Below are 57,671 nucleotides of genomic sequence, written 5' to 3'. Positions count from 1 at the left end.
TTGAGGGTGTTCGTCTAAAAACGGTTCAAACCCATATAACGAAACGAGCATTAATAAACAGGAGCCGACACCTACAAGTATATGAGTGCGTAAACCAGCAGGATGATTTTTAAATTCCCTTTCAATACCAATTAGTCCGCTTAGTAAAACAATTAACATAATCCTTATAAGAGCAGTGTAAAACTCATCTGGAACTTCCAGAAATTCCATCATCTCCATCGTCGTCTTTCCCCTCTCAATCTTCTACCTATACTTTTAACCTGGAATGAATCTTTTAAAACTTATTGAGTAAAAAAAAGGACCAGGTGATGTTCACCCGGTCCTCTCAAGAGTTATTTAATTGGCTTCTTTAATAACCCCACCATCACCGCTGTAATAACAGATCCAATCAGTACTGCTAACAGATATAAGAACGGATTCCCTTCTACTACCGGGAATACGAATAATCCACCGTGCGGGGCAGGTAAACCAATCCCAAAGAACATCGCTAACGCTCCTGCAACCGCTGAACCTGTCACAATAGAAGGGATGACCCGGAATGGATCGGCTGCAGCAAACGGAATTGCTCCTTCTGTAATAAAGGATGCCCCCATAAAGTAAGCCGCTATACCCGCTTTTCGCTCATTATCATTGAACTTCTTCTTAAAGAATGTTGTGGCCAGGGCCAGCCCCAATGGCGGCACCATACCTCCGGCCATGATGGCAGCATGAGGAGCAAGGTTTCCTCCTTCAATCATGGCAATCCCGAATGTAAAGGCCGCTTTGTTGATCGGACCTCCCATATCAACTGCCATCATTCCACCAAGAACAAGTCCTAGTAAAATCAGGTTCCCTGTTCCCAATCCATCCAACCAGTTTTGAATACCCGTGTTGACTGCACTTAGAGGCTCAACCAGGAACTGAAGCATGATGAATCCAGTAATGAAAATTCCCAGCAACGGATAGATCAATACCGGTTTGATCCCTTCCAATGACGGAGGGAAATTGTTTGTTAAACGCTTGATTCCGAGAACCACATAACCCGCTAAGAAACCGGCAATAATTCCACCTAAGAACCCGCTTTGACCAGTTGCAGCAATCAATCCACCCACCATACCAGGGGCAAATCCAGGTCGATCTGCTATACTCATGGCAATGAATCCCGCTAAGACAGGAACCATTAGGTAGAAGGCATTATCTCCGCCTATTTTCATTAGCATGGCGGCAAATTCATTGTACTCAGGAGAATCAGGATTCGCTGACTGGATGCCGAATAAGAACGAGATCGCAATCAGGATACCTCCACCTACAACGAATGGAAGCATGTTGGAAACACCATTCATCAGATGCTTGTAAAAGCCTGTCTTTTGTTTTTTCTCAGGACCAGCTTGAGTCTCACCAGATTGCTCTCTCCCTTTATATAGAGGCGCCTCTTGTTTCATAGCCATATTCAATAATTCTTCAGGCCGTCTAATCGCTTCTGCCACAGGTACTTCCATCACAGGCTTCCCTTTGAAACGATTCATTTCCACTTTAGTATCGGCAGCTACGATTATAGCTACAGCGTTTTCAATTTCTTCAGAAGTTAAGACGTTCTTTGCTCCACCAGAACCATTCGTCTCTACTTTTAGATTCACACCAATTTCTTTCGCTTTGGCTTTCAATGCATCTGCTGCCATATACGTATGAGCAATCCCTGTAGGACATGCCGTGACAGCCAGGACCTTTCCTTCGTTAGTGGAAGTTTCAGCAGGAACCTCATCCTCGTCTTCTTGATCATGAACATTAATAATCTCTAATACTTCTTCTTTTGATGAAGCATTCAGTAACGCTTTGCGGACATCGGAGTCCATCAACATAGAAGAAAGACGGCTTAACGCTTCTAAATGTGTTTGATTGGCCCCTTCTGTTGCTGCAATCATGAAGAACAAATGAGCAGGAGTCCCATCGAGAGATTCATAGTCTACTCCTTCTGCTGATTTTCCGAATGCAATCGCAGGTGCTTTGACTGCCGATGTTTTCGCGTGTGGAATGGCGATTCCTTCCCCAATACCCGTTGTGCTTTGAGCTTCACGATTAAGAATCGCTTGCTTAAATTCTTTAGGGTCCTCTAGCTTCCCACTTTTATCTAATACGGAAACCAATTCATCAATAACGCCCTTTTTGGATGTAGAAGATATATTTAGCTGGATCGTATCTTTCGTCAATAATTCAGTAATTCTCATGTTTGTTCCCCCCTATTTTTTCGTAATTCGAATTTCTTCAAATAAGCTTTCCACTTTTTCCAATGAACAAAGTCCGATTGAATAGGCTGTAGCAGATCCGGCAGAGGTTCCTAAGCGGAATGCATCCTCGATACTCCAGCCCCTTGATAACCCTGCAAGAAAACCGGCAACAGTTGAATCCCCTGCTCCGACTGAACTCTGCAAATCTCCTTTTGGCACGGAAGAATACAATACTTTTTTATCCGTCAGTAGGAGTGCGCCCTTTTCCGCCATTGAAACCATCACGTTTTCGACTCCGCTCTCCTTCAACTTCTTTCCGTAGTGAACCGCATCATCAACTGACTCAATCTTCACATCAAACATCTCCCCCAGCTCATGGTGATTCGGCTTGATCAAGAAAGGATTCAAAGATAGAACCGGTTGAATCAAGTTTTTCTCAGCATCGATAATTACTTTCGTCCCTTGTTTCTGACATTGTGCAGCAATCTCCTGATAAAACGATTTAGGCACCGATCCTGGTATACTCCCCGCCAGAACGATCATGTCTTCTTCTGTTAATGAAGAGATTCGCTTAAGTAACTGCTGTATATGTTCCTCACGAATCGACGGTCCACTACCATTGATTTCCGTTTCATCATTAGCCTTAACCTTTACGTTAATCCGTGAAGCTTCTTCAACCTCTACAAAGTCAGTTTGGATTTTCTCTTTATTTAAAAATTGTTTAATGTACTCACCAGTAAATCCTCCGGCAAACCCAAGAGCAACGCTTTCTACATTCAGTACATGTAAAACACGGGAGACATTGATTCCCTTGCCTCCGGGGAATGCACTTTCTTGCGCACTTCGGTTCAGACCGCCTTTTTGGAAGGAATCAAGCTCCATAATGTAATCGACAGAAGGGTTTAGTGTTAAGGTATATATCATGGTGTCACAACCTTTATCGTAGTTTGTTTCTTCATTGCCGTATCCTTTTCGTCATCCAGTGCGTTCGTTATAATCATGGCTTTATCGAGATCCACAATTTTGCTAAAAGCAATTTCTCCAAACTTGGAGTCATCTGTTAAGAACATGGCTTCTCTTGATAATTCAATGGCCACACGCTTTACTTGAGCCTCCTCGGGATCCGGCGTCGTGAATCCATACTGAGCATGAACTCCGTTGGCTCCCATAAATGATTTATCAAATCGGTACTGACGCAGGGATTCCACGGCTCCACTTCCGACCATCGCTCTTGTCACCGGCTTTACGTATCCGCCGATCATATACGTTTTAAAGCCTTTTTGAATGAGTGCGTCCACATGGGTCAACCCATTCGTTACGACCACAATATCCATTTGCGGAAGATGGTCTATGAGACTCAAGGTCGTCGTACCGGCATCCAAAAAGATGCAATCGCCCTCTTCTACCAGGGAAGCAGCATATTGACCGATGGATTGCTTTTCATGAAAGCTTTTGGATGATTTTTCAGAAACGCTCAGTTCCTTCAATTTCCCCTGTAGCCTCGCAGCTCCACCGTGGATACGTTTCAGAAATTTCTCTTGCTCGAGCTGTGTTAAGTCCCGGCGAATCGTTGACTCAGAAGCATGCGTAACATCTACAATCTCTTGGATTTTTACCGCATCTTTCTCCTTCAATAACTCTAAGATGATCCGATGTCGTTCCTCCGTTAACATAGCATTCTCCTACTTTCTCCGATTCTTGTTACTTCTATTATAATGAGAACGGTTTCAAAAATCAATCATTTTCAACCAAAAATAATCATTATCTATCATTAATCAATCAAAATCGATCAGTTATGACCTGTTAAGTTTCTCGGTTTATTCAACTGTTGAATCCAAATCCTCAGTGAATCCAACAACCCACAAAAAAAAGCAAGCTCCATCTCACCGAAATCGGTGGATGGAGCTTGCTTAAAGTTACTCATTTTATTCGTGAGTTTCTTCGTGTGAAGCTTCAGAGTCTTCTGAGCTTTTTGGATTTGGATTATTATACTGATAATCTGAACGATCTATCGGTTTGTATCCTTCAGGTTTATAGAAGCGTAGTAGATCTTCATAAACCACTTTATCGGAAAGCTCTAAACGTTTGTTTGCTTCCTTACTTGCTTCTTCACATGCCTTGTTTCCTTCTTCTACAGGTTGACCTGTTTCATTATCGTAGCAGACTCCTTTAATTTCAGAGTACTTATCTGTAATGACATCACCATTACGGAAAGGTACGATTTGCTTGCGCTCTTCAGAAAGCAGGTCTTGACCAAAGCTTAGATAATCTTTTGTTTCTACTCCCAGAAGGTGCATAATCGTAGGGCGAAGATCAATCTGTCCACCGTACGTATGGTTAACTCCACCTTCTGCACCAGAGTTAAGAATCAACAATGGTACACGTTGCAGCTGAGCACTTTCATAGTTATCCACTTCTTTACCTAATACCTCGGACATCGCCTTATTATGGTTATCAGAAATTCCATAGTGATCACCATAAAGAACAATCATTGTATCTTCGTATAAACCTTTTTCTTTTAAATCATTCACAAAGTCTTCCAACACTTGATCCATGTAATGAGACGTTTGGAAATATCGATCGACTACACCGTTACCTGTTTCACCCTGAGGGAAATTAGCATCTTCCTCATGGCGGTCAAACGGGAAGTGATTGGATAACGTAATGAATTTTGTATAAAACGGTTGTTTTAAACTTTCCAGCATCGGAATTGAATCTTCAAAGAACGGCTTATCCTTTAAACCATAAGGAAGCTGTTCTTCTGGATTACTCATATCATAATACGTTGCATCGAAAAATTCGTCATACCCCATTGAACGGTACATCTCAGAACGGTTCCAGAATGTTTTGTAGTTACCGTGGAATACCGCTGACGTATATCCTTCTCCCTTTAGAATCGAAGGAGCTGATTGATACGTGTTGTTAGCATGTGTCATGAATACAGCACCTTGAGGAAGAGGGAATAATGAATTTTCAATAATAAACTCAGAATCGGATGTTTTCCCCTGACCTGTTTGGTGGAAGAAGTTATCGAAGTACATCGCTTCTTTACCATCCACTAGAGAGTTCAAGAATGGTGTAACTTCCTCTCCATTTAACTCTCTGCCAATCATAAATGTTTGCAGGGATTCCATGGAGATGTAGATAACGTTTTTCCCTTTTGCTTTGCCAAAGTATTCAGGATTTGGATCTACTTTATTTGCTTTTACGTAATTTTCAACTTCTGAAACTTCATTACTGTCAGCCATAGCACGTTTAGCAGACGTTTTAGAGTTTTGAACAATATCATAAATCGTAAAGTTGTGAGTTCCAAGATACTTCACTAAATAGTTACGGTCAAAACTGCGCGTCAATAATTCAGGACGATCAATGTTTGCTAAACCTAAGTTCAATAAGAACACAAGGACTGCAGATGTCATGACCGCAAATACTGAACGGAAACGTAATTTTTCCTGCGGCTTCACTTTCTTAAGAACCATTAATCCAATAATGATGAATAGATCTAAGAAATATAAAATATCGATCGGACTGATTAATTCAAGTGCACTGCCACCAAGACCGTTATTCGTTTTCGCCTGTAAAATTACAGGTACTGTAATAAAGTCATTAAAGAATCGGTAGTACACGACGTTTGCATATAGAACGAAGGACATTAACAAGTTAATAACGATAAACGCAATATATCGCCCTTTGCCTTTCCAGAATAATGCGAAGGCAAAGAATAATAGGGCAGAGCTTAATGGGTTAAAAAATAAAAGAAAATGCTGAAGCGCATTTTGTATTCCCAGGTTAAATTCTGCTAAATATACGGCATAAGTCTTAATCCAAAATAGTATAACGACTGTAAAGAAGAACGATAACTTCCCAGTACGCATATCTTCAAACTGTCTTTTTAAGAAGTTCATACTTCATCACCTTTTTTAAGAATTTTTTTGAAGCGTATATAGATAAAGTTTTATTAAAATTTTGTTTAGCAAATGTAAATTCATTTGAATCAACAACGAGTATTATAACAAAAAATAATTTCATGTGTATAACATTTTGTTGAGATTCGTAACAAAAATATTTCATGAAAATTCGACATTCCGTAAGAACAGGGGGAAGAAAGCTTGAACTGGCAATGCTTTGTCCTTTTTGAACGATTCGTGAACGACCCATACTTTCCCAATATTGTGGATATATATACTAGAAATGTTAATAGTGTTTGTAGATGGTTTACTCAGTGTAAACTTATTCCGCGGAATTTCTTATATAAACCTATAGATACCATGAAATTTTCACCAAGTTCGAAATCCTGCTACATCTTTACTTTTTCAAAGTCAGTTTGCACAGGTGGATCTTTTCTTTCATTAAAGGGACGATAAGCCGCTTTGAATTTCTTTTTATAATAGGGTCGCCGCTCGATGCCTGAACATATCCCTCTATCATCAATGAAATAGATAGCATTGTGGCAGAAAAGAAAAGAAATCGGTGTCAGTGGAACCCACGGTGCCCCTTGAAGGTATCGGAAGGAGTCCCCGATCAGTCCCGACCATTCGTAGGTGATGGATCTTGGAGGGTCTTTGATCATTTGATAGTCAACTTCGGTTCCCCCGAGGAACAGGGTCAGTAATCCTAAATGAATAAAGATGATCAGGGTCTGCATGAACTGCTGTCCAAATACGATCATCTTTCATTCCGGGTAGAATATGTTTGAAAATGATCCGCCATTTTCCCGCTCCAAGTGTTTTCGCACACATAATGAATTCCTGTTTGTAGAGCATAGAGACTTCGTTGCCAAACAGAGCCGACAAAATGGGCACAACAAGGAAGGTCAAAATCAATATTTCAATGATGAAGCGTTCAACAATAGAGTTAGGAAACCCACCAAACGGTTCCCAAAGAATCGGTTCCAATAAAAAATAGGCAAGAATCGTTAAGGGAATATAATGGAAGGAATCAATCCAGCCATTGATGTATTTCTTATATTTCACCAGAAATGTCCCGAGAATGAAGCCGATCGGGATCGCTATTAATACACGTAAAAAGGCGATCACTAATGCGGTTAAAATCGTGTACTTTGCCCCGATGATGATCTTACCGAGCATATCAAGCCCCAGGGGATCGGTTCCAAATGGAAATAGCCATTTTGGTGAAATCGGCGAGGATTCCACGACAGTACCTTCAACACTAATGAAATACAATCTTCTTACTTCATTCCCCCACACCAACGAATACATAAAACTAGACACAAGCATGAGGGCTATAAACGTAAATATGATAAGAAATAATGGATTTTTCCACACACTTTTCTTCATATTATATTTCCTCTCCCTTATTCGCTTTTTTAGAGAGAACGATTTCTCCCACTGTGTAGAAGGCAAACAAAGGAATGAAAATGGAAAGAACCGCAATGGTAAACATTTTCGGCTGTAACGTCGACTTCAAGAAGCGGGTTATTCCGGCTATATTGAATAGCAGCTCCATCACAAATAAATTAGAGAGCATAAACCAGATGGTCTTTTTTGATTGAAAGAACACGGAGATAACCGCATTCCTTAAAATATGAAAGGTCAAAATCACCAGTTTCCCGAGTCCAATGGCTCGTGCCAATGTGACATAGTCTTTTCTTTCTTCTGTCTCAAATGAAAGAATCGAAACCCTAAACAGCTGAACAGTGGGCAAAATCGCCAAAACCAGAACTGGCAGAAGAAAGGCGCGTTGCATATCAACTGAAGCAATTTCAAAAAATAGTATCCCTGTTTGTTTATATAGAGAGAGGACAAGTAATTGAGCACTCAGGATAACCAGCACATCCGGAACTGATTCGAATAAATAAAACAAAAACTTGATTCGGTTTTTTTGAGAAAACAACATGGTGAGGATCGTGAGGAGTATACTTAAGAAGCTGGCCAGAAGAAAGGCAGAAAACAGCACTAGTAACGAATAGGTGATCGGCTCCCATAAATAAGGAAACAAGTCGCGTTCCTTTTGGCCACCGATAATGACATATGTTAAATCCCCCGGGTGAAACAGGGCAAACACGATTTCTTTAATGGATTGCCAATATGCCTGCAATCTCAATTCACGGTGACCGATTCCGGAAAGAAGAACCGGGAGTCCCCCGAACAAAATAATGCCTACGATTGATAAGAAGAATTTGAGTAAAATACCGCCAATACCCCTCAATGGTTTGGCCTCCTGTTGAATTAATTATTTATAATAGTATCATAGATTACCGGTTTTTATACATATTTTTCCTGTTTTCAATAGCTCTTTTCGCAAGGCTGTTTTCGTAAACTTTGTTGCTTATGAAAAAGCGAGTAGTGGTTGATTTCCGCTCCAATCAACTTTCTAAGCATGCGTTTTTAATAAGAGCTAAAATAGAAACAATTAATTTTTAGAAAACAACCACTTTTAAAGAAAGTCTTTTAAGCTCTGTCACGTAAATCTCTTATAGATGGTGAGGGGAACTGCGTAGACTCCGGCGGATTTTGGTCGTGCCGAGACCCCGTTCGGCTAAGCTGAGGAGGCTCGGCCAAATGCTAGCTGCAAGCGGAGCGGGTTCCCTCACCATTCAGCACACATTCATTGACAGATCCCTGGCAGATTCAATGGTATTAAACAACAAACTTTAAGAAAAGAGCCTTTTCAAAAGTCTCCAAAACCCAAAAAATGACCGAAGTCCCCTAAAGGACTCCGATCATTTCAGATTTAGACTCTAGAAAAGTTCATTGAAGACAAACGTTTCGACTCTTTCACTATTCAATGATTCTGCGGGCAGTTACGTAATTTTCTTGATACCAGCTTCTATCCAGGTTTCGCTTAACTACCCCCACGTTTTTGCCGGCAGACATGATTACTTCATTGTTGCCTACGTAGATCGCGGTGTTAACAATTTTTCCATTACTTGAAGAATTCGAGAAGAACACTAAATCGCCTTTCTCCAATTGGGATTTGCTGACACTTTGGCCTTTTGTTGCTTGACCTGCTGCCGTTTTATCCTGAAGATCGATGCCGTTCTGTTTAAATACATAATAAGCAAGTCCTGCACTGTTGAAGCTCATTGTACTTTCATCATAAGAATATCCATACTGAGCCTTACCCATTAGATCTTCTGCCAGATTTGAAACTTCTGTGCCTTTATTTGGGGCAGGGGCAGGCTTGTCTTCAGTGTTCTCTGGTTTTTCTTCGGGTGCTGCAGGTTGAACATCAGTCTCTGTTTCAGGTTTTTCCTGAGGGACAGAAGGTGCTTCAGTTTCTGTCGTTTCAGTATTATCTTCTGTATCAGCTGCTTTCACATCAATCACCCGGCGCGCTGTAACATAATGTTCGTCGTAGTAGCCGTTAAGAATAACACTCTTCTTGATTCCTGATTGAGAACCTGCAGCGTGTACGATTTGATCATTCCCGGCATAAACACCTACATGAACAATCTTTCCGTTACTTGAATTATTTGAAAGGAACACAAGGTCACCTTTTTGAAGGTCTTGACGTTTAACCGGTTCACCCAGTTTTGATTGTTCACTGGCTGTTTTTGATTTAAGGTCGATTCCTACTTGCTTAAACGAATAATAAGTCATTCCTGCACCATTGAATGTCAAGGTTTCTTCATTATAAGGCGTGCCATAGGAAGCTTTTCCAATTAAACCTTCCGCAATTTCAACTACTTTTTCTCCAGTTGATGAAGCTGCTTGATCAAACATAAAGGAAGGAAGTACACGGCGTGCGGTTTTATAGTTTTTCTGATAATATTCTTTTCCGTCTAAGTCTGAGATAAGAATATCATTCTCTTCGTCTGCCATATGAATGATCTTGTTATCGCCTATATAAATTCCATTATGAGTAACGGGATCATTGTCATTGGGATTTGAGTCAAAGAAAACAATGTCTCCCTTTTGAAGCTGATCCTTTGGTATATACTCACCTAATTGTGCCTGTACGTTTGTATCCCTTGTAGCAAGGTCGATACCGTTCTGTTTGAAGGCATAGTAAATGAATCCACTGCAGCCAAATTGATGTGGCGGATTATAAACATACCTTTCATATGTCGCTGTACCTATTAAACTTTTTGCAGTCGATATAATATTATCAGCTTTCTGCTCTACCTCAGATTGTTGGGGAGCTGTTGCTGCATTTGCTTGCTGCACAAGCGGAATCGACACAGAGCTGAACGTCAAAGCAACTGTGCAAACCGCTGTTGTCATTAATTTCTTCATCTCTCTACCTCCTGTGAATAAAGTGAAATTTTCTAATATTTATCCACAGAAAGTATAACATTGATTTTCACCCGAAAACGGATGTAATAATTGCCAAGGATGCTGTGTCATACGTAAAGGGGTAAATTAATAGGTCTTTATCCCTATCTGTTTACTCCTTCACTTTAAAAGACCTTGCAAGCCCTATTAATTCTGTATCCATCATAGAACCCTTAACTAAAAGAATGGTTTTTTCATCTAGCAGACTTTCAACATACTCCTTTACAAGGGGAAGAGAAGCTGTTGTATACACTTTTCCTTTAAACCCATACTTTTTAGCCTGATATGCTAAATGCTTTGTATTTTCACCGACTGCAATTAAGATATCGATTTTTGTAGATGCAATAAATTTTCCTAAATCATGATAAATTTCCCTTACATGACTCCCTAAATAGGCAATATCACCTAATAATAAGGCATTTGTTTTATTTGTTCCCAGAGTTTCAAGTACTTCAATGGCTGCAGCGACTGATGTTGGATTTGAGCTCCACGTATCATCAATGATCGTAGAGGCATTGATACCCTCTTCAACCTGGAGATGCCGTTCCAGATTTTCAAACGTCCTCATTCGTATAACAGCCGCCGTAAGGTTCAACCCGATTTTATGGGCTGCCGCAAGAGCAAACAGCGCATTGTAAATCTGATGCTCACCAAAGCACGGTAAATACGTTCTATATATCTTTTCTTTATGATGCAATGTAAAGGACATTCCGTTCTTTTTGTAAACAATATCACTTGCCCTATAATCAGCACTTTCACTTGTTCCACAATACAAGATATCCCCGGTGAAACCTGTGAGAGACATTTTTTTTGTGTTTTTATCCTCACTGTTTAATATAAGGATGCCATCCTTCCTGACACCTGATACGATCTCGGATTTTGCTTTAATATATCCGTCTAACGTCTTGCACTTATCCAGATGATCGACACCGATCGTCGTAATGATTCCAATCGTGGGCTGAAACACCTTGCAATGATATTGAAGATTACCCGGACCGTTCAGACCCGTTTCAAATACGGCAGCATCTGTATTTTCATCGATTCCCATGAGATATTGGAAGGATTTCCTGGTGGCATTCCTGCTTCTGATGGTAGATTGAATAGAATGTGTGGAAGATAAAAGGTGGGAAAGCATCTCTTTGGTAGTGGTTTTTCCACAAGTACCTGTAACCGCGACAATCGGCAGTTCAAATAAATTCCGGTAATACCGGGTAAAAGCCCAGAAGGCGTCATCTGCATCTTGAACCCTGATCATACCGGCAGCTTCTATATTCTTCATTTCTTCATCGCTTTTATCGGTTACGATGACATAAGGCGAATATCTTTTGGCCTTATCAATGTGAAAGGCTTTGCGTCTCTTTAAAAAAATTAACGTATATTTCTCTTTTATTCTGTGTAAGTGTGAGACCATCACATCCTTCACGATGAAATTCTCATCCCCGTATACGAGTTCTCCGTTCATCACACCGATTAATTCTTTCAGTGGCAGAGGTTTCATTGTCTCACTCCTGCCCTAATGTAATCATTCATCATACTGCTTCCTCTCCATTTCACCTTTCTTGATCATTTGTTCTTTGAGGCCCATTAGATCATTATCTGTATTTGAACACTTAAACAAACATAAACTATCAGGTGATAATAATGAGCTGACCTTTTGATAGACGTCTTGTATATTTAAATATGGGTATACTTGGATGTTCGTGTTTTTTTCTGCTACTCTTTCTGCGACTTGTTTAGCGTTAGGTCCATAGGTTATCAGAACATCTATTTCTTGCTCCGAGATCATCTCCCCAACTTCTAAATGAGTTTTTGTCGTGTGATCTCCCAACCGGCCGATATCTCCGATCAACACGATCTTTTTCCGGTCGTACGCAATGGATTGCAGAACTTTCAATGCTTCTTTTAATGCTCCGGGAGTTAAACTCCATGAATCATCAATGATAGTAGAATCATTGATCCCTCGCTTCACTTGTAGGTGTTTTTCCAGTACATTAAACGATTGTAATGCGTTGATGGCATTGGGGATATCCACACCCACATCCATTACAGCCCCGATCGCTGCCATTGCATTATAAGCCTGATGCTCACCGAGGCAAGGCAGAACCACGGGATATTGTTTATATTCATATGTCATCGTGAACTTGGTTTGACTTGAATCTATTTTAATATTAGTAGCTCTCAAATCTGCCCCTGCAGATTTTCCAAAGGAAACCAGCTTCCCCTTATAATCTTTTAAAGGAAGTGTTGCTATATTTTCGTCGTCTCCATTTACCAGTAAAGTCCCTTTATTCTTTAAACCTTCAATGATTTCTCCCTTTGCCGCAACATATTTTTCTAATGTTTTACATTTATCCAAATGAAAGATTCCTATGTTCGTGATGATTCCGATGGTAGGCTGGAATATATCACAATGATATCGAAGATTCCCGGGAGCCCCCAAGCCGGTTTCGAAGACACCAACGTCTGTATCCTCATCGATTCCCATCAGGTATTCGAAGGACTTCCTTGGCGCATTTCTGCTTCTTGCAGTGGACTGAACGGAATACTGTTTTTTTAAAATATGAACAATCATGTCCTTTGTCGTTGTTTTACCATTGGTTCCAGTAATGGCAATAATGGGAATGTTGAATAACCTTCTATAATATTCAGCAAACGAAAATATGGCCTTTCTGATATTTTCCACCTCAATCACCGCAAAAGCTTCCTGATATTTCTCCCCACTATTCCTTGCATCACTAATGATGACAAACGGTTCCAGAAGTTTTACTTTTTCATAATTGAATGGCTTCCTTCTATCTAAAAAGATCATTGTATGGCTTTGGAAGATGGTATGGAGATGATAAATGACTGCATCTTTCACTACTAAATCCTTTGAGCCATGAACCAGGCGTCCTCCCACCACCTCTATTACTTCCTTTAGTTGTAAACTTTTCACCCTTCACCCCTCCCTTTTCCATTCTTACTCAGATTCCATCAAGCGTTTTCTTAATCTCATCAAGGGTCTACTGCCGGCCCGGCACTTCACCAGTAAGTATGTGCGTTCATCCAGATGATTCAATATTGTTTTTTCCATCCCCTTTATACTGGTAAAAGGATACACGATGATATCTTGACTCTCCATTGCTGCCTGCTCCGCCAAAAACTTCGCTTTCTTGCCATAAGTGATTAGGACATCAATTCCACATTCCACCACGTATTTCCCGATTTGCTTGTGTACATCTTTTGTTTCTACGCCAAGCCTCTCGATATTTCCGATAAGAGCAATCCGCTTCTTACCTTTTCCTATTATTGAAAGTGTTTTAATGGCTTCCCTTAAAGAGGTAGGGTTGACGTTCCAAGTATCATCGATGATGGTTGAACCGTTCAGTCCTTTACGCAGCTCAAAATGTCTTTCTATATTTTTAAAGGTACTTAACCTTTTGATCCCCGTTTCAATGTCTACCCCCAGTTCCAACGCTGCCCGTAAAGCAGCCAATCCATTGTAAACGTGATGCTCCCCTATTTCAGGGATAAAAGCAGGGTATTCTTTGCCGTTTGCTTGTAAGGTGAAACGAGTTCCTTCTTCACTGATGAATATAGAGACTCCCCTGAAGTCAGAATGCTTATGGATACTGAAATAATGAACGGTTCCTTTATACTCCTCCAAGCTGATTTTAGAAATATTGGGATCATCAGCATTCAGCAGTAGCGTGCCTTTATTCTGCAACCCGTCAAGCATTTCCGCTTTAGCTGCAAGGTATCCTTCGAAGGTCTTACAGCGATCAAGATGGTAACTTCCGATGTTGGTAATGACCCCAATATCCGGTTGATAAACCTTACAGTGATAGCGTAGATCACCCGGTCCTCCCAAGCCTGTTTCGAATATCCCGACGTCTGTGCTTTCATTTATCTTCATTAGGTATTCAAAAGACCTATGAGGTGCGTTATCATTCCATTCTGTTGAAGTGACAGAATGATTCTCCTTCATAATATGAGTAAGCATCTCCCGGGTCGTTGTTTTTCCGCATGTCCCTGTGATGGCAACAATCGGGAGAGAGCATATCTTCCGGTAGTCTGTTACAAACTTCATAAAGGCTTCTCTTACATTTCTTACTTGAATGATGGTCAACCCCTCAGCCCCGTTTACAGCATCTTGTTCATGATCCGTAATCACGGCACATGGAGCATTTCTTATCATTCTCTTCCATTTTTTCTCACTGATAGCCTTCCTTTTATCAATGAAAACCAGTGTATGACTCTTCTTTAACTTATGCTGATGGAATATAATCGCATCATGGATATCCATATTTTCAGATCCGCTTACCAGCCTTCCACTCAATAGACCTCTGATTTCCGTTAATTTCAGCGTAATCATTTCGTTCCTCCTGCTCATCTAATGATCTACATACATCAAAACATCTGTATATTTCCTTGATCTGCTTTCTGTTTTCTTAAATCCGTAAGATAAGAAGCATTCTAATGACATCTTCGTACAGGAAGCTTTAATCTTTCTCACATTGAAATTCTTCACGTAGTCCAATCTCGTTTCAAAAAGTTTTCGGTAGATGCCTCTCCTTCTGTATTCCCCCCGTACATAATCACTTTTAAAAACCGCTTTTCCATGCTTCTCTCTTATATAACAAGAAACAAAACCAGCCATTTCTCCATCCACTTTTGCACAAAACCATACAGAGCCCGGTACGTCATTAACCCTCATTCCATCTTTACCAGCGAGTAGAATAAGAGGCTCTAGCTCCTTATATGTGGATGTTTCAATCGACATATTCATGGGGATACACCTCTCCTAATCTGTTAATCCACTTCTATATATTAATGTATGTACAAGTTTTCACTGAGGAAACGGCTAAAGGCTATATATATAAGGCTGTTACCACAAGATTGCTCGTCCTAGTGATTGTCAACTCCTGAGAGAAATCGGCTGATTCGAAAAGCGGATGAGGTTTGCAAAGTCATTCGCCAGTGAAATTGCATCATTTTGTCCTAAAGGGACACTTGTCCATAGCAGAATTACCTTCCCTTGAATTAACTATAGAAAGGAGGCTATGACTACATGGGAAGTACTATACTTTCTTATAGAAAACTAGAAGCATTAATAGAGAAGAAAACCAAACAATGTCCATTTCTTTCCCTCTCCTCCATTGGCATGTCCATTGAAGGGCGGGACATTTGGTGTGTTACGATTCAAAAGCCAGCCCACTCTGGAACCAAAACAGTTCAAAACAGGAAAAGTTATTTAGGATCACGAAAGAAAACTCCAATCGTCATTACCGCTTCCATTCATGGACATGAAGCCACCGGATCGATAGCTTTACTGCGTTTTTTGAATAAGATTCAGAAAGATGACGAAAGCACGAAATGGCTGGATGATTTGATCGTATTTTGTGTCATTTGCTGTAATCCGGACGGATATGTGCATAAGACCCGCTATAATGCAGAGGGCTTTGATATAAACAGGGATTTTATTACACAATCACAGCCTGAAACAAAGAGTATCGTCAACCTGATTGTGAAGGAAAAGCCGGTAGTCGTTTTGGACTTGCATGGGTATGTATGGAAAAACCCCTCTCACATTGGATTGATCGAACCCTGTACCCCACCTCACAATCCGGCTTATGAATATGATTTATATTTGAAGGAGGCACTCCCTCTTGCTCAGTGCATGGAAGCTTTTCTAATTGCAGAAAAAGAAACGTTTTCTTCTAAGAGGTTTAAGTCGATAAAAGGGACATACATTCCTTACCGTGATGGAAAAGGTGGATGGGATGACTATAGTCCATATTGCTGTTCGATGTATTCGATGCTGCATGGTGCGATTGGGATTACCCTTGAATCACCGAGCCGTTCAGAGGATGGCATCACCTGGATTCTTTTAGCTCTTTCAGCTGCTCTTACCCATATTTCAAAGCACAGAGAGGAACTAAACAAAAATCAAGCTGTCTTTTTCCAGCGTGGAATCAAGAATGTTCATCCCACTCACTCATCGGGCTATTTCCCCAAATACTACGTACTGACAGAAAAGAACGAACGTTATTCAGGCTTCAGCAAACTAACGCGACATCTCCAGAAGAATGGAATAAAGCTATACTCCTCTACAAAAGGTTTCACGTATGAAGGACATTCATTTCCAGCAGGCACCACCATCGTTCCAATGAATCAAGCAAGTGCGAATTTAGCTTACTGTTTCCTCACGAAAGGGGAAGATCTCTCGTCAGGACCTGAAAGAATTTCTGAATTTTGTGCCTGGAGTCTACCGTTAAGCTGGGGAGTCAACTGTCACCCTGTATTTGAAAAGGTAGATGCAGGTATGAAGCCTTTTAACTTAATGGAGAAAGACTTTATATTTGAAGAAACAGTCTCAAGTACACCTGTTTCTGTGGGGATTCTAATTGATGATGGCCTTTTTCATAAAAAAGCTCATTCAGGATTGAAGCTTGCTCTGCAGCAAATGAATATCCCTTTTCAGGAATTAAGAGCGAAGGATTTGGCTTCAGAAAGTGCGTTATCCTCTGTGAATGTTCTTGTTTATAACGGGTATGAGCACTTATTTTATCCACCATCAAAAATAAGAAGCCCTTACCGCGATTTCGTACTCGATTCCCCTGCTCAACAAGACGCATGCCGTAATAATCTTCATGACTTTTTACGAAAGGGTGGAAAAGTGATTGGAATCGGTGCAGGTGCTTCTAAAGCCTTGTCCTCTATTCTTGAATTAAGTGAAGCTGAGGTTCATTCGGGCGGTTGGAATAAAAATGCATTATTGCAGATCCACTATAAGAACCATCCCATAACCAAAGGATATCACGCTGAAGATACCGGTTTTGTATACCGGCCAGCCTGGTTTACGAATACTGGCAAGATGAAAGTGGTCGCAATATTCAAGAATGATCCTGATTCGTTACTTGCAGGCTACTGGCCTGATTATCATCAAGCACAAGGAAAGGCTGCCATCATTACCAGCCAAACAGGAAATGTCATTCTCTTTGGGTTGGAGATTTGTTACAGGGGACATACAAGTTATCTCTATAGACTTTTATGGAATGCCATCTATTCATGAATTCAAACAATGAATAGTGTATGTAAAAAAGGCTATATACCTAATTACAAGTGTCGTTCCCTCAACGGGATGACCATCATTTACTAGTAAGGAAGAAGATATTTTAAGGAGGTTAGTCAATTGATTCGAATTGGAATGCTGCACCACCGAAAGCATCCTGATAGTGTTATTAAATCATACGCTTATGCAGCTGTTGCCAAGGCAGAAGGAACGCAGATGGTCTATTTTTCTCCCCGGGGAGTAGACTTTATAACAAAAACCATTTCCGGATTTGAATATAAAGACGGAGAATGGGTGAAAGGAACCTTTCCGTTTCCTCATGTTATCTATAACACAGGAAGCCCTGAAAAGCTCGCTAAATCCAATGACGTGATTCAGGAACTGAAGAGGAACATTCCATTTACTACTCATTCGATCGGCAATAAAATGGCGGTTTATAAACGACTGATGGAAGCTGGAGAGTTCACACAATATTTGATTCCCTCAGAGGTAGTAAGAGGGACGAATCACTTCTTTTCTTTTTTGGAGGCCTATCGCAAGATTGTCTTTAAACCTGTAAACGGACGTAAAGGTAAATCGATCATTTATATTGAACGTGTCGGAAATGATTTTAGAATGTTATTAAACACGGACAATCACCTTTATTCTTATGATGAATTAAAAGCATTTGTTTCAGCTAATATTGAAGAAGAGGAATTTCTCGTACAACCTTATATCAATTGCCGGACAAAAGATGGAAGCGTATTTGACTTTCGACTTCACGTTCAAAAAGACGGTGATGGGAAATGGGTCATTACCTCTATCTATCCGAGAATCGGCGCACCGGGAACGATTATCTCGAATATTAACAACGGTGGTTCGATGAATTATCTGGTTCCTTTTTTGAAACAGGAATTTGGAGATCATGATTACTTTAATATTAAGCGCTATTTAGAAAACTTTTCTCTGCTCCTTGCCCGGCATATGGACGAATTGCAAAAGGAACATTATTCAGAAACGATTGATGAGCTTGGAATTGATGTTGCTTTAGATGACCTGGGGAAAATATGGATCTATGAAGTGAACTGGAGACCAGGATGTCCCCCGACCTTTTATCTTGAGATGGATGTTGTCAAAAACACCATACAATACTGCATCTATTTAGCCAAGAAAAAATCCAAGTAAATAATGAAAGGAGGATTACTATGGATAAAGATTTCTCCGTTGAAAGACCAATCATTGCTGTAACCGGAAGTTCAGGCAAAACAACAACCAAATCATTCATCGCATCGATTCTCAGAACCCGCTGGATCATCTTTGAATCCAGTGATTATTGGAACCGGACCGATCATACAGAAAAGCACCAGGATGAAATCAACTTCATTCACCGGGCCATCGTACTGGAATATGGAATGGCGTTTCCCGGCGTAATCAAAAAGCACTGCAAGATTATCCAGCCTAACATAGGAGCGATCACCAATATCGGTACTGCCCATATCGGCAACTTCAATGGCGATATCAGAGGAATAGCTGCAGCTAAATCGGAGCTTATTAAGGGAATGGATCGTGATGGCCATTTATTCTTGAATGGAGATGACAAGAATTCAAAGCTTCTTCATACTAAGAATTTCACAGGAGTACTGAAGAAGGTCAGTATTCATTCCCCTTCTGATTACCAGGCAAAGAATCTGCGCTACAGCGTGGAAGGTATCAGCTTTGACCTTATGCTGTCGGGTAAATCACATACCTTTTCCATTCCATACCATGGAGAATTTCATGTTTACAATGCCCTTCTGGCCATCGCCATTGCGGACCTTCTCGGCTTTAAGCCTGAAGAAATTAACCAAGGCATGAATGAAGTTAAGAAACCAAGGCACAGGCTTGATGTTATGCAGCTGAAAAACAACATCACGCTGATTGACGATACGGTCCATGCCTTTCCGGATGCCATGAAAGGCGCCTTGGACGTACTTAAGCAATTGGATGGCGAAAAGAAAGTGGCAGTCTTGGGAAGTATGGCAGGCTTTGGAGACAAACATGAAGCAGTTCACAAAGAAATAGGTAGATATGTTGCTGAAAAAAAGATTGATTACCTCTTTACCTATGGCAACCTTTCCAGAAACATTGGAGCTGGCGCCAGGGAAGCTGGAATGAATAACCAGCGAATCTTTCACTTTAACCGACATTCAATGAATGAATTAAATGCGAAACTAGAAAAAATCATCCAACCAAACTGGACCATTCTGATTAAAGGAGCCAGCGGCCTGGAGATGGTGGATACGGTGGAGTATTGCAAGAAGAACTTTGGTTAATAGCCCGAATAAAACAGCCGTATACCCGATTGAAAAAAATCATAAGCGCGAAGAAATTATAGCTAAAATGAAACGCCTTGTTTCAAGCCGAAAAAGCTTAAACAAGGCGCTTTTATTTACTGGGTAAACCTATTTTTGACCGGAACGTGAAAAAGGGAGGAAAATGGACACCCTCCCTTTTTCTTATTTAATGACCCTTGTAATTTTTTCCCTTGGAGACTCTTCAATCCAAAACTGAATTTCCGATGCTGCCTTCTTCGCGTTCGCCTCAGCTTCTATTGCTGTATTTCCAACAGCGGTTACATATGCATATCGGTGTCCCATGGACAACGGCGGTGTAATCACTGATCCTTTACGGGGCTTGACGTAAACCTCTACAACACCTTGGGAAACAAGGGCTTTATTTTTTCCTGTGACTTTCTTCAGCGTCCCTTTTTTTTCCACAGTCACGTATTGCATGTATACATTCTTTTGAAACTTAGGCGTTAAATCCGGATCTTTTCCCAGCGCCATTTTCAACATTTCTTCGACCAGATTGATTCCATAGGCTGCTTTGATCATATTGTTCATTCCGGCACCTGAGATACGCGCATTTATTTCAATCAACTTCCACTGATTTCCTTTGCGGCGAAGCTCCAAATGACAAGGGCCGGTCTCGAGCCCATGCTTTGAAACGATCTCTTTTATCGCTTTCATCAGGCCATTAGAGAATTTCACCCCTTGATTCAGTAATAATTTATAACCCATCACGATAAAGCGTCGAGTATATTGAATATCCTGTTTGATCACGGCCATAATATGAACCTTCCCTTTGTGAACCACCACTTCCACCAGATACTGAGGTTCCGGGAGGTATTCCTCTATTAATATCGGCTGATTTTTATAAAGGGTAGTCAACGTATTATACCGCTTCCGATACTCTAATAGATTTCCAACCTTGTACACATCTTTTGAACCCGTAGAATGGGGGGATTTCATGACCAGAGGAAACTTATTCTTAATTTTCGGTTCTAATGCCTCACTTTCCTCCTTTGTTGCAACCGTCCAATATGCTGGAGTTATCAATGAGTTCTTCAGCAGTTCCCGTGATTGAATTTTATTTTGAATGTTTTTCATTCCTTCAGTTGAAAAATGATTTAAATTAAATTGATCAGCAAGTGTACATGCTGTGTAGCTATGCGGATCGACATAGCTCACAATAGCGGAAACTTCTATCCCTTTCAAAATCAGGGCTTTTACTTCCTTTTGCAGTACATTCATATCACTGAGATCACATAATTTCATGAAATGAACATCGGGAAATTCCTCCCGCTTTGCCACAAAGTTAGGTCTTTCAGTGAACAGGACGGTATAAAATCCAAGTCTGTCTGCCGTCTTAATTGCTTCCCTGCTTGAACCTGACTTAGTCGTTTCTATAAAAATGATAGACTTCATTCAAGGTACGCTCCTTCATTTATATTCTCTTTCAAAGCTCAATTGGGTACGAGCATTGCATTACTGTACAGTTTATTCTGTTGATACTAGGGGGGTGTAGGCTAATTCAATGATGATCCCCCTAAATATTTTATGTATGTGAAAGGCTTCTTCCCTCCTATTCACCTTATGCTCGCAGGGGCTGATCACGGCTTCCATTTTTGACAGAAGCCTAGCAAATTCCCTTCCAATCATCAATGGCTTCCATTAACATAGGTAACCGGCGAAAAGCTATCATTTCCCTAAGAGACTCTCTGTATAATCTTTTGTCGAGGTTCGTCCAATTATCTGTTTTCACCTTTAGTTGCCCATACTTATCAAAAAACAGCTCATATACTGAGTAGAGACTAAACACATAAAGGAGCTGCTTTTTCCCCATGAATAAATACATCATCTATATAGGTACAAACCAATCAGGCTCCTCACGGGACGGTATTAAAGCAGGAAAAAAAATGGGCTACTCTACTATTCTATTTACTAACAGCAGGAAATTTATAAGAGAAAGAGAACTCTTTCACGATGTCGACGAAATGTACGAAGTAGATTTAAGGCATGAAGAAGCAATCAAGAGAGAAATTTCTATACTTCAGCAGAAAGGAAAGAAAATAGCGTGCATCATTAGTTTTCTCGATTCTTACGTTTATGTAGCGGCCCGACTTTCTAATGAATTCTGTGGAACTGAAATTTCCTTAGAACCGATTGCTGATTGTATGGATAAAACAGTGCTCCGAACGAAACTGACAGGAAAAGAATATTCTTCCGATTTCATTAAAATGGAGCCTCCCTTTTCTAAAGAGGGTGTAAAGACCTTTTCCTATCCTATTGTATTAAAATCACCGATTTCTAACGGGTCAAAAGATGTCCTCCTTATTCGTAATGAGGATGAGTTGTCATCAGGCATAAAAAAATTAAAACGTAAAAAACCTCCAAGCCTTCTTGTAGAAGAATACTTAGAGGGACCTCAATACTTAATCGAAGTGGTAATCAAAGAACGCAAGCCCGTGATTACAGTGGTCATCAAACAGCAAATCAACTATCATAAACGATTCATTGTCACCGGATATAGTGTTTCACCCATATACCATTACCCGGTACTAGTCAGAAAGGTTGGAGAGATTGTTAATGACCTGGGGTTTGTTAACGGAAGCTGTCATTTAGAAATGCGGCTGGTAAAGAATAAATGGAAACTCATTGAAGTCAACCCCCGAATCTCCGGGGGAGCAATGAACAAAATGATAGAAGAAGCATATGGACTGAGCATAGTGGAAGAAACGTTAGGGGTATATCTTAGTAAACCTCACCATAGCGAACGCAAATGGGAAAAACATATCTACACCTACTACATGACAGTCAACAAGACTGGCAAGCTGTTAAAAGTGATTGGCAAAAACATGGCAGAAGAACAAGAAGGTATCATTGAAGTATATATAAAACCAAAAAAAGGAAAAACACTTCGCCCTCCAACCTCCATGGGACATCGTTACGGGTATGTAATGGCGAGCGGTGAATCCGTGCAGGAATCAGAGAGACGTGCAAAAGATGCCTCTAAAGGCATTCAATTTTTTTTAGAAACAATCTAAACCATTATATATGCACTACACCACTTTTACAGACAAAAATACACTAATGATTAGAGACAGGTGAAAGGAGGATTTGAGGCGATGATTTGTCATCACGAAAGCTGTATATGCGAAATCCTGAATGAATTATTACTGGAACAATTTCAATTGGCTACTCAAAAATTTACGTTCATTTGTGAGTACGACAAGGTAGACACCATTCCATTTATTATATATACAAAGGAAGATAGCGAGCCGTTTCGAGCACAATTACACTCCAACTGCACCATATTCTTTAAGATCATCGATATCGATGATGGCTGTGCAACACTGCGGTTACTGGCCGGAATGGATATAGACGGATACATTACCGACGATGTCGATGAGTTATTTGCCCTTTATCAAACCGACAAATGTATCAGCATTAACTGCAACTGTTTTCTCGGAATTCAGCCCCTTCCTCCGAAATTCGTCAACCGGAAACTTCCGGATATCGATCGGGTAGGCTCTAAAGGAAGCGGTTCAAGTGGAGAGCGGGGCATGGGTCCTGAATATGGTTCGGAGTTTGATCGGGAGTGCGATCATAAGTAGGGGTTGGGGTTGAATCTGATTTTTGGGTTTGGCTCTTTTTATGGGGTGACTTGAGCCCAAAGCAAAGACTCCAACCACCCCTATATCCCTTAAATGCGGGACAATCTGTTCAATACAAACTTCTCAACTACTTCTGCTACGCCATCTTCCATATTAGAAGCTGTTACAAAATCTGCCTTTTCTCTAATATCTCCCGGAGCATTTCCCATTGCGACGCCAAGACCGGCGAATTCAATCATGGCAAGGTCGTTATAGCTGTCTCCGATGGCGATGACCTCTTCCGCTTTAATGCCCATTGGCTTGATCAGGTAGTCAAGGCTTGCCCCTTTCGTCACGCCCAGCTGCGTAAATTCCAGGAAGTATGGTTTAGAGCGCATTACACTCAGTTCACCTTCCAGTTCAGTTTGAAGTTTTTTCTCGACCTCTACCAAACGAATGGCTTCTTTTAACATGAGTGCCTTTACAACAGGCTCGTTAATAGCCTCTTTAAAGCTTGGAACGACCTTTACAGGCAGCCCTGTTAATTCACTTTCAATAGAAGCAAATTCATTTGGTTCTTCTACAACAATCGCATCATTAGCATATGTCAGAATGCCAACGCCTTCCCGTTTACTCAAATCATATAGGCGATGAACGGTTTCAGCTGATAGTGTTCGACTGTATTTCTCTTCGTTTGTCTTGCAATCTATTATTTTCGATCCATTGAAAGAAAGAATATAGCTTCCGTACTGATCCAGCTTCAGTTCTCTTGCAACCCACCTCATTCCAAATGTCGGGCGGCCGGATGCCAGAACAACTTTCACTCCTGCTTCCTGTGCTTGAAGTAAAGCATCTTTTGTACGCCCCGAAATTGTTTGGTCATCTCGTAATAACGTATCATCTAAGTCTAGTACAATCATTTTATAATTCATCATGAAAAATCCTTTCAGGAAATCCAATTTATATTATCTTACTATAACATCTATCTATTATTAAGAGGCTCTTTTCTTAAAGATTTTTGTTATTTTAGAGAAGAAAATAGTAGTTGATTTCCGCTACAGGATGCTCGCTTTCAATTGACAGAGCCTTGGCAGAGCTTATGTAAAAAATAACAATCTTTGCGAAAAGAGCGTAGTAAGAAAAAGAAAATAGACCACCAAAACGGCGGTCTATTTTAAGTTTACATGGTCCAGATCCCATTTTCTAATGGTAAATCGAGCCTGATTTGAAGCTCCGAAACGTACAGTATCGTTTTTTGGTGATGGATAGAATCGGGCTGTAAACGTTTCTTCTCCTTCATTTATAAATACTTCAATGGAAGAAGTGTCAACAAACAGTCTTAATGAATTCAAATTCATCACTTTACATTGCCGCTTCTCTACCACTCCATTAACGTAGCTTTTTCGCTCAAGAGTCACCACTTGTTCCCCGGTAGAATAGACGAGTCTTACACCATCTCCAATGGAAAGGTCAAACCATCCTTCAGAAAGAGACAGATCCCCGATCTCCAATTCAAACGCTTTTCCGTTTACACCATTGAGTTCTCGGCTTTCTTTATCCAATTCAACCTCGTGTTCTATAGCTTCTCCGGCTCTTAAATCCCGCAATTCTTCAAGAGGAACCTGTCTCACCTTATCGTTCACAAGCTTCATCTCCCGAGGCAAGGTCATCGTATGAAGCCATTTATGTTCAATGGTAAGATGATCCTGTTCATTTTGATCAGGTACACTCATCCAGGCAAATAGAATACGGCGTCCCTTGTCGTCGACTGTCGTTTGTGGAGCATAGAAGTCAAAGCCGCGGTCCAATTCTTCGAAATCCCCATGTTCAAACGTTCCTGCAGCTGAATCAAAGTGTCCGGCAACATAGCCTGCCTGATACACATTCTGATACTTCATTCCAACACCTTCGATTCCCTGCGGAGAGAAAACAAGGATGTCCTGATCTCCCAACTTAAAAAGGTCAGGACATTCAAACATATAACCGAAGTCAGCAAGCTTGCCCCCGCCTCCACCTGCAAGGACACCCCGATACTCCCAATCAATTAGATTCTCCGATTGCAACAAAGCGACAGCCCCTTTTAACTCTGTTGTCTGTGCGCCTACGACCATAAAATACGTTCCATCCTGTTCCCACACCTTGGGATCGCGGAAATGGGCTGTAAATCCTTCCGGTAAGTGAACGACGGGACCTTTTTTGTCAAAATGAATGCTGTCTTCCGAAAGAGCTAAGCACTGATAGGATTCCCGATTCCCTTCCTCGTCCTTCACATTCCCTGTATAGTACGCATAGATTTTCCCGTCATGCTCAATGGCACTTCCGGAATAACAACCGTTTTTCTCAAACCATTCCGATGGAGTGAGGGCGATTTCTTCATGGTTCCAGTTGACTAAATCCTTTGAAGAGTAATGACCCCAGAACTTTGCACCATGTCCGGTTTTAAATGGCATCCACTGGTAATACAAATGATAGACCCCTTTGAATTGGATAAATCCGTTCGGGTCATTCAGCAATCCCACAGGAGGCATGAGGTGATAATGAAGACGGTAGGGGTCTTTCTCTACGACATTTTTGTGTTTTTTAATTTCCTCATATGCTTCTTTTCGCAGCTGTTCATCTTTTGTCATCGTCCTTCACCCTTCTCTAGATGATGGTTTATTTCTTCTAGAGTAGGAAGAGCGGTCATCGCCCCTTTTGTTGAGGCAGCAAGTGCACCGGATACGGCTGCAAATTGAGCCATGCGGGCTGCTTCTTCTATTGATAAGGATGCAACATTCCCTTTGTATTCATGAAGAGAATAGAGAATCCCAGATACAAACGCATCCCCGGCCCCCGTTGTATCCACTGATTTCACCTTCATGGCAGGTATATACTGACGAGCATCTCCTACGTAAACATAGCTTCCTTCTGCCCCCATCGTAATAATCAAGAAAGGAATATTGTATGATTTTAGTTTCGCTACCCCTGCTTCAATCTCTTCTTCACCAGTAATAAATTCGAGTTCTTCCTCAGAAATTTTCAAAACATCCGCTTCAGAAAGCATGCTCTTAATCGTTTCTCGGGCATTTCCCTCAGAATCCCATAATCCTAATCGTAAATTCGGATCATACGAAACCAATAAACCATTCTCTTTCGCTACTTTCACAGCATGATGCGTCGCTTCCTTCGCTGGAGAGCTGATCATAGAGATGGAACCAAAATGAAGGATTTTATGGGAAACGAAATCCTCTTCGTCTATATCATTCACTTGGAGAAATCGGTCCGCACTCGGATCAATATAAAAGTCAAAGCTGCGCTCTCCGTCTTCTCCGTTCGTTACAAATACCACTCCCGTACGGACATCAGGAGATAAAAGCATTTGATTGGTCCGAACACCATATTCCTGAAGGGTATCTTGCAGGAAATTTCCTAATACATCCTCTCCCACTTTTCCTAAAAAGGTAGACCTCGCGCCTAATCTAGCCAGTCCAACAGCCACATTGGCAGGAGCTCCTCCGGGACTTTTTTGAAAGGTAGTATTTTGTTCGTCTAAAGGGATGAAGTCTATCAGTGCTTCACCCAGTGAGATAATTCCCTGTTTCATATCGAGTTCCTCCTCGTTCCATTCGGTTCTACTTTAAATATAGCAAATCCTTACTAGTCAGGTGACTAGTAAGGATAAAGATTCTATTTATTTTGTTTCTTCTTTCCAACCCAGTAATAAGGTTGCTACAAATGCTCCTGTTACAGCGATGACAAATCCGATTCCATAATTAAGTGGGTCTTGAGCGATCGCAAACATCGGAATACCCGTTAGTCCTATTCCGTTGGCCATCACTTGAGTGAATACCACGTAAGCTCCTCCAAGTGCTCCACCGATGGCTGCTCCAATAAATGGGCGGCGATGCTTTAAGTTAACCCCGAAGATAGCCGGTTCTGTAATTCCCAGGAAAGCAGAAACGGCTGCCGGTACGGCAATTTCCTTCGTTTTCTTGTTTTTCGTTTTAAAGAAGACGGCGAGGGTTGCCCCACCTTGTGCAACGTTGGCCATCGCCCAAATTGGCAGCAAATAGTTTCCGCCGATGTTTGATAACAGCTCAGCCTCGATGGCATGAAAGCTGTGATGAACACCGGTTAATACGATTGTTGAATACAATCCACCAAAGATCAGTCCGGCTATCGGACCAGCTGTGTTGTAGACAACATCCAGAACCGTTGTGATTCCGTTACCGAGAATTCTTCCAAGTGGTCCAACGATAAGCAGGGCGGTAAATCCTGTGAAGATGACCGTCAAGAATGGTGTCACCAATAAATCAACGGTATTCGGTACAATTTTGCGTAAGCCTTTTTCAATCTTTGCCATTAAGTAAACGGTTAAAAGTACTGGAATAACCGTACCTTGGTATCCGAGCATTTCTACGCCAAATCCGAAGAAATCAAGGGTTGATGGCTGTGCATCAGCAAGACCCCATGGATTTAATAATGAGGGGTGGGTCATGATCCCCCCGATAACAGCACCTAAGTAACCATTCGCCCCAAATTCCTTCGCTGCACTCATCCCGATTAAGATCGGTAAAATGATAAAGGCTGCAGAAGAGAACATGTCCAACATCACGAATAGACCGCTTTCAGGATCGACCCATTTATACGTTCTTATCAGGCCAAGGAGCCCCATTAACATCCCAGCCGCTACGATTGCCGGGATGATGGGTACAAATATGTTTGACAGTGTACGGGCAAAACGGGCAAATGGGTTCATCTTCCGTTTTGCTGCATTGCTGTGAGACTCACCCGTTGGTGACTTATCTTCAACTGATGCTCCAACAAGAGGGCCGAAATGTTCAAATACTTTGTTTACATTCCCTGTCCCGAATATTATCTGGAACTGACCGGAGCTTGAGAATGCCCCTTTCACACCATCCAATTCCTCGATGGCACCTTTATCTATCTGACTTTCGTCGTCAATCACAAGACGCAGACGCGTCGCACAATGAGTGGCACTTACCACATTATTCTTGCCGCCCAATAACGGGACAAGCTGTTCTGCAACTTCACGATAATTCATCCTGAATCCCTCCTATTTTTTCAAAAATATCAATAAAAAAAGACCTAGTACCCTTAAGAGGATAGAGGTAGGTCAAAGAGAGACGCTTACCATTATCGTCTTAAAGATTCTAGGTCTTGCCTGCATGATCAGTAACAATCCTACTGTATGAAATTGATGAGTTTATTCTACAATATGAAAACGTTACCGTCAACCATTTACTTTAAGAGGCGTTGAATATGCAGAGCGATATACGCAACCTCTGAAGGCGGGAAACGAGTGCTGTATTCTTCTTGCAGATATTTTGTGATTCCCTTTGAGCACTCGTAAGCCCTTTTGTATTTCATCTGAATGAGTTCAAGCATGTCTTCATCGATAGGATCAAACTGGTCTCCCTGCTCAATCCGATTTAGCGCAAAACGGAGATGGGTGATCAATCGTTGATAGTTGATGCTCGACTCTTCTACTTCTATGGAAAGAATCGACTCTACCTGCTCGACAAAATCTCTCAGGATCGTTGCATGCTTCAACGATTCGCTCATTGACGGAGCATCCATCTTCGCCGTATGAATATGAAGAGCAATATGTGCCGCCTCATCATCAGGAATTTCGATACCGAGTTTCTGCCTGATCTCTTCTTTTGCCCACACCCCGACTTCATATTCCTTTTTATAAAGCAGCTTGATTTCGTTTAAGAGCTTATTTTGGATGGGAATTCCTTGCTGCAGTCTTTCAAGTGCAAAGGAAAGGTGATCCGTCAGTGCGATATGAATATGATCGCTAAGAGGGGCATTTAAATGTCCCTCTGCATAGCTGATGATGTTTTCAGCGATATCAATATGTTCCTCCGGCAAGGTAGCCAGTAGCTGCTGGAATTTCTCGGAGGATTGCTCATGAAGGACAAAAATCTTTTCAATTTTGTTCTTGGGGATGATATCATTTCGCTTCTTCTGAAAGGCAATCCCGCTCCCCATCACAATTTTCTCCTGCGGCCCGTCCACCACTACAACAGCATTGTTGTTTAAAATTCTAAAAATACGCATAGATGTCCTCCGTACAGTTCATTACTCCTTATGTTACCATGATTTAGCGTAAAGATAACATGTAAAGTGTGTAGAGCAAAGATTTTCAAATAAGAGTGGAAATAAATGTTATTATAGTCTTATCTAAAGAGTCAGGAGTGAATTTCATGCTGTTCAAGTTAAGAATCCTTTTTTCCACAATCGCTATCACTTTTGCCCTGTACGGTTTATTAAGTGATAATCCACCTGAGTTCATTACGACCATCATGTTTCTTTCTTTAGGAGCCACGCTTTTAGTTATGGGACTTTCAGAGTTACAGACAAAAAGAAAGTCTTCAGCCTATTTATCATTTATTGCAGCAGCATTTGTCGGATTTGTCAGTATTTATTCCCTCTTCTAAGGCGTTCATAAAAAATATGATATGCTGAAAGAAAAAAAGAAAGCGGGAAAAAAATGATTTCTACATACTTTGAAAAAATCCAGGAAAAGTTACATGTTGTTCAAACCAATGAAGCTGAAAAAATGGCAGAACTTGCTCAAAAGATTTCTTCTTCCATTCAAGAGGGTGGCATCATCCAGCTCTTCGGATGCGGTCACTCTCACATCCTCGGAGAAGAAGTATTCTACAGAGCAGGTGGACTGGTTCCGATCAACCCGATTTTGATAGAGCCACTCATGCTTCATGAAGGAGCCGTACGATCTTCTCAGTTAGAAAGAGCAAAAGGGTATGCGAGTGAGTTTATGAATGCGCAAGATATTCAGCCTCATGATGTGGTGATGGTTTTCTCCACATCAGGAAAAAATCCCGTTCCCATCGAGGTAGCTCTTCATGCGAAAGAAAGGGGCGCTTATGTTGTGTCCATCAGTTCCTTTGATTACGTGAAGAAGGAAACGTCCCGACATCCCAGTGGAAAATTTCTGAGTGAAGTAGTTGATCTTGCCATAAATAATCACTCTGTTATAGGTGATGCAGTACTGACTGATCCAAGAGTGTCTGTTCCATTCTCTCCATCTTCAACTGTCATCGGAGCGGCGATATTGAACAGCGTCATGGCAGGTGCCATTGAAAACATGGTAGTAGACGGATTTGAGCCGCCTATCTTCATCAGCGGAAACGTGGATGGGGCAGATGGTCATAACAAAGACTTAATCGAAAAATATCGTAAGCGTATTCCCCTGTTAACAAAAGGATTATAGAGAAAAAGAGTAGGAGCCCTTTATATAATAGGGTTCCTACTCTTTTCACAGTCTGTCCAAGTTGATTTTAAATTTATATTTATCAGCTCGATAAATCGATCGTACCAACTCAAAAGGGGTACCGTCTTCCAGAAATGAATCCCGTTGGATGAGCAGAACCGGCTCCCCGCTCTTCACCTTTAGATGCTTCGTATCCTCTTCCGTTACAATTGCCGCTTCCACTGATTGCGTGGCATGACTGATGTGAAGGTTCAGCTCGCTTTCAATATAATGGTACAGTGATCTTTCCAATATTTCCTGGTTCAAACCAGGCAGCAGCTTTACTGGAATAAAACTTGTTTCCAGTGCCATCGGTTCACCATTCGCGAGACGGATTCGCTTCATTGTGTACACAAGCTCTTCTTCCTCTAACGAAAGAAGTTCCTGAATATCGTCTACGACCGGAGAAATTTCGAAATGCAGTAACTTATTCCCGGGCTCCAATCCGCGACTCTTCATGTCTTCACTGAAGCTTGTTAATCCTTGGAGGCTTTGTTCAATTTTCCGATGGGAGACGAATGTCCCACGCCCTTTTTCTCTATATAACACATTTTTATTCACAAGATTGGTAATCGCCTGTCTCACGGTCATCCTGCTGATTTTAAACGATTCAGCAAGCTCCCTCTCAGACGGAAGGGCATCACCCGGTTTTAGCTCTTCAGACTGTATTAAATGTTTAAGGTGTTCTTCTAACTGATAATACAAAGGAAGAGGAGAATTTTTATTTACCACGAACGCTTCTCCTTTCGATACAATGATTTATATTTTATTTTATAATATACACCATGTTTATAACAGACAATTATCCGATGTCTATATGAAAGTGGCAGACGGGTTTTGCCAAATACGACAAACCCGTCTGCCCCCTCCTTTATTTTAACTTTCTCAACTCATCTGCAACAAATTCCACATCGGTCCCTACTATGACTTGAAGGTTTTTATTGTTCACCTTCATCACACCTTTAGCCCCATGTGCTTTTAACGCTTTTTCATCTACCAGTGTGACATCATTGATTTGTAATCGTAATCGTGTGGCACAGTTGTCGATAACGGCCAGGTTTTCTTTTCCACCAAGATCTTTCAGAAAATGTGTGGCCATTGTTTCATATTTACTATTTCCGCCTGAGTTCTCATCTGCTACTACCACATCTTCATCATCTTCACGACCTGGTGTCTTCAAATTGAACTTCTTGATCAAGAAAGTGAATACGAGGAAGTAGATGATTCCATAAAGAATACCTACTCCTAATAACAGCCAAGGTTTTTGACCGATATTGAAGTTCAAGATGTAATCAAAGGCACCTGCTGAGAAACCAAAACCGTGGTGGATGCCAAGCACGTATGTGATGACCATGGAACTTGCTGTTAATACAGCATGTATTCCATAAAGAACAGGAGATAAGAACATGAAACTGAATTCAATTGGCTCGGTGATCCCTGTTAAGAATGAAGTGACGGCTAACCCGATTAACATTCCCGATACATTGGCACGTAAATGCTTTTTCGCTGTCACAATCATCGCAAGACACGCTGCAGGGAGGCCGAACATCATGATCGGGAAGAATCCAGTTTGGAACGTTCCAGCTGTCGGATCCTTCGCAAAGAAACGTGGAATATCTCCCTTCACAATTTCTCCTGCTGCATCTTTAAATGTTCCAAATTCAAACCATACAAGTGTATTCAACACGTGATGCAGCCCGACTGGAATCAAGAGACGATTCAGTAGGCCGAACACACCGACTCCCGTGGCTCCGGCACCGATGATCCATTCACCAATGGAATTGATCCCACTCTGGATTGGTGGCCAGATGATTCCAAATATCCCTGCGAGTACAACCATGGACGCAGCGGTTACGATCGGAACGAAACGTCTGCCCCCGAAGAAGCCCAGCCAGGCCGGAAGTTTAATATCATTGAAACGGTTATATAATAAACCTGCCACGACCCCGGATATGATCCCGCCAAAAATCGCCATGTTGGAATCCGGATCAAGGGCTTTTAACCCGCCCGTTAATACCAGGTAACCAATGGCTCCGGCTAATCCAGCCGTACCATTTCCATCTTTCGAAAATCCGATTGCCACTCCGATGGCAAAGATTAAGGCTAAGTTTTTAAATATGGCATCTCCTGCTTCGGACATGAACGCGATTCCTAATAAGTCATCCTGACCTAAGCGCAGCAATAATGCAGCTGCAGGAAGCACAGCGATTGGAAGCATGAGCGATTTACCGATTCGTTGTAAGAAACCTAACATTTTATTCTCTCCTTTTATTTCATGTGAAAGCGTTTAACAAGGCAAATCATATCATTAAAAAGGAATAGATGTCTATACCAATTTTATGAATATAAATTGAGATTTGATGAGTTAATAAGTAAGATTAAATTTAAATTAAAAATTACACTGTCCAAATATAAACTGGTATAGACATCTATACTATCCGGTGTTATTGTAGAAGTGTAAAGTACTCAAGGAGTGATATGAGATGACCTCACATACAGAAAAACTTCTTATCCTAGATGGAAACATCTATGCAGAAGATACAGTATATAAACAAGGGTATATCAAAATAGAGTATGGAAAGATAACCGAAATGGGTGACCGTTCCCAGTTAACCCATTCAGAAGAGTATAAAGTGATTTCTCTTCCCCATGGGTATAGTGTTGTCCCAGGAATGATAGATATTCATATTCATGGAGTAAATGGAGCCGACACTATGGATGCGACGCAAGAAGCTCTTGATACGATGACCGGGACACTTCCGAAAGAAGGAACCACGAGCTTCCTTGCGACAACCATGACGGAAGGATTGGATGCAATCGAAAAGGCATTGAAAACGACGGCTGATTATATGACTAGGGACCAAAAAGCTGGTCAGGCGGAAATTCTGGGCATTCATTTAGAAGGTCCGTTTATTAATACTGACAAAGCAGGTGCTCAGCCTCTCAATCTAATTCAAAAACCGAATGTGAAATTGTTTAAACACTGGCAGGCCCTATCTCAAAACCATATAAAATTAGTCACACTTGCTCCCGAACTTGATGATGACTACGAATTGATCCGTTACTTAAAAGAGAATGGGATTGTTGCTTCAGTGGGGCATTCCAGTGCTACCTTCGATCAAGTCGGGGAAGCCATCGATGCCGGCTTGTCCCATGTTACCCATCTATTTAATCAAATGTCGGGACTTCATCATCGTGAGCCTGGAATTGTCGGAGCTTCCTTCTTACGACAGGAATTAATGGTGGAAATAATTTCAGACGGCATCCACGTTCGACCAGAAGTGATTCAATTGGCCTTCAATCAAATTACAGACGAGCGATTAATCCTCATCACTGATTCCATGAGAGCCAAGTGCTTGAAGAATGGCCAGTATGATCTTGGCGGCCAGATGGTGACGGTTAAGGACGGGAAAGCCTTATTAGACGAGGACACATTAGCAGGAAGCGTACTGAAGATGAAAGATGCCTTTACAAATATCCAGGAATTCACAACCGGGGATTTGAGAAGTGCGATCAAAATGACCGCTGAAAATCCTGCCAGACAATTAAATGTCTTTGATCGAAAAGGAAGCCTTGCTCCCCTGAAAGATGCAGACATTGTCATATTAGACAAAAACAAAGATGTATACACAACGATTTGTAAAGGAAAAATAGCCTATATTCGAGAGGATGATACTCATGAAACTAATTGAAGTGAAAGACTACCAGGAAATGAGTCAAGTCGCTAAAGACTATTTATTATCCAAGGTAAAAAGCTCTGAACAACTGACACTGGGATTGGCCACAGGCGGAACACCACAAGGTCTTTATGAGGCATTAATAAATGACCATAAACAGAACAGGACTTCCTATCAACATGTATCTTCATTTAATTTGGACGAATACATCGGATTGTCCGGTAAACACCCTAACAGCTACTACCATTACATGAATGACCACCTATTTAAACATATTGATATTGAATCAGAGAACACCCACATTCCTTCTGGAAAAGCAGTCGACCTCGAAAAGGAATGTGAGGCATATGATGAAAAGATCCGTTTACATGGAGGAATCGATCTTCAAATTCTGGGAATCGGCAGCAACGGACATATCGGATTTAATGAACCAGGTACTTCTTTTGATTCTAACACCCACATTGTCGAGCTTGCTCAGTCTACACGTGAGGCAAATGCCCGTTATTTTGACTCGATTGATGAAGTACCTGCACAAGCCATTACGATGGGGATTTCTACGATTATGAAGAGCAAAGAAATCCTTCTGCTTGTTTCAGGTGAGGCTAAACAAGTGGCCATGAAAAAGTTAGTTGAAGGAGAAATCTCTGAGAACTTCCCTGCTTCTATCTTGAATCGCCACGAACACGTCACGGTGATTGCCGATAAAGAAGCGTTGGCAATGGTGAAAGGTTTAGAGTTGTTGAATAGATGAAAGGATGAAGATGTGGAGTGATCAGATTTGGTTCACATCTAAAAAGGCTTTGAACCATTGGTTCGAAGCCTTTTTAAATCGTTTCACATTCCAGTACAAAAAAAAGCAAAAAAATGATTGACGAATGCCGGGTACTTTTTTATAATTAATCATGACCGATTCACGGGGCATTAGCTCAGCTGGGAGAGCGTTTGGCTGGCAGCCAAAAGGTCAGCGGTTCGATCCCGCTATGCTCCATACCAAAAAAACCTTGGGATTATCCCAAGGTTTTTTCTTTATTCGTTTTTTCTTTTCAACCTCAACCGGGAACTTCCATGATATACTTTCATGTACAAAGGGGTTGAAAATAATGGAAAAATATCCAGTTTTAGAGACCGAGAGATTCATACTGAGACAGCTCACTATGAAAGATGTTGATTTTCTTTATGAGCTTTACACTTCTGAGGACGTGCTCCGCTATTTTGGCATGAGTCCGATCGAATCGAAAGAAGTGGCTGTCAGTATGGTAGAGAACTACGATAAGCACCTTGAAACAGGCGGTCCCATGCGCTGGGCGATTGTGGAGAATACCACTGACAAAATACTCGGTACATGCGGATTTCACGCCATTTCCAAAGCCTATAAACGCTGCGAAATAGGCTATGACTTGAGTCCCGGACATTGGGGTAAAGGTATCATGGGAGAGGCACTCTCTCCTTTACTTACCTATCTGTTTACAAATAGAGGAATGAACCGTGTAGGGGCAGTGATCGTCCCATTTAATAAAGCTTCTTCAAGAGTGATTGAAAAGCTTGGTTTCAAACAGGAAGGATTACTCAGAGAGTATATTCTTCAAGATGACCATAAATATGATGCTTACATGTACAGCTTGTTAAAGAAAGAATGGCTTTCATAGTTATGAGAAGAACCTGAATAGGCAATAATGGTCAGTGCAGATGAAAAGGAGCTGGTAGAATGGTACAGCAGATGTTTCAGGGATTTTTGCGCTGGCCTTTAGTTGTTCGGATATTTATGATTGCGATTACACTGATGCTCTCTTTTGGAACGATTATTCATTACATAGAGCCCGATACCTTCCCTTCTCTATTCGATGGGATCTGGTGGGCGATTATTACGACTTCCACTGTGGGTTATGGAGATTTTGTTCCTACATCGTTTGAAGGCAGACTGATTGGCATAATTCTCATTTTAGTAGGTGCCGGTTTTCTTTCTACTTATTTTGTCATGCTTGCAGCCGAAACGGTCATGACACAAAATGCTTATTTGGAAGGCAAAGCAACATTCAAGGGGAAGGATCATGTTGTAGTCGTAGGGTGGAATGAGCGGACGCGTGAAGTGATTAACCAACTAACTTCCCTGCAGTCCCAATGTGATATCATTTTGGTCGATGAAACCCTGCAAAAGAATCCATACAATAATAACCATATCCATTTTGTTAAGGGAACCCCTTTTAGAGATGCCATTTTAAAAAAAGTAAATCTCCATGAAGCATCGATCGCCATCATTACCGCTGATCAAAATAAAGATGAGATAACGGCAGACATGAATTCTGTCTTAACTCTTCTTGCCATTAAAGGGAATCACCCTGATTTATATACGGTCGTTGAAATCCTCCAGAAAGATCAAGTAGCGAATGCCGAGCGGGCAGGAGCCGATGAAGTGATTCAAACGAATATGCAAACAAGCTATGTGATGATGAACAGTATCATTTCTCAAGGGATGTCTAAAACCATCTTAAAATTATTGAATCATTTAAAAGGAAACAATTTAAAGCTGATACCTGTTTCAGGAGAACACATCAATGAGAGCTTTCACTCGTTAAGTACAAATCTTTTAAAGAATAATATCATCCTTTTAGGCATAAAAAAAGGAGAAAACACGACTGTGAATCCTCCTTTGACGACTTTGGTTGAAGAAACGGATGAGCTACTTGTGATCTCTAGCTAGAGAATAGAACGTTCTCCAGCTCTTTTACAAGGTCTTTCCCGACTTCAATATACTCTTCCGGGAAGCTTGCATCAGAATCTTGTGGTTCAGAAAATTGATTGACCGAGCCTGAGAAGGTTCCGGTTGATGCGTAATCGTCCAAGCCACGCTTGTATTTATGAGAGAGAAGGAACGGTTTACCGAATTCTACCGTGGCCCCCCTTGAATCCAATTGTCCGTCAACAGACGTAAACGGTACTCTCAAATACTGGTAACCCACTTCGTCATCAATTTTGTAATCGAAATAGCCGTGATCATAATCCCAATTACCACCTATCGAATATCCAAGCGGCTTTAATAGCTGTTCAAGCTTATACAATTGGTAATGCCGTCCTTCAATGTTAGATGAAAGCTCTATCACGTGGATCCATCCCCTTTCTTTTAGGGATAGTTTCTCCTAAAGTGAAAGAAAAATGTAAAAAGAGCACTGAGATTTCCCTCAGTGCTCAATCCTTATTTAAGACGTTTTTCAAGCTCCGCCTTCTTCTCTTCAAAGCCTGGTTTTCCAAGAAGGGCGAACATATTTACTTTGTATGCTTCCACTCCCGGTTGATCAAATGGATTCACACCAAGCAGGTATCCACTCATCGCACATGCTTTCTCGAAGAAGTACACCAGGTAACCGAATGTGTATGCATCCATTGCAGGAATTTCTACGATCAGGTTTGGTACGCCACCATCTGTATGGGCAAGCAATGTCCCTTCAAACGCTTTATTGTTTACAAAATCCACTGTTTCACCGGCTAAATAGTTTAAGCCGTCCAGATCACTGTCCGCCTTCTCGATTTTCAGCTCATGACGAGGCTCTGAAACCTTGATAACCGTCTCAAAAATGTCACGGCGTCCTTCTTGAACATATTGTCCAAGAGAATGAAGATCCGTTGAGAAGTTAGCTGAAGAAGGATAAATCCCTTTTTGGTCTTTCCCTTCACTTTCACCAAACAGCTGCTTCCACCATTCCGAAAAGTATTGTAATCCAGGCTCATAGTTAATGAGCATTTCGATTGTTTTTCCTTTATTATATAGGGCGTTACGGACCGCTGCATATTGATAAGCAGGGTTTTCGGACAGCTCGGATTTGCCGAAATCTTCACGGGCCTGTGCAGCACCGTTCAGCATCGTCTCGATTTCCACTCCGCTAACAGCAATCGGAAGCAGCCCAACTGCTGTCAGAACAGAATAGCGACCGCCGATATCATCAGGAACAACGAATGTTTCATAGCCTTCGTCAGATGCCAATGTTTTAAGGGCACCCTTCGATTTATCCGTTGTCGCATAGATGCGTTTGCGAGCCTCTTCCACCCCGTACTTTTCATCCAGCATTTTACGGAAGATACGGAAAGCTATTGCTGGTTCAGTCGTAGTACCGGACTTCGATATCACATTGATGGAGAAATCTTTTCCTTCAAGAAGGTCCATTAAGTCTCTCATATATGTGGAGCTGATGTTTTGTCCAACAAACAGGACTTGTGGAGTGGAACGCTTTTCTTTCGGAAGAGCATTATAGAAGCTGTGGTTCAGCATTTCAATCGCCGCACGGGCTCCCAAGTAAGATCCACCAATACCGATGACAAGAAGGACATCGGAATCATTTTTAATTTTCTCTGCTGATTTCTGAATGCGGGAAAATTCTTTTTTATCGTACTCAACAGGAAGGTCGACCCATCCCAGGAAGTCGTTTCCTGCACCAGTTTGTTCATGTAACGAGTGATGAGCAACCTTAACGGCATCACTTAAGTATGTAAGTTCGTGTTCTCCAAAAAACGATAACGCTTTTGAATAATCAAAACGAATGTGTGTCATAACCATCCTCCGATTAAAATATTTTCTTCTATCTCACTTTATCGAAAGCTGACCCGAGAATCAAGAAAGCTCACTTTATGTAAGCGTGTTCATTAAAAACTTTTTTCAACAACCGTACTCACCCGCTTATATTCCCCTAATTATGGTTCAGCAAACCAAAAAGAGGGACGGACCTTGTTCAAGGTCCGTCCCTCCCAATATCGTTTTAAAGGGATGCGCTCAAAATAGCAAGAACGTCGTCTTTGTTTAATTTATTGAAGTTACCAAATTCGCCGTTCACCATCGCTTTGTCGGCCATCAGGTCCAGTTGACTGTCGTCGATATCATAATCAGCTAAGCGGGACGGGGCTCCGATGCTCGTCCAGAATCCACGAAGCTTTTTGATCCCTTCCAGTGCCACTTCCTCTTCTGGCTTACCAGCAGGGTCGACATTGAATACTCGTTCTGCAAGTTGAGCAAATCGTGAAGGATTCACTTTCAGGTTATGCTTCATCCAGTTAGGGAATAGAATCGCGAGTCCACCAGCATGCGGGATGTCATATACGGCTGATACAGCATGTTCAATATTATGACTAGCCCAGTCACCGTTGTAGCCCATTTGCAGCATTCCATTAAGGGCGATTGTTCCAGAGTACAGAATAGTCTCACGAAGCTCATAGTTTTCAAGATCATTGATCAACTTCGGAGCTGTTTCGATAACCGTAGTTAGAACAGACTCACACATACGGTCCTGAAGTGGTGTGTTTGTTGCATTATTGAAATACTGCTCAAACACATGACTCATCATATCCACCATACCGTAGATGGTATGATCTTTCGGTACTGTGAACGTATTTTCCGGATCCAGGATAGAGAATTGCGGGAATGTCACCGGGCTACCCCAACCATATTTCTCATTTGTTTCCCAATTCGTGATAACAGATCCTGCATTCATTTCTGAACCGGTCGCTGCTAGAGTCAGGACTGTGCCGAATGGAAGAGCTTCTTTCGCAAAAGCTTTCTTCGTTACAAGATCCCAGGCATCACCATCATATTTTGCACCTGCAGCAATTGCTTTTGTACAGTCGATGACACTTCCGCCACCGACAGCTAAAATAAATTCAATATTATTTTCTTTACTTATTTCTACACCTCGTCTGACTGTGGAAAGACGTGGATTCGGTTCTACTCCGGAAAGTTCAAATACTTCGCTGTCAATATCTTTCAATACAGACATTACCTGATCGTATAACCCATTACGCTTAATGCTTCCGCCACCATATACGACAAGCACTTTTTCACCATATTGAGGTACCAATTCTTTCAGTTGTTCTACTTGTCCTTTTCCAAAAATCAATTTGGTAGGATTGTAAAAAGTAAATTCATTCATTATTTGTTACCTCCTTGTATTCTATAAGGGTCAAATAATTTCGTTACCCAAAATATCTTCAAGACATTTCCTATTATCGAATATATCATCCACAAAATGCAATGAACTTGCACAAGGAAATTTTGAAATAGTGAAAGTGAATAGGATTAAGAGCAATGGGAAACTTATAAATGATCCATTCAATAAGGAGGATAACAACATGAGTGCAATTCAACGTATTGCTTTGGTTCTAACCATTATTGGTGCTGTGAACTGGGGACTTATCGGCTTCTTTCAATTCGATCTTGTTGCAGCCATCTTTGGTGGTCAAGATGCCGCATTATCCCGAATCATTTACGGTTTAGTTGGTATTGCCGGTCTCATTAACCTTGGACTGTTATTTAAACCAACGGAAGAGCTTGAAAGAGAACCTCATACTGAGCCAACAAGATAAATGATGCTCAGTAGCATCAAAATTAACGAGGATTACACTTCGATCCCTCGCTTAAAAAGTTAAAAAGGTGACCCATCCTCTGGGTCACCTTTCTTATTTCAGCAACTTCTTAATGATTTGCATACCAAATCTCCCGCTTGGATAACGGAAGCTTAAGTCAAACTTGGTCGTCTGTTTTAAGATGCTCTTGTAATGTGAAAAGGTTGAGAAGCTTGATTCTCCATGGTAATTTCCAATCCCACTCTCCCCCACTCCTCCAAAAGGAAGATATGGTGTAACGATGTGCATAAGTGTATCATTTACACAACCGCCACCATAGGAAATCGATCCGTTAATTCTCTCTTCTGTGATTGGATTGCTTGTAAACAAATAAAGGGCCAACGGTTTCGGCCGCTCTGACACAAATTCAATGACCTCATCAAGCTCCTCATATTCTATGACCGGGAAAACCGGTCCGAATATCTCATCCTGCATCACCGGTACAGTAAAATCTCTCGGCTTCATTAAAGTCGGTTCAATTTTTAAGCTCCCAGGGTCCACATTTCCCCCTAAGAGGATTTCTCCATCTTCCAAGTAGCTTGTTAAACGATTGAAATGACGCTCATTTACAATCCGGCCAAATTTCTCACTCTTTAATGGTTCTGTTCCATAAAATTCAATAACCGTTTTCTTAAATTCAGTGATAAATTCATCTTTCTTGCTTTTATGAATAAATAGGTAGTCAGGAGCAATACACGTTTGTCCGGCATTCGTCACTTTACCGAAGGCTATGCGCTTGGCAGCCAGAGGAATATCAGCCGTTTCATCGACGATACATGGGCTTTTCCCGCCCAATTCAAGAGTAACGGGAATCAACTGCTTTGCCGCTGCTTCCATCACCACTTTTCCGACTGGAACGCTCCCGGTAAAGAAAATATAATCGAATGGCTGTTTCAGGAGATGCTGTGTCGTTTCCACTCCTCCTTCTATCACGAAAAGCTGTCTTGGGTCAAAATGAGTATTGATCATTTGCGCTAATAAAGCTGATGTAGAAGGAGTTAATTCTGACGGTTTAATGATGGCTGTATTCCCAGCTGCGATCGCTCCAATAACAGGGGCAAGCGCAAGCTGAATCGGGTAATTCCAAGGTGCGATGATCAATGTAACCCCGTAAGGCTCCGGGATGGTATAGGCTTTTGAGCCAATATGTGTTTTCGCCATCTTGACCTTTTTAGGTTCGGCCCATTCGTCGATATGCTTCAATACGAATCGAATTTCTTCAAGTAGTATTCCGATTTCTGTCGCATACGTTTCCATCTCGGATTTATTTAAATCTTTTTTCAATGCATCGATGATTTCTGCTTCATGATTTTTTATGACTGTTGAGAACTTCTCTAACAAGTCTTTTCTATATTGTAGTGGCCGCGTAACCCCGGACTTAAAAAATTGCTTATGATGTTGAAGTGTAGACGTCACTGCTTTAAAAGATGTTTCTTCTAAGATCATTTCAGTTGACACATGAATCCCTCCAAAACATTAATGTTTAATAGTTTAAACATAGGAACGTAAATATCGTACGATGATTTGCAACCGTTGTCAATTTCAATGATTTTACCCAAAATCTATGCACTCTAATCATTTCGTTACTAAATAGATAATTCCTTTACAAACTGAAAAAGAACGTACCCTCAATAAATTGAGAATACGTTCTTATTTTATGCGATCGTTACACCCAACCTCTGAATCTTGAGGCTTCAGCCATTTTGCGTGCGCCGACCATGTATGCGGCGAGTCGCATATTCACTCGACGATTCTGAGATGTTTCATATACATTGTTGAAAGCTTTGACAAGTTTAGCATGAAGCTTCTCGTTTACTTCTTCTTCTGTCCAATAATACCCCTGATTATTCTGAACCCATTCGAAATATGAAACCGTCACTCCACCCGCACTTGCTAGTACGTCTGGAACAAGCAGGATTCCTCTTTCAGAAAGAATTCGTGTTGCTTCAAAGGTAGTCGGACCGTTTGCAGCTTCTACCACAATGGATGCTTTAATATCATAGACATTCTCTTCAGTGATTTGGTTTGAAATCGCTGCAGGGACAAGAATGTCACACTCCAGTTCCAGCAATTCCTTATTTGAAATCGTGTTCTCAAATAGTGTCGTTACTGTACCGAAGCTATCCCGACGGTCTAACAGATAATCAATATCCAAACCAGCCGGATCATGAAGGGCACCATGGGCATCGGATATGGCAATGACCTTTGCACCGGCATCGTGCATGAACTTCGCTAAGAAACTGCCGGCATTTCCAAAACCTTGGATGACGACGCGTGCACCTTTGATGTCGATGCCACGTTTCTTTGCAGCTTGGTCAATACAGATGGTAACACCTTGAGCTGTCGCCTTTTCACGGCCTTGTGAACCACCAAGGACAATCGGTTTTCCTGTAATGAATCCTGGTGAGTCATTTTCACGAAGACGGCTGTATTCATCCATCATCCAAGCCATGATTTGTGAGTTTGTGTACACATCAGGTGCCGGGATATCCTTTGTAGGGCCAACAATTTGACTGATGGCACGAACATAACCGCGGCTTAGCTTTTCCAGTTCAGTGAAAGACATCGTTCTTGGATCACAGATGATCCCGCCTTTCCCTCCGCCGTATGGTAAATCAACAATTCCGCATTTCAAGCTCATCCACATGGATAAAGCCTTTACTTCCTCTTCATCCACTTCGGGATGGAATCGTACTCCGCCCTTGGTAGGTCCGACTGCGTCGTTATGTTGTGCACGGTAGCCCGTAAATACTTTGATACTGCCATCGTCCATTCGAACCGGGATCCGAACCGTTAACATACGAATCGGTTCTTTCAGAAGTTCATACATTTCTTCCGTATACCCTAGCTTGGATAAAGCATCATTGATGACATGCTGTGTAGAAGTAAACAGATTAAGGTTTTCTCCCATTGTAAACATTCGCCTCTTTATTATGTGATCTGAAACGTTGTAATTGTAACATATTACCGTATCTTAAACCATTGACTTGGGAAAGAAATAATTTTTATTTTCATGCATTCTTGCGTCTGATTTAAGGAAATTTCTTCTTAAGAAATCTTGGTTGTTTTCAAAAATCCCTTTGCTATTTCACAGAAGATAGTAGTAGTTGATTTCCGCTACAGGATGCTCGCTTTCCGCGGGGCGGGCGGTGAGCCCCCTCGGCGCAAGCGCCTGTGGGGTCTCACCTGTCCAGCTTTCCCCGCAGGAGTCGAGCACCTTCCGCTCCAATCTACTTTCTTAGCATCAGTTTGATTCAATAAAACTCATATAAGAAAATATCTTTCAGAAAATTGCCTTAAGATAATACTTTTTTGATTCTTTCGATTGCCCAATCCAGGTCTTCTTGTGAGATGACAAGTGGTGGAGCAAAACGAATGACTGTATCATGTGTTTCTTTACAAAGCAGTCCTTCTTCTTTCAGTTGTTCACAGTATTTACGGGCTGGTTCTCTCAGTTCCACTCCGATAAATAATCCGCTACCACGAACTTCCTTAATCATAGGATTATCTATCTCACGAAGTTTACTCATAAAGTATTCTCCCATTTGAAGAGAACGCTCTGCCAGGTTTTCATCAATCAGTACATCCAATGATGCGACGGAAACCGCACATGCCATTGGATTTCCTCCGAAAGTAGAACCGTGGGAACCAGGGTTGAATACTCCTAATACTTCTTCATTGGCCACAACACAAGAAATAGGGAACACTCCGCCTCCAAGTGCTTTTCCTAGAATGTACATGTCAGGATCAACATCTTCCCACTCACATGCAAACATTTTCCCGGAGCGGGCAAGACCTGCCTGAATTTCGTCTGCAATGAATAGAACGTTGTTTTCTTTACATAATTCATATGCTGCTTTCATGAAGCCTTTAGGAGGAAATACAATCCCTGCTTCCCCCTGGATCGGTTCGATAAGGAAAGCCGCTGTATTTGGAGTGATGGCTTCTTTTAACGCATCTAGATCACCGTAAGGAATCAAGTTGATTCCTGGTAGCATCGGGCCGAAACCACGCTTGTATTCTTCTTCTGAAGAAAGGGAAACAGCTGTCATCGTTCTTCCGTGGAAGTTCCCGTTACACGCGATGATTTCCGCACTGTTTTCTGGTACACCCTTCACATCATACGCCCAGCGGCGAGCTGTCTTGATCGCCGTTTCCACTGCCTCGGCACCCGTATTCATTGGAAGAGCCATGTCTTTACCAGTCATCTTACAAATCTTCTCATACCAAGGGGCTAATTGGTCGTTGTGGAACGCACGTGACGTCAGTGTCACACGGTCTGCTTGATCTTTTAGCGCCTGGATGATCTTTGGATGACGATGTCCCTGGTTGACTGCTGAATAAGCGCTAAGCATATCCATATACTTATTGCCTTCTGGATCTTTAACCCATACACCCTCCGCTTCTGAAATGACGATTGGAAGTGGGTGATAATTTTTTGCACCATATTTTTCCGTTTGTTCAATAATCGAATGAGTACTTACTGCCATATAGGTTCCTCCTTACGTAATGAAAAAAAGAATAATTGTTAATATACAAGGATGGAGCCCCTGTAGACAAAGGCCCCTTCCCGTTTCATACTCTTAAAGTGTTTCTGATGTTGTTTTTGCTTGAAGGTGAAGAAGAAGATAATCCGGTCCGCCCGCTTTAGAGTCAGTACCTGACATGTTGAATCCACCAAATGGTTGATATCCAACGATTGCTCCTGTACAGCCTCTATTAAAGTATAAGTTTCCAACATGGAAATCTTCACGAGCCTGTTCGATCTTCGCACGGTTATTGGTGATGACTGCACCGGTTAAACCGTAGTCTGTGTTATTCGCGATCTCAAGCGCATGATCGAAGTCTTTTGCTTTCGAGAATGCGACAACCGGTCCAAAGATTTCTTCTTGCATCAAACGAGCATTTGCATCGAGATCAGCAAAGATTGTTGGTTTTACAAAGAAGCCTTTTGAATTATCTCCTTCTCCACCAATCATTAACTTACCTTCTTCTTTACCGATTTCAATATAGCTCATGATTTTATCAAATGACGCCTGGTCGATTACAGGACCCATGAAGTTATCACGGTCTGTTGTATCTCCAACCGTTAATTCTTTCGTTAATTCCACTGCGCGCTCAAGTACTTGATCGTAAACATCTTCTACAACCACGGCACGTGAACAAGCAGAACATTTTTGTCCAGAGAATCCGAATGCAGAAGCAACGATTGATTTAGCCGCTAATTCAAGATCTCCTTCACTATCGACAACAATCGTATCTTTACCGCCCATTTCAGCGATAACGCGTTTCAGCCATTTTTGACCCGGGTTCACTTTTGCTGCTCTTTCGTAGATACGGATACCAACGTCACGAGAACCTGTGAATGAAATAAAACGTGTCTTTGGATGATCAACCAGGTAATCACCAACTTCAGCTCCACTTCCTGGAACGTAGTTGATTACCCCTTTCGGAAGACCTGCTTCTTCTAACACTTCAATGAATTTCGCTGCCACAACAGCAGTCGTTGAAGCTGGTTTAAGAAGAACCGTATTACCCGTAACGATTGCTGCTACAGCTGTACCAGCCATGATCGCAAAGGCAAAGTTCCAAGGTGAGATGACAACTCCGACTCCTAGTGGAATGTAGTTGAATTGATTGTATTCACCTGGACGGCTTTCAACAGGGAACCCATCTTTCAAACGAAGCATTTGACGAGCATAGTACTCCATGAAGTCGATTGCTTCTGCTGTATCAGCATCTGCTTCATTCCATGGTTTACCTGCTTCTTTCGTTAGTAAAGCAGAGAATTCATGCTTACGACGACGAACAATAGCAGAAGCGCGGAAAAGAATATCTGCGCGAGTTTCAGGCTTCACTTTACGCCAAGTTTGGAATGTATCATAGGCAACATTCATCGCTTTTTCAGCTAAATCCTGATTTGCTTTCGATACACGTCCGATGATTTCTTCTTTGTTTGCTGGGTTTACAGAAACCAGTTTATCATCAGTTGTTACTCGCTCTCCGCCAATCACTAATGGATAGTCTTGACCTAAGTAACTTTCTACTACCTTTAGACCTTCTTTAAATGCTTTCTGATTCTCTTTCTCTGAGAAATCTGTGAATGGTTCGTGTTTGTAAGGAATCATTTGGGCATTTCCCCCTTTATACAAAGATTTTTTATTCATCCTCGGAGTGACGAGGTTAGTTAACAGGTATGCAAAAAATATTTGCATTTAGAAAACCCTTACACTTATAATAATGCAAAAGATAGTTGCATTTTTCAAGAGTTTTTTAAAATTTTTTTATAATTCCATTCTTTTTGCGTATTCCTTTGTTACTAAGTCCTAAATCAAACAACGAACGGATGGAAAATTTGCGCAAAAAGAAGACTATAGACGATACGTTTTGCAGTAAGATCTAACAAAAATGAAGAGGAGAGATACAGCATGCAGGAATTTGAAAAGCGTTTGTTTATGTACGAAAAAGTCGCTGAACATCTCGAATCAGGCGTTCATGTCATCGATTCTACCGGGAGAACCATCATCTACAATCGTAAAATGCGCGAAATCGAAGGCATGGAAATTGAAGACGTCCTGGATAAAAATTTGCTGGATGTTTTCCAATTTCATTCCGAAGAGGAAAGTACCCTACTTAAAGTTCTAAACACAAAGGAACCTACCCTCAATGTGAAGCAAACTTACTTTAATATAAATGGAATTGAAATCACCACGATGAACGATACATTCCCTATTTTTCATGATGAGGTGTTAATTGGAGCGATTGAAATTGCCAGGGACATCACCAAACTCGAAAAAGTGATGAGGGATCATATACATAAGCGCCCCAGCAGCTTATTTACCTTTGATAGCATTATCGGTCAGCATCACCGCCTGCAGGACGCAGTCGAAACCGGAAAGCGGGCGACAAGGACTTCTTCCCCTGTGTTAATCTGTGGTGAAATCGGGACTGGCAAGGAGCTTTTCGCACAAAGCATCCATAACGACAGCGCCCGTGCCAACCGTCCCTTCATCACCCAGAACTGTTCATCATTACGTGATGATATGCTTGAAGAAATCCTATTTCATGAGGAGCGAGAAGGCAGCAACCCGGAAGATCACCGGCCCTCCCTCTTCCAACAAGCACAGGGAGGAACACTCCTGCTCGACGAAATCAACTCCTTAGCCCCTTCCCTCCAGGAGAAGCTATTAAACTTCTTTTCCCGAGGGACGGACCTTCCATACGATGTACGGGTGATGGCGACGGTGAACGAGGATCCCATCGATGCCATCGCAGAAGGACGGTTATTGAAGGATCTCTATTACAGGCTGAGCATTGTGTCGATCTTCATCCCCTCTCTCCGTTCGAGAAAGGAAGATTTACCGGAGATCGTGAACTATTTCATTGACCAGTTCAACCACCATTTCGCTATGGGTATTAAAGGGATTTCGGATGAAGTGAGTGAAATTTTCCAGCAGTATGATTGGCCAGGTAATGTGAGGGAGCTTGAGCATGTTATAGAGGGTGCGTTTAATCTCGTTGGCTTTGAAGAGGAGATCGGTTTCAATCATCTTCCATTTGGTTTCAGGCAACGCATCCACCACACAGTTGTCGGAGAAGAAAGCCAGGATGAATCGGATTTTCTCTACCAATCCGGAACAGAGATCAAACCGCTGGAGCTTTTCGTTGAAGAAGCCGAAACCTATTATATTCAAAAATCATTGAAATACCATGACTTTAATATCACCAAAACGGCGAAGTCCCTTGGGATGAGCCGGCAGAATTTGCAGTATCGAATTCGGAAGTACGGGATCGAACGGAATTCGTTTTGATGGTGGTGGCCACTTTCTCTTTTTTGAGGGAGTGGCTTTTTGTTTTTATTGGGGGATGGGTTGGATGGGGTTGAATAGCGGCGAAATTTGTCGCAATTGGAAGAACGATCGATATCCTGAAAATACGGTTGATAAAATGAAAGTTTGGTTGATATATTGCTATGAATGTCGATATATCCTGATAACGGTTGATAGTATATCTCCATAAATCCACACACCTTCCACCTACCAACTATAAAAAAGAGCACCACCCCTTTCATCCGTGCACCTTCACCGACAAAAAGACCAGTACTCATCCATATTTATTTCATATGCTGCAAATAAGGCGTCAAATCCACCCCAATACGTTCCGCCAGCTTCTTACCAAGCTCTACATCTGCCCGGAAGAAATTACACACTGCGCGCAGGGCAATTCTTTCGTTGATTTGTGATAATTCACTGGAAATATTCTTCACTACTTGCGCTTTCACTTCATCCGAGTAGCTTCTGTAAATGCTTCCAGCCTGACCAAAGTCATCTGTTTTCTGGATCTTCTGTCTTCCTCTTTCACCCGTCATCGGCTGATGTATTTCCGTATATCCCGCCACTTCTTTCGGTGTATCATCGAAGCTGTTCGGCTCATAGTTTACTGAGCCCGTCTGCTGCTTGAATGGCATATGTCCGTCCCTCTGGTTATTCGACACTTGAGCAAATGGACAGTTGATCGGGAGTTGCATGTAGTTGGCGCCGATTCGATAACGCTGTGTGTCTGAATAAGAGAATAGTCTACCTTGTAACAACTTATCTTCGGACGGAAGCATTCCGTTCACCAGCACTCCAGGATTGAAGCCCACTGATTCCGTTTCCGCAAAGATGTTTTCTGGATTTTCATTTAAAATCATCGTACCGACAAAGTGAGATGGAATGTCATCCTCCGACCAATCCTTCGTTGGATCAAGTGGATCGAAATCAAAGGCATCCATATCCATTGGATCAAGAACCTGAACATATAGATCCCATTCCGGGAATTCCCCTTTTTCAATTGATTCATATAGATCACGGCTTGCATGGTTAAAGTCTTTCCCTTGAATCTCAGCTGCTTTTTCCGATGAAAGATTCTCGATCCCTTGCTTTGGTTTCCAACTTAACTTCACATACACGGTATTCCCGGCGGCATTCACCCATTTATATGCATGGACACTGGATCCGCGCATTTGTCTATAGTTAGCAGGAATCCCTTCATCCGTATAGAGATGAACAAGCATATTCGTTGATTCCGGAGTCAAGGACATAAAATCCCAATATCTCTCAGGTTCTTGGATATTCGTTTGGGGATTCGGTTTTAAAGAATGAACCATATCCGGGAACTTCATGGCATCACGAATAAAGAAGACAGGAAGGTTATTCCCGACAAAATCCCAGTTCCCTTCTTCTGTATAAAATTTCACGGCAAACCCTCGGGGATCCCGTAAGGTTTCAGGAGAATGCTGGCCATGGACGACGGTGGAAAAACGGGAAAATACAGGTGTTTCTTTACCAACTTCTTGAAAAAGTGCGGCTTTTGTAAATTTTTTCATGCTGTTTTTTGTAATGAACACACCGTGTGCCCCAGCACCACGTGCATGTACGACTCTCTCTGGAACTCGTTCACGATCGAAGTGAGCCAATTTCTCAATTAGCTGATAATCTTCAAGCAGTGCAGGTCCTCTTTCCCCAGCTGTAATTGAGTTCTGGTTATCGCCAATCGGGGCACCTTGATTCGTTGTGAGTTTTCTTTTATCCACTAAAAACACTCCTTTAGATTATAATTATTATTAAGTGATTATAGTTTTATTTTAGCTATTTGAGAATGAAAGTCAATCACAAATTATAATTATTTTAAATTAGTAATCATTAAAAATAGTGAAATCAGGCATAAGTAAAGAGACAACCTATACAATAGGTTGTCTCTAACAAATATTATCGAGTTCGGAAGAGTAGAACCAAAACCTTCACATTGATGGTTTGATCAATTTAGAATCCGTGATAAAGCGTACGCCTTCCGTTGATTCCAAAGAGAACACTCCTCCCCTTCCTTCTTTTACATCCAATATGATCCGGAAATGCTTCCAATACTCATATTGTTGTTCGTTCATATAAAAAGGACAGTCGGCTACAGTACCTACTAATACATCACTGTCACCGATGATCAAATCATCCTGACTTAAACACATAGGGGAACTGCCATCACAACACCCTCCAGACTGATGAAACAGGAGGGCACCGTGCTTGCCTTTTAACGTTTTAATCAGTTGAAGGGCTTGTTCTGTTGCCTCTAGTCGTTTTTCCATTTTAGAAGAATCCTAACGCTTTAGGACTATAGCTAACTAGTAAATTCTTCGTTTGTTGATAGTGTGATAGCATCATTTTATGATTTTCACGACCGATACCGGACATTTTGTATCCACCGAATGCCGCATGTGCCGGGTATTGGTGGTAACAGTTAGTCCATACGCGTCCAGCTTGAACCTCTCTACCGAAACGGTAAGCCGTGTTCATGTCACGCGTCCATACACCTGCTCCAAGTCCATAAAGAGTATCATTGGCGATTTCAAGGGCTTCTTCTTTCGTTTTGAAAGTTGTAACGGAAACAACAGGGCCAAAGATTTCTTCTTGGAAAATACGCATTTTGTTGTTACCTTTGAATACAGTCGGCTTTACATAGAAACCTGCTTCCTGATCTCCATCCAGTGTATTTTGCTCACCACCGATGAGTAATTCCGCTCCTTCTTCTTTCCCAATTTCAATATAAGAGAGAATCTTATCCAATTGTTCTTGAGAAGCTTGAGCACCCAGCATAGTATCTGAATCTAACGGGTTCCCTTGTTTGATTTGTTTCACGCGTTCAATCGCACGTTCCATGAACTGATCGTAGATCGATTCTTGGATTAGCGCTCTTGAAGGACATGTACATACTTCTCCTTGATTAAGTGCAAACATTACGAAACCTTCAACTGCTTTATCAAGGAAATCATCATCCTGATCCATTACATCTTCAAAGAAGATATTAGGTGATTTACCACCAAGCTCCAATGTAACAGGAATAATGTTTTGAGAAGCATATTGCATGATCAGGCGACCTGTTGTCGTTTCACCTGTGAAGGCTACTTTTCCAACACGCTTACTTTGGGCAAGGGGCTTCCCTGCTTCTACTCCAAATCCTTGTACCACATTCAGTACGCCTTTAGGCAGCAGGTCTTCAATCAGTTCGACAAGAACCATAATCGAAGCAGGAGTTTGCTCAGCCGGCTTCAATACAACACAGTTTCCTGCAGCAAGGGCAGGTGCAATTTTCCATACCGCCATCAGAATAGGGAAGTTCCAAGGGATGATTTGGGCTACAACCCCGATCGGCTCATGAAAATGGTAAGAAACCGTATCATTATCAATCTCTCCAAGAGAACCTTCCTGTCCTCTGATACATCCTGCGAAGTAGCGGAAGTGATCAATCGCTAATGGCAGGTCCGCCGCCATTGTTTCACGAACCGGCTTTCCATTATCCCACGTTTCCGCCACTGCTAGCATTTCTAAGTTTTCTTCCATACGATCCGCGATTTTATTTAAGATAATGGATTTTTCCGAAACAGTGGTTTTACCCCATGCGTCTTTTGCTGCATGCGCCGCATCTAATGCCTTTTCAACATCTTCTTTATTCGACCGGGCAATTTTAGTGAAAACTTTCCCCGTAACAGGTGATACATTTTCAAAATATTCTCCACTTGCTGGTGCCACATATTCTCCACCAATAAAGTTCTCATACTTATCTTTGAATTGTACCAATGAACCTTCAGTATTCGGATTATTATAAAGCATCTAAGATCCTCCTGTATTTATGTATTGATTAAGCGCTTTCATTTTCATTATATGCCATTTATGAGGTACGGACAAGTGTATTGTTTAAAAATTCTTTATTTTTCGTTAATTCACGATATATTTTTGGCAGAGAAAGTAGCAACAAACTTTACGACCTAAAAAAAGACAACAACCCTCTTCATGAGGATCATCGCCCTGTCCGTAGACTAATTAGTATTACTGTATACTTTCGAGATCACGATATCTTCATCCGTCATAATGTGCCCATGACTTTTCTTTAGTGCATCCTCCAGATGGTCAGGCATTTTCTCTGATTCGTACGCACAGACGATGGTCAGGTTATGCTCATGAACGACTTTATCCGTATCCGTCTCTGTTTCGAACCACTCGATGATGGAAGATGGGTCTTCCAATGTACCCCATTCCACATTTGTCCACGAACGAAAAGAAATATCGTTCTCTAAAAATGGGGTAATGGATTTCGTTAATTGTTCATAAATGGCTGGAGGATGGTAACTTCCACTCGATTGATAAAAGTCAAAGTTACTAATAACGTGAATCCTCTCTAATTGGCTGCTTGTTAATTGATTCTTCAGCTGTTTAAGCAGTACATTCAGATTCCTCTCGTTCTCAATCAGAACAACCGAATCCCCCTTTTCGATTCCCTCGAGAACATACGCAATGGCATTTTCTAGATATCGGTTTCGATCATTATAAGAATAGAGGATATGAGTACATTGATTTTCATTTAATAGATTCCCTATTTTTTCTTTCAATTCATCCCGCCTTTTAACTGGGTTTTCCAATTATAGTATAGGTTCTCTAAGATAGAGTAGAATAACTCTTTTTCAAAAAGGTTTAAAAAAAGACCGCCCTCCAAGAAAGGCAGTCTTCTTAAAAATTTTATTATTTCTTGATTAGATCTTTTCGTTCTGATTGCTCGATCCACTCTTCAAGCTTGTCTTTAAGAGTGTTGAAACCTGCTGGAGTTGTTTCTTCAGCTGCCGGTTTTACACTTCCTTGACGACGAGGTTTTTTCGCTGCTGCCGGTTTAGCTTGAGGAGCAGGAGCTTCTTCTGTAGCACGGATAGAAAGGCTGATCTTACCAGCTGATTCGTCCACTGATAATACTTTAACCTTTACTTCGTCGCCTACTGAAAGGTGCTCGCTTACGTCTTTAACAAAGCCGTGAGTAATTTCAGAGATATGAACTAATCCTTGAGTTTCTTCGTCAAGTGCAACGAATGCACCGTATGGTTGAATGCCTGTAACTTTACCTGTTACGACAGTTCCTGTTTCGAATTTTGTAGTCATGGTAACACTCCTAATATATATATTATTTTTCTCTTTTACACGCAATTGTAGATTATATCATAGAATTCGGGATTCGGCAAAAGTTTATTCTGTCAGATCTCTGTTACAAACCCCATTTTTCTTCGATTTTCCACCTATAATTGCTTTCTCACTAGTTATGCTTCCCAATTATTAAAATTATTAAAACAGTGTAAACTTAGCACTCTTTATCAGTCTTTATATAGTTCTTCTGTCTCTGAAGATAAAATGACCGGTGTCCTCTGATCCCAACGATCTGGCTTAACGAAATTTTCACGTCTTAACTCCTCATATACCTCTTTCAGATGAAGGGATGTTGTGTACTCTGGGTACTCTTTCAGTATATATCGGTAGGTTTCTTCTACATGTGATTTCAATTCCTCACTTTCGTCAAAAATCGGCTGGTACACACTTCCATCTACAAAGTATTGATAGAGAAGATCGTATTCATGCTTCACTTCTACCCTGAATCTTGAGTTATCCGGCATTTCCGTTAACATCTTTTCGTAGTCCATCAAGCGATCAACTGCTTCTTTCCATGTTCCTGTAAATTCACCTGCTTTAATGACTGGGTCAAACCGGGTAATCATATACAATTCATATCCTTCCGGTAAGGCTTTATGATTCGTGATCATCCTGAAGTACTCCACATCTAATGTAGTTTCAAGCCTGTCCGTCTCACTGTTATACGATAGCTTAACAGCATTATTGAATATCCCATCCCGTAACATCGATAACTTTGGGGGATAGTCGTTTTTCAAAAGATTGAACTCCTGCATATTGAACTCTCCATTCTCAACATGAGGCTTCCAATATTTCTTATAATCATTCAGCACGTCCTCATATAATGGGAGGACATCTTGTTCCTTTTCAATAAAATCAGCAATCCATACTTCTGCTTCTTCCTTCGTTAAAGGAGCTTTCAGATTTTTCATCATCACATCAGGAGTAGCCAATATCTGATTCAACTCCTCTCCCGCTCTCTGGACCCACTCCACTTTTCTTTCATTTGAGAAGTCCCGCTTTGGAATGGACTCAATATATGTGAGATGCCTCCCTGCATCCCGGGCGATTCCAGTCGAATTAAATAAGTCTTCCGTAAACCCAAGCCGCTCCATTGCTTGAGTTTTCCTTAAATCATATTGAGCTTTCGCATCTTCTATTTCCCTTTGAAGTCGTTGATCAGCCTCACCAGCAAAATCAGCTTGATTCCCATTCTCTCTTCCTGGTTCATCCATCGTAAGCTGCAGGATGAGAACCGCACCGATAAGAAGTACACCAATGAAACTTGCGACGTATGGCCAATGAATAAGTGGTCGCTTCTTTTGGGATTTTCCCTCTTGTTTTATGGCTTGTATAATGTCTGAGGGGTTGGTCTGATCGGGAATTTTCTTATACGATTGATTCAATAATTCCATGCGTTTTTCAAGCATCTTGTCATCCATTCAATCTCCCCTCCCTTTTTTCAGCCTCTTCCAGTTCTTTTTTCAACAGGGTTTTTCCTCTTAATAGCCTTGTTTTGACAGTAGATAAATGGATTGACAGTATTTCAGCCATTTCTTCATACTTCTTCTCATGAAAATAAAAGAGGATGATTGGTATTTGATATTTACCATCCAGCTTTTGAATGCATTCGTGGAGCATACGATCCTCTTCCTGTCTCAGGATACGTTCTTGAGGAGTAATGACGTCTTCTGAGGGTTCATTCCCGATTTTTTTCACTCGATTGATGTGCTGATTTTCTTTTCGTTTAAAATCCCTCGACACATTTAAAGTGATTTTATAAAGCCAGGTTGTAAACTTCGCATAAGAGAACCCGTCCAGAAACCGGTATACACGAATGAACACTTCCTGGGTGATATCTGGTATATCCGCAAAGGAATTCCCCATCTGATAGGCAAACCGTTCAACGACGGGAGAATAATAAGTGATTAAATGGCTATATGCCTGCAGGTCTCCTTTTTTTGCACGCTCGATCAAGTGCTCATCTTCCACTCGTGTTTTCCCCCTTTCTCTTTGAATCTCTCATTTATGTAACGATTATGAAGTGGATTTTGTTTCATTTATTTACAATTGAATCCATTCTCGTGAAATTGACCACAAAAAAAAGCCTGACCCAATGAACATCGGATCAGACTATATATTCTTAATGGTGATTGCTTTTTTCTTTTTCTGCTTTTGGATGAACGGCACGGCATATAACATGAAGGCTGCAATGTGGGCGAATGCAAGGTTTGCAACAAACAGACTCCACAGCGTCACATGTCCCCATCCTCCAAGTTCCGGAACGGCTACGTAATAAATAAACGCTGCCCATAAGGCTATAACAAATGGGATATGAAGAACCGCCCATTTACGATGTTCAATCCAAAGAAATAGCGGAGTAGCGGTTGCGATAAAAAGATAAACAAGAAATACATCCATGATAAATTCCTCCAATCGGGTAGTAAACGCTTTCAATTATGGCGAAAAAAAGAATAATTTGTGAACGTTTTGTTACAATTAGTATACTACATTTTAGAGAAATTTCCAGCCCATTCATCATGTTTTTGACTACTTTTCTAGAAATTAGGTTAATTGTAATGTTTTCAAACGTTTTCACACATAATAAATGGAAATACATGTGGCCATATTGTTCGCTAATTACTTATAGGATGGCATTCAAGTTCATATTTCTTATATATTGAAAATTTAAAAATCCGGTGTACAGAGCGGGTAAAACATAGTACGATTGAAAAATCTTATTTTTTCGAAAGGAGGATCTTATGTATGGCCAAAAAAGAACAGTGGACTTCTAAGATTGGTTTCATTCTGGCGGCTGCCGGTTCTGCTATAGGGCTCGGTGCCATTTGGAAATTCCCGTATATGGCAGGTGCAAATGGAGGAGGTGTCTTCTTCTTACTCTTTATTCTTTTTACCGTTTTGATCGGTGCTCCCATTCTTCTGGCAGAGTTTGTCATCGGACGACGGGCGGGAGCCGACGCGGTTACTTCCTATAAAAAGTTGGCGCCTCAATCTTATTGGCATTGGATCGGCTATTTAGGAACGGTTGTTTCTTTTATCATATTATCTTTTTACAGTGTTGTGGGCGGATGGATCCTTTCTTATTTGGCCCGGAGTGTGACTGGCTCTTTAATCGGGAAAACTCAAGAGGAATACGGAGCCTTATTCGTAAGCATCATTGCAAATCCAAAAGAAGTGCTGATTGCACAATTTATCTTTATTGTGATTACAATCCTTGTCGTACAAGGCGGGATCCAAAAAGGGATTGAACGGGCAAGTCGCTATATGATGCCGGCATTATTTATTTTATTTATAATTTTAGTAATCAGGTCCCTTACCTTGGAAGGTGCGATGGAAGGTGTCCGCTTCCTGTTATTGCCTGACTGGAGCTATTTAAATGGGGAAACGGCATTACTTGCGTTAGGACAAGCGTTCTTTGCACTTACGGTCGGACTTTCTGTCATGGTGACGTATGCATCTTATCTTTCAAAAGAGGATAGCATGCCAAGATCCGCCATCAGTGTATCCGGGTTAAATATCTTTATCTCATTACTGGCAGGATTGGTCATTTTCCCTGCTGTGTACGCCCTTGGTTTCCAACCGGATGAAGGACCAGGAATTGCCTTTGTGGTTCTTCCAGCGGTGTTTAATGAAATTGCATTCGGTGGCATTTTCTTAACTGTGTTCTTGATTTTACTGTTGTTTGCAACCCTGACTTCTGCTTTCTCCATTCTTGAAATCGGAGTCGCGGCCCTATCGAAAGGGAATCAATCGAAACGTAAGCCATTTACATGGTTAATCGGAATACTTGTTTTCTTTGCAGGCATTCCAAGCGCACTTTCATTTGGAGTATTCGATGATTTCCTCATTCAAGGAAAGAACTTCTTTGACTTTGCAGATTATATAACGAGTAATTTCGGATTGCCGATCGGCGCCTTATTAATAAGCATATTTGTATCTTATCGA

The 57,671-nt window shown here is 41.3% G+C and carries 50 protein-coding genes and 1 tRNA gene (2 of these 51 cut by a window edge); 15 read left to right on the top strand and 36 right to left on the bottom strand.

What is annotated here, in order from left to right; genetic code table 11:
• From AC6CIB_RS13380 to AC6CIB_RS13320, 13 genes are all read right to left on the bottom strand, one after another.
• Window positions 1-219: the start of an MgtC/SapB family protein gene (locus AC6CIB_RS13380; protein WP_498281374.1), read on the bottom strand. 513 nt of this gene lie to the left of the window's left edge; only the first 219 of its 732 coding nucleotides appear in the window; it begins with the start codon at window positions 217-219; the stop codon falls past the left edge of the window.
• Between the two features lie 113 nt (window positions 220-332).
• Window positions 333-2,204: a PTS fructose transporter subunit IIABC gene (locus tag AC6CIB_RS13375; protein WP_498281372.1), complete on the bottom strand. Its 1,872-nt coding sequence runs from the start codon at window positions 2,202-2,204 to the stop codon at window positions 333-335.
• Between the two features lie 12 nt (window positions 2,205-2,216).
• A complete protein-coding gene (pfkB, locus tag AC6CIB_RS13370) occupies window positions 2,217-3,128 on the bottom strand; it encodes a 1-phosphofructokinase (RefSeq protein ID WP_498281370.1) in 912 nt (303 codons plus the stop codon).
• Window positions 3,125-3,877 (bottom strand): DeoR/GlpR family DNA-binding transcription regulator, encoded by a 753-nt coding sequence (locus AC6CIB_RS13365; protein ID WP_498281368.1) that lies wholly within the window; start codon window positions 3,875-3,877, stop codon window positions 3,125-3,127. Before AC6CIB_RS13365 ends, pfkB begins: the two co-directional genes overlap by 4 nt.
• A gap of 252 nt (window positions 3,878-4,129) precedes the next feature.
• Complete coding sequence (gene ltaS, locus AC6CIB_RS13360; protein WP_498281366.1) at window positions 4,130-6,109, bottom strand: lipoteichoic acid synthase; 1,980 nt, start codon at window positions 6,107-6,109, stop codon at window positions 4,130-4,132.
• A 392-nt stretch (window positions 6,110-6,501) separates the two neighbouring features.
• The gene (locus AC6CIB_RS13355) at window positions 6,502-6,774 is read right to left on the bottom strand and encodes a hypothetical protein (protein ID WP_498281364.1); all 273 of its coding nucleotides are present in this window, start codon (window positions 6,772-6,774) and stop codon (window positions 6,502-6,504) included.
• A gap of 7 nt (window positions 6,775-6,781) precedes the next feature.
• Window positions 6,782-7,501, bottom strand: coding sequence for an ABC transporter permease subunit (locus tag AC6CIB_RS13350; RefSeq protein WP_498281362.1), 720 nt, complete (start codon window positions 7,499-7,501; stop codon window positions 6,782-6,784).
• 1 nt (window position 7,502) lies between these two features.
• Window positions 7,503-8,372, bottom strand: coding sequence for an ABC transporter permease subunit (locus AC6CIB_RS13345; protein ID WP_498281360.1), 870 nt, complete (start codon window positions 8,370-8,372; stop codon window positions 7,503-7,505).
• 572 nt (window positions 8,373-8,944) lie between these two features.
• Complete coding sequence (locus AC6CIB_RS13340) at window positions 8,945-10,402, bottom strand: C40 family peptidase (RefSeq protein ID WP_498281358.1); 1,458 nt, start codon at window positions 10,400-10,402, stop codon at window positions 8,945-8,947.
• Window positions 10,403-10,553: 151 nt separating this feature from the next.
• A complete protein-coding gene (locus AC6CIB_RS13335) occupies window positions 10,554-11,939 on the bottom strand; it encodes a Mur ligase family protein (RefSeq protein WP_498281356.1) in 1,386 nt (461 codons plus the stop codon).
• 24 nt (window positions 11,940-11,963) lie between these two features.
• Window positions 11,964-13,376 carry a Mur ligase family protein gene (locus AC6CIB_RS13330; RefSeq protein ID WP_498281355.1) on the bottom strand — a complete coding sequence of 471 codons (1,413 nt, stop codon included), beginning with the start codon at window positions 13,374-13,376 and terminating at the stop codon, window positions 11,964-11,966.
• A 24-nt stretch (window positions 13,377-13,400) separates the two neighbouring features.
• The gene (locus AC6CIB_RS13325) at window positions 13,401-14,795 is read right to left on the bottom strand and encodes a UDP-N-acetylmuramoyl-tripeptide--D-alanyl-D-alanine ligase (protein WP_498281353.1); all 1,395 of its coding nucleotides are present in this window, start codon (window positions 14,793-14,795) and stop codon (window positions 13,401-13,403) included.
• A gap of 18 nt (window positions 14,796-14,813) precedes the next feature.
• Complete coding sequence (locus AC6CIB_RS13320; protein WP_498281352.1) at window positions 14,814-15,209, bottom strand: GNAT family N-acetyltransferase; 396 nt, start codon at window positions 15,207-15,209, stop codon at window positions 14,814-14,816.
• Between the two features lie 282 nt (window positions 15,210-15,491).
• On the opposite strand from AC6CIB_RS13320, the gene AC6CIB_RS13315 reads away from it, so the two are divergent.
• From AC6CIB_RS13315 to AC6CIB_RS13305, 3 genes are all read left to right on the top strand, one after another.
• Window positions 15,492-17,495 carry a DUF2817 domain-containing protein gene (locus AC6CIB_RS13315; protein ID WP_498281350.1) on the top strand — a complete coding sequence of 668 codons (2,004 nt, stop codon included), beginning with the start codon at window positions 15,492-15,494 and terminating at the stop codon, window positions 17,493-17,495.
• Window positions 17,496-17,615: 120 nt separating this feature from the next.
• Entirely contained in the window at window positions 17,616-18,659 is a 1,044-nt protein-coding gene (locus tag AC6CIB_RS13310) for a YheC/YheD family endospore coat-associated protein (RefSeq protein ID WP_498281349.1), read from the top strand.
• A gap of 20 nt (window positions 18,660-18,679) precedes the next feature.
• A complete protein-coding gene (locus tag AC6CIB_RS13305) occupies window positions 18,680-19,786 on the top strand; it encodes a UDP-N-acetylmuramoyl-tripeptide--D-alanyl-D-alanine ligase (RefSeq protein ID WP_498281347.1) in 1,107 nt (368 codons plus the stop codon).
• Window positions 19,787-19,969: 183 nt separating this feature from the next.
• On the opposite strand, the gene AC6CIB_RS13300 is transcribed toward AC6CIB_RS13305, so the two are convergent.
• The gene (locus tag AC6CIB_RS13300) at window positions 19,970-21,220 is read right to left on the bottom strand and encodes an ATP-grasp domain-containing protein (protein ID WP_498281346.1); all 1,251 of its coding nucleotides are present in this window, start codon (window positions 21,218-21,220) and stop codon (window positions 19,970-19,972) included.
• A 416-nt stretch (window positions 21,221-21,636) separates the two neighbouring features.
• Here AC6CIB_RS13300 and AC6CIB_RS13295 point away from each other — a divergent pair, with 416 nt between their 5' ends.
• Both AC6CIB_RS13295 and AC6CIB_RS13290 read left to right on the top strand, forming a co-directional pair.
• The gene (locus AC6CIB_RS13295; RefSeq protein ID WP_498281344.1) at window positions 21,637-22,839 is read left to right on the top strand and encodes an ATP-grasp domain-containing protein; all 1,203 of its coding nucleotides are present in this window, start codon (window positions 21,637-21,639) and stop codon (window positions 22,837-22,839) included.
• A gap of 81 nt (window positions 22,840-22,920) precedes the next feature.
• Entirely contained in the window at window positions 22,921-23,409 is a 489-nt protein-coding gene (locus tag AC6CIB_RS13290) for a CotY/CotZ family spore coat protein (protein ID WP_498281342.1), read from the top strand.
• An 89-nt stretch (window positions 23,410-23,498) separates the two neighbouring features.
• On the opposite strand, the gene AC6CIB_RS13285 is transcribed toward AC6CIB_RS13290, so the two are convergent.
• The 5 genes from AC6CIB_RS13285 to AC6CIB_RS13265 all read right to left on the bottom strand — a co-directional run bounded on the left by AC6CIB_RS13285 (window position 23,499) and on the right by AC6CIB_RS13265 (window position 29,454).
• On the bottom strand, window positions 23,499-24,320 hold the full coding sequence (locus AC6CIB_RS13285; protein WP_498281340.1) for a Cof-type HAD-IIB family hydrolase: 822 nt from the start codon (window positions 24,318-24,320) through the stop codon (window positions 23,499-23,501).
• A gap of 237 nt (window positions 24,321-24,557) precedes the next feature.
• The gene (locus tag AC6CIB_RS13280) at window positions 24,558-26,015 is read right to left on the bottom strand and encodes a glycoside hydrolase family 32 protein (RefSeq protein WP_498281338.1); all 1,458 of its coding nucleotides are present in this window, start codon (window positions 26,013-26,015) and stop codon (window positions 24,558-24,560) included.
• Window positions 26,012-26,971, bottom strand: coding sequence for a carbohydrate kinase family protein (locus tag AC6CIB_RS13275; RefSeq protein WP_498281336.1), 960 nt, complete (start codon window positions 26,969-26,971; stop codon window positions 26,012-26,014). The genes AC6CIB_RS13280 and AC6CIB_RS13275 overlap by 4 nt, the downstream gene beginning before the upstream one ends.
• Window positions 26,972-27,058: 87 nt before the next feature.
• Window positions 27,059-28,432: a sucrose-specific PTS transporter subunit IIBC gene (locus AC6CIB_RS13270; RefSeq protein WP_498281334.1), complete on the bottom strand. Its 1,374-nt coding sequence runs from the start codon at window positions 28,430-28,432 to the stop codon at window positions 27,059-27,061.
• Between the two features lie 197 nt (window positions 28,433-28,629).
• On the bottom strand, window positions 28,630-29,454 hold the full coding sequence (locus AC6CIB_RS13265) for a PRD domain-containing protein (RefSeq protein ID WP_498281332.1): 825 nt from the start codon (window positions 29,452-29,454) through the stop codon (window positions 28,630-28,632).
• Between the two features lie 146 nt (window positions 29,455-29,600).
• Between AC6CIB_RS13265 and AC6CIB_RS13260 the strand changes: the two genes are divergently transcribed.
• Entirely contained in the window at window positions 29,601-29,834 is a 234-nt protein-coding gene (locus tag AC6CIB_RS13260; protein WP_498281330.1) for a DUF3953 domain-containing protein, read from the top strand.
• A gap of 53 nt (window positions 29,835-29,887) precedes the next feature.
• On the top strand, window positions 29,888-30,631 hold the full coding sequence (locus tag AC6CIB_RS13255) for an SIS domain-containing protein (protein ID WP_498281328.1): 744 nt from the start codon (window positions 29,888-29,890) through the stop codon (window positions 30,629-30,631).
• A gap of 45 nt (window positions 30,632-30,676) precedes the next feature.
• Here the strand turns inward: AC6CIB_RS13255 and AC6CIB_RS13250 are convergent, their stop codons facing one another.
• Together AC6CIB_RS13250 and nagE are read right to left on the bottom strand one after the other, a co-directional pair.
• Window positions 30,677-31,402 (bottom strand): GntR family transcriptional regulator, encoded by a 726-nt coding sequence (locus tag AC6CIB_RS13250; protein ID WP_498281327.1) that lies wholly within the window; start codon window positions 31,400-31,402, stop codon window positions 30,677-30,679.
• 139 nt (window positions 31,403-31,541) lie between these two features.
• Window positions 31,542-32,924, bottom strand: a complete 1,383-nt coding sequence (gene nagE, locus AC6CIB_RS13245) for an N-acetylglucosamine-specific PTS transporter subunit IIBC (RefSeq protein ID WP_498281325.1) — start codon at window positions 32,922-32,924, stop codon at window positions 31,542-31,544.
• 229 nt (window positions 32,925-33,153) lie between these two features.
• Here nagE and nagA point away from each other — a divergent pair, with 229 nt between their 5' ends.
• From nagA to AC6CIB_RS13220, 5 genes are all read left to right on the top strand, one after another.
• Complete coding sequence (nagA, locus tag AC6CIB_RS13240; RefSeq protein WP_498281323.1) at window positions 33,154-34,362, top strand: N-acetylglucosamine-6-phosphate deacetylase; 1,209 nt, start codon at window positions 33,154-33,156, stop codon at window positions 34,360-34,362.
• Window positions 34,349-35,098 carry a glucosamine-6-phosphate deaminase gene (gene nagB / locus AC6CIB_RS13235; RefSeq protein WP_498281321.1) on the top strand — a complete coding sequence of 250 codons (750 nt, stop codon included), beginning with the start codon at window positions 34,349-34,351 and terminating at the stop codon, window positions 35,096-35,098. The genes nagA and nagB overlap by 14 nt, the downstream gene beginning before the upstream one ends.
• A gap of 164 nt (window positions 35,099-35,262) precedes the next feature.
• A tRNA-Ala gene (locus AC6CIB_RS13230) sits at window positions 35,263-35,335 on the top strand.
• A gap of 112 nt (window positions 35,336-35,447) precedes the next feature.
• Window positions 35,448-35,993, top strand: coding sequence for a GNAT family N-acetyltransferase (locus AC6CIB_RS13225; RefSeq protein WP_498281319.1), 546 nt, complete (start codon window positions 35,448-35,450; stop codon window positions 35,991-35,993).
• Window positions 35,994-36,052: 59 nt separating this feature from the next.
• A complete protein-coding gene (locus AC6CIB_RS13220) occupies window positions 36,053-37,045 on the top strand; it encodes a potassium channel family protein (RefSeq protein WP_498281317.1) in 993 nt (330 codons plus the stop codon).
• On the opposite strand, the gene AC6CIB_RS13215 is transcribed toward AC6CIB_RS13220, so the two are convergent.
• From AC6CIB_RS13215 to AC6CIB_RS13205, 3 genes are all read right to left on the bottom strand, one after another.
• Entirely contained in the window at window positions 37,038-37,445 is a 408-nt protein-coding gene (locus tag AC6CIB_RS13215) for a YugN-like family protein (protein WP_498281315.1), read from the bottom strand. The two genes, AC6CIB_RS13220 and AC6CIB_RS13215, sit on opposite strands and share 8 nt — an antisense overlap.
• A 92-nt stretch (window positions 37,446-37,537) precedes the next feature.
• Complete coding sequence (locus AC6CIB_RS13210) at window positions 37,538-38,887, bottom strand: glucose-6-phosphate isomerase (protein ID WP_498281313.1); 1,350 nt, start codon at window positions 38,885-38,887, stop codon at window positions 37,538-37,540.
• A 205-nt stretch (window positions 38,888-39,092) separates the two neighbouring features.
• Window positions 39,093-40,256 (bottom strand): iron-containing alcohol dehydrogenase, encoded by a 1,164-nt coding sequence (locus AC6CIB_RS13205; RefSeq protein WP_498281311.1) that lies wholly within the window; start codon window positions 40,254-40,256, stop codon window positions 39,093-39,095.
• A gap of 199 nt (window positions 40,257-40,455) precedes the next feature.
• Here AC6CIB_RS13205 and AC6CIB_RS13200 point away from each other — a divergent pair, with 199 nt between their 5' ends.
• The gene (locus AC6CIB_RS13200) at window positions 40,456-40,689 is read left to right on the top strand and encodes a DUF378 domain-containing protein (protein WP_044338099.1); all 234 of its coding nucleotides are present in this window, start codon (window positions 40,456-40,458) and stop codon (window positions 40,687-40,689) included.
• A 93-nt stretch (window positions 40,690-40,782) separates the two neighbouring features.
• On the opposite strand, the gene AC6CIB_RS13195 is transcribed toward AC6CIB_RS13200, so the two are convergent.
• The 4 genes from AC6CIB_RS13195 to pruA all read right to left on the bottom strand — a co-directional run bounded on the left by AC6CIB_RS13195 (window position 40,783) and on the right by pruA (window position 46,856).
• Window positions 40,783-42,174: an aldehyde dehydrogenase gene (locus AC6CIB_RS13195; protein WP_498281426.1), complete on the bottom strand. Its 1,392-nt coding sequence runs from the start codon at window positions 42,172-42,174 to the stop codon at window positions 40,783-40,785.
• A gap of 220 nt (window positions 42,175-42,394) precedes the next feature.
• On the bottom strand, window positions 42,395-43,639 hold the full coding sequence (locus AC6CIB_RS13190) for a Glu/Leu/Phe/Val family dehydrogenase (protein ID WP_498281309.1): 1,245 nt from the start codon (window positions 43,637-43,639) through the stop codon (window positions 42,395-42,397).
• 385 nt (window positions 43,640-44,024) lie between these two features.
• Window positions 44,025-45,218, bottom strand: coding sequence for an ornithine--oxo-acid transaminase (locus AC6CIB_RS13185; RefSeq protein WP_498281307.1), 1,194 nt, complete (start codon window positions 45,216-45,218; stop codon window positions 44,025-44,027).
• Window positions 45,219-45,311: 93 nt separating this feature from the next.
• Window positions 45,312-46,856 carry an L-glutamate gamma-semialdehyde dehydrogenase gene (gene pruA, locus AC6CIB_RS13180; protein WP_498281305.1) on the bottom strand — a complete coding sequence of 515 codons (1,545 nt, stop codon included), beginning with the start codon at window positions 46,854-46,856 and terminating at the stop codon, window positions 45,312-45,314.
• Window positions 46,857-47,156: 300 nt separating this feature from the next.
• Here pruA and AC6CIB_RS13175 point away from each other — a divergent pair, with 300 nt between their 5' ends.
• Entirely contained in the window at window positions 47,157-48,539 is a 1,383-nt protein-coding gene (locus AC6CIB_RS13175) for a sigma-54 interaction domain-containing protein (RefSeq protein ID WP_498281303.1), read from the top strand.
• Between the two features lie 302 nt (window positions 48,540-48,841).
• Here AC6CIB_RS13175 and AC6CIB_RS13170 read toward each other — a convergent pair whose 3' ends face one another.
• From AC6CIB_RS13170 to AC6CIB_RS13135, 8 genes are all read right to left on the bottom strand, one after another.
• A complete protein-coding gene (locus tag AC6CIB_RS13170) occupies window positions 48,842-50,302 on the bottom strand; it encodes a catalase (RefSeq protein WP_498281301.1) in 1,461 nt (486 codons plus the stop codon).
• Between the two features lie 207 nt (window positions 50,303-50,509).
• A complete protein-coding gene (locus tag AC6CIB_RS13165) occupies window positions 50,510-50,848 on the bottom strand; it encodes a DUF779 domain-containing protein (protein ID WP_498281299.1) in 339 nt (112 codons plus the stop codon).
• A 1-nt stretch (window position 50,849) separates the two neighbouring features.
• A complete protein-coding gene (gene adh, locus AC6CIB_RS13160; RefSeq protein WP_498281297.1) occupies window positions 50,850-52,370 on the bottom strand; it encodes an aldehyde dehydrogenase in 1,521 nt (506 codons plus the stop codon).
• Between the two features lie 206 nt (window positions 52,371-52,576).
• Window positions 52,577-53,146: an MEDS domain-containing protein gene (locus AC6CIB_RS13155; protein WP_498281295.1), complete on the bottom strand. Its 570-nt coding sequence runs from the start codon at window positions 53,144-53,146 to the stop codon at window positions 52,577-52,579.
• 130 nt (window positions 53,147-53,276) lie between these two features.
• Entirely contained in the window at window positions 53,277-53,684 is a 408-nt protein-coding gene (yugI, locus tag AC6CIB_RS13150; protein WP_498281294.1) for a S1 domain-containing post-transcriptional regulator GSP13, read from the bottom strand.
• Window positions 53,685-53,893: 209 nt separating this feature from the next.
• A complete protein-coding gene (locus AC6CIB_RS13145; protein ID WP_498281292.1) occupies window positions 53,894-55,147 on the bottom strand; it encodes a hypothetical protein in 1,254 nt (417 codons plus the stop codon).
• On the bottom strand, window positions 55,140-55,697 hold the full coding sequence (locus AC6CIB_RS13140; protein WP_498281290.1) for an RNA polymerase sigma factor: 558 nt from the start codon (window positions 55,695-55,697) through the stop codon (window positions 55,140-55,142). The genes AC6CIB_RS13145 and AC6CIB_RS13140 overlap by 8 nt, the downstream gene beginning before the upstream one ends.
• A gap of 141 nt (window positions 55,698-55,838) precedes the next feature.
• A complete protein-coding gene (locus AC6CIB_RS13135) occupies window positions 55,839-56,126 on the bottom strand; it encodes a spore morphogenesis/germination protein YwcE (protein ID WP_498281288.1) in 288 nt (95 codons plus the stop codon).
• A gap of 345 nt (window positions 56,127-56,471) precedes the next feature.
• Here AC6CIB_RS13135 and AC6CIB_RS13130 point away from each other — a divergent pair, with 345 nt between their 5' ends.
• Window positions 56,472-57,671: the 5' portion of a sodium-dependent transporter gene (locus AC6CIB_RS13130; RefSeq protein WP_498281286.1), read on the top strand. 129 nt of this gene lie beyond the right edge of the window; only the first 1,200 of its 1,329 coding nucleotides appear in the window; the start codon lies at window positions 56,472-56,474; its stop codon lies off the right edge, out of view.

It is taken from the genome of Rossellomorea sp. GQ25, assembly GCF_059758515.1.
The sequence above is the reverse complement of the archived record's forward strand: the minus strand, read 5'-3'. Positions and strand labels throughout refer to the sequence as shown.

Coding starts and splice junctions, on each gene's coding strand:
- AC6CIB_RS13375 (WP_498281372.1), bottom strand. CDS start 2,204: ATGAGAATTACTGAATTATTGACGAAAGATACGATCCAGCTAAATATA.
- pfkB (WP_498281370.1), bottom strand. CDS start 3,128: ATGATATATACCTTAACACTAAACCCTTCTGTCGATTACATTATGGAG.
- AC6CIB_RS13365 (WP_498281368.1), bottom strand. CDS start 3,877: ATGTTAACGGAGGAACGACATCGGATCATCTTAGAGTTATTGAAGGAG.
- ltaS (WP_498281366.1), bottom strand. CDS start 6,109: ATGAACTTCTTAAAAAGACAGTTTGAAGATATGCGTACTGGGAAGTTA.
- AC6CIB_RS13355 (WP_498281364.1), bottom strand. CDS start 6,774: ATGATCAAAGACCCTCCAAGATCCATCACCTACGAATGGTCGGGACTG.
- AC6CIB_RS13350 (WP_498281362.1), bottom strand. CDS start 7,501: ATGAAGAAAAGTGTGTGGAAAAATCCATTATTTCTTATCATATTTACG.
- AC6CIB_RS13340 (WP_498281358.1), bottom strand. CDS start 10,402: ATGAAGAAATTAATGACAACAGCGGTTTGCACAGTTGCTTTGACGTTC.
- AC6CIB_RS13335 (WP_498281356.1), bottom strand. CDS start 11,939: ATGAAACCTCTGCCACTGAAAGAATTAATCGGTGTGATGAACGGAGAA.
- AC6CIB_RS13325 (WP_498281353.1), bottom strand. CDS start 14,795: ATGATTACGCTGAAATTAACGGAAATCAGAGGTCTATTGAGTGGAAGG.
- AC6CIB_RS13320 (WP_498281352.1), bottom strand. CDS start 15,209: ATGAATATGTCGATTGAAACATCCACATATAAGGAGCTAGAGCCTCTT.
- AC6CIB_RS13315 (WP_498281350.1), top strand. CDS start 15,492: ATGGGAAGTACTATACTTTCTTATAGAAAACTAGAAGCATTAATAGAG.
- AC6CIB_RS13305 (WP_498281347.1), top strand. CDS start 18,680: ATGGATAAAGATTTCTCCGTTGAAAGACCAATCATTGCTGTAACCGGA.
- AC6CIB_RS13300 (WP_498281346.1), bottom strand. CDS start 21,220: ATGAAGTCTATCATTTTTATAGAAACGACTAAGTCAGGTTCAAGCAGG.
- AC6CIB_RS13295 (WP_498281344.1), top strand. CDS start 21,637: ATGAATAAATACATCATCTATATAGGTACAAACCAATCAGGCTCCTCA.
- AC6CIB_RS13290 (WP_498281342.1), top strand. CDS start 22,921: ATGATTTGTCATCACGAAAGCTGTATATGCGAAATCCTGAATGAATTA.
- AC6CIB_RS13285 (WP_498281340.1), bottom strand. CDS start 24,320: ATGAATTATAAAATGATTGTACTAGACTTAGATGATACGTTATTACGA.
- AC6CIB_RS13280 (WP_498281338.1), bottom strand. CDS start 26,015: ATGACAAAAGATGAACAGCTGCGAAAAGAAGCATATGAGGAAATTAAA.
- AC6CIB_RS13275 (WP_498281336.1), bottom strand. CDS start 26,971: ATGAAACAGGGAATTATCTCACTGGGTGAAGCACTGATAGACTTCATC.
- AC6CIB_RS13270 (WP_498281334.1), bottom strand. CDS start 28,432: ATGAATTATCGTGAAGTTGCAGAACAGCTTGTCCCGTTATTGGGCGGC.
- AC6CIB_RS13265 (WP_498281332.1), bottom strand. CDS start 29,454: ATGCGTATTTTTAGAATTTTAAACAACAATGCTGTTGTAGTGGTGGAC.
- AC6CIB_RS13260 (WP_498281330.1), top strand. CDS start 29,601: ATGCTGTTCAAGTTAAGAATCCTTTTTTCCACAATCGCTATCACTTTT.
- AC6CIB_RS13255 (WP_498281328.1), top strand. CDS start 29,888: ATGATTTCTACATACTTTGAAAAAATCCAGGAAAAGTTACATGTTGTT.
- nagE (WP_498281325.1), bottom strand. CDS start 32,924: ATGTTAGGTTTCTTACAACGAATCGGTAAATCGCTCATGCTTCCAATC.
- nagA (WP_498281323.1), top strand. CDS start 33,154: ATGACCTCACATACAGAAAAACTTCTTATCCTAGATGGAAACATCTAT.
- nagB (WP_498281321.1), top strand. CDS start 34,349: ATGAAACTAATTGAAGTGAAAGACTACCAGGAAATGAGTCAAGTCGCT.
- AC6CIB_RS13225 (WP_498281319.1), top strand. CDS start 35,448: ATGGAAAAATATCCAGTTTTAGAGACCGAGAGATTCATACTGAGACAG.
- AC6CIB_RS13220 (WP_498281317.1), top strand. CDS start 36,053: ATGGTACAGCAGATGTTTCAGGGATTTTTGCGCTGGCCTTTAGTTGTT.
- AC6CIB_RS13210 (WP_498281313.1), bottom strand. CDS start 38,887: ATGACACACATTCGTTTTGATTATTCAAAAGCGTTATCGTTTTTTGGA.
- AC6CIB_RS13205 (WP_498281311.1), bottom strand. CDS start 40,256: ATGAATGAATTTACTTTTTACAATCCTACCAAATTGATTTTTGGAAAA.
- AC6CIB_RS13200 (WP_044338099.1), top strand. CDS start 40,456: ATGAGTGCAATTCAACGTATTGCTTTGGTTCTAACCATTATTGGTGCT.
- AC6CIB_RS13195 (WP_498281426.1), bottom strand. CDS start 42,174: ATGATCTTAGAAGAAACATCTTTTAAAGCAGTGACGTCTACACTTCAA.
- AC6CIB_RS13190 (WP_498281309.1), bottom strand. CDS start 43,639: ATGGGAGAAAACCTTAATCTGTTTACTTCTACACAGCATGTCATCAAT.
- AC6CIB_RS13185 (WP_498281307.1), bottom strand. CDS start 45,218: ATGGCAGTAAGTACTCATTCGATTATTGAACAAACGGAAAAATATGGT.
- pruA (WP_498281305.1), bottom strand. CDS start 46,856: ATGATTCCTTACAAACACGAACCATTCACAGATTTCTCAGAGAAAGAG.
- AC6CIB_RS13175 (WP_498281303.1), top strand. CDS start 47,157: ATGCAGGAATTTGAAAAGCGTTTGTTTATGTACGAAAAAGTCGCTGAA.
- AC6CIB_RS13165 (WP_498281299.1), bottom strand. CDS start 50,848: ATGGAAAAACGACTAGAGGCAACAGAACAAGCCCTTCAACTGATTAAA.
- adh (WP_498281297.1), bottom strand. CDS start 52,370: ATGCTTTATAATAATCCGAATACTGAAGGTTCATTGGTACAATTCAAA.
- yugI (WP_498281294.1), bottom strand. CDS start 53,684: ATGACTACAAAATTCGAAACAGGAACTGTCGTAACAGGTAAAGTTACA.
- AC6CIB_RS13145 (WP_498281292.1), bottom strand. CDS start 55,147: ATGGATGACAAGATGCTTGAAAAACGCATGGAATTATTGAATCAATCG.
- AC6CIB_RS13135 (WP_498281288.1), bottom strand. CDS start 56,126: ATGGATGTATTTCTTGTTTATCTTTTTATCGCAACCGCTACTCCGCTA.